General features: G+C 64.7%; 52 protein-coding genes (1 of these 52 only partly in view). 26 read left to right on the top strand and 26 right to left on the bottom strand.

Annotated elements, in window-relative coordinates; all coding sequences use genetic code 11:
• Positions 1 to 366 carry the end of an aromatic amino acid exporter YddG gene (gene yddG, locus AC0L3C_RS20660; RefSeq protein WP_473408838.1) on the top strand. Its footprint begins 504 nt before the window's first position, so only the last 366 of its 870 coding nucleotides appear in the window; its start codon lies off the left edge, out of view; it ends in the stop codon at positions 364 to 366.
• A gap of 34 nt (positions 367 to 400) precedes the next feature.
• On the opposite strand, the gene AC0L3C_RS20655 is transcribed toward yddG, so the two are convergent.
• Both AC0L3C_RS20655 and gloB read right to left on the bottom strand, forming a co-directional pair.
• Positions 401 to 823 carry a cupin domain-containing protein gene (locus AC0L3C_RS20655; RefSeq protein ID WP_473279763.1) on the bottom strand — a complete coding sequence of 141 codons (423 nt, stop codon included), beginning with the start codon at positions 821 to 823 and terminating at the stop codon, positions 401 to 403.
• Positions 824 to 860: 37 nt separating this feature from the next.
• Positions 861 to 1,628 (bottom strand): hydroxyacylglutathione hydrolase, encoded by a 768-nt coding sequence (gene gloB, locus AC0L3C_RS20650; protein WP_473264223.1) that lies wholly within the window; start codon positions 1,626 to 1,628, stop codon positions 861 to 863.
• A gap of 108 nt (positions 1,629 to 1,736) precedes the next feature.
• Here gloB and AC0L3C_RS20645 point away from each other — a divergent pair, with 108 nt between their 5' ends.
• The gene (locus AC0L3C_RS20645; RefSeq protein WP_027515124.1) at positions 1,737 to 2,483 is read left to right on the top strand and encodes a class I SAM-dependent methyltransferase; all 747 of its coding nucleotides are present in this window, start codon (positions 1,737 to 1,739) and stop codon (positions 2,481 to 2,483) included.
• Between the two features lie 74 nt (positions 2,484 to 2,557).
• Here AC0L3C_RS20645 and AC0L3C_RS20640 read toward each other — a convergent pair whose 3' ends face one another.
• Together AC0L3C_RS20640 and prmC are read right to left on the bottom strand one after the other, a co-directional pair.
• Complete coding sequence (locus AC0L3C_RS20640) at positions 2,558 to 3,349, bottom strand: DUF4167 domain-containing protein (RefSeq protein ID WP_473408837.1); 792 nt, start codon at positions 3,347 to 3,349, stop codon at positions 2,558 to 2,560.
• Between the two features lie 462 nt (positions 3,350 to 3,811).
• Positions 3,812 to 4,705, bottom strand: a complete 894-nt coding sequence (gene prmC / locus AC0L3C_RS20635; RefSeq protein WP_473264225.1) for a peptide chain release factor N(5)-glutamine methyltransferase — start codon at positions 4,703 to 4,705, stop codon at positions 3,812 to 3,814.
• Positions 4,706 to 4,795: 90 nt separating this feature from the next.
• Here prmC and AC0L3C_RS20630 point away from each other — a divergent pair, with 90 nt between their 5' ends.
• Positions 4,796 to 5,215, top strand: a complete 420-nt coding sequence (locus AC0L3C_RS20630; protein ID WP_473408836.1) for an HIT family protein — start codon at positions 4,796 to 4,798, stop codon at positions 5,213 to 5,215.
• On the opposite strand, the gene AC0L3C_RS20625 is transcribed toward AC0L3C_RS20630, so the two are convergent.
• The 4 genes from AC0L3C_RS20625 to AC0L3C_RS20610 all read right to left on the bottom strand — a co-directional run bounded on the left by AC0L3C_RS20625 (position 5,212) and on the right by AC0L3C_RS20610 (position 10,075).
• Complete coding sequence (locus AC0L3C_RS20625) at positions 5,212 to 5,910, bottom strand: ABC transporter ATP-binding protein (protein ID WP_473264227.1); 699 nt, start codon at positions 5,908 to 5,910, stop codon at positions 5,212 to 5,214. The two genes, AC0L3C_RS20630 and AC0L3C_RS20625, sit on opposite strands and share 4 nt — an antisense overlap.
• Entirely contained in the window at positions 5,907 to 7,754 is a 1,848-nt protein-coding gene (locus AC0L3C_RS20620) for a branched-chain amino acid ABC transporter ATP-binding protein/permease (RefSeq protein ID WP_473408835.1), read from the bottom strand. The genes AC0L3C_RS20625 and AC0L3C_RS20620 overlap by 4 nt, the downstream gene beginning before the upstream one ends.
• A gap of 11 nt (positions 7,755 to 7,765) precedes the next feature.
• Positions 7,766 to 8,641: a branched-chain amino acid ABC transporter permease gene (locus tag AC0L3C_RS20615; protein ID WP_473408834.1), complete on the bottom strand. Its 876-nt coding sequence runs from the start codon at positions 8,639 to 8,641 to the stop codon at positions 7,766 to 7,768.
• A gap of 99 nt (positions 8,642 to 8,740) precedes the next feature.
• Positions 8,741 to 10,075 carry a substrate-binding protein gene (locus AC0L3C_RS20610; protein WP_473279753.1) on the bottom strand — a complete coding sequence of 445 codons (1,335 nt, stop codon included), beginning with the start codon at positions 10,073 to 10,075 and terminating at the stop codon, positions 8,741 to 8,743.
• Positions 10,076 to 10,326: 251 nt separating this feature from the next.
• Between AC0L3C_RS20610 and AC0L3C_RS20605 the strand changes: the two genes are divergently transcribed.
• Together AC0L3C_RS20605 and AC0L3C_RS20600 are read left to right on the top strand one after the other, a co-directional pair.
• Positions 10,327 to 10,941 (top strand): hypothetical protein, encoded by a 615-nt coding sequence (locus tag AC0L3C_RS20605; protein WP_473408833.1) that lies wholly within the window; start codon positions 10,327 to 10,329, stop codon positions 10,939 to 10,941.
• A gap of 112 nt (positions 10,942 to 11,053) precedes the next feature.
• A complete protein-coding gene (locus AC0L3C_RS20600) occupies positions 11,054 to 11,536 on the top strand; it encodes a MarR family winged helix-turn-helix transcriptional regulator (RefSeq protein ID WP_027515133.1) in 483 nt (160 codons plus the stop codon).
• A gap of 15 nt (positions 11,537 to 11,551) precedes the next feature.
• Here the strand turns inward: AC0L3C_RS20600 and prfA are convergent, their stop codons facing one another.
• From prfA to AC0L3C_RS20585, 3 genes are all read right to left on the bottom strand, one after another.
• Positions 11,552 to 12,637 (bottom strand): peptide chain release factor 1, encoded by a 1,086-nt coding sequence (prfA, locus tag AC0L3C_RS20595; protein ID WP_473408832.1) that lies wholly within the window; start codon positions 12,635 to 12,637, stop codon positions 11,552 to 11,554.
• Positions 12,638 to 12,697: 60 nt separating this feature from the next.
• Positions 12,698 to 14,965: a phosphoenolpyruvate--protein phosphotransferase gene (gene ptsP / locus AC0L3C_RS20590; RefSeq protein WP_473279747.1), complete on the bottom strand. Its 2,268-nt coding sequence runs from the start codon at positions 14,963 to 14,965 to the stop codon at positions 12,698 to 12,700.
• Between the two features lie 269 nt (positions 14,966 to 15,234).
• A complete protein-coding gene (locus tag AC0L3C_RS20585; RefSeq protein WP_473264233.1) occupies positions 15,235 to 16,491 on the bottom strand; it encodes an aspartate kinase in 1,257 nt (418 codons plus the stop codon).
• Positions 16,492 to 16,640: 149 nt separating this feature from the next.
• Between AC0L3C_RS20585 and AC0L3C_RS20580 the strand changes: the two genes are divergently transcribed.
• The 3 genes from AC0L3C_RS20580 to AC0L3C_RS20570 all read left to right on the top strand — a co-directional run bounded on the left by AC0L3C_RS20580 (position 16,641) and on the right by AC0L3C_RS20570 (position 19,058).
• Positions 16,641 to 17,108 carry a PH domain-containing protein gene (locus AC0L3C_RS20580; protein ID WP_035973495.1) on the top strand — a complete coding sequence of 156 codons (468 nt, stop codon included), beginning with the start codon at positions 16,641 to 16,643 and terminating at the stop codon, positions 17,106 to 17,108.
• A gap of 14 nt (positions 17,109 to 17,122) precedes the next feature.
• Positions 17,123 to 17,896, top strand: a complete 774-nt coding sequence (ubiG, locus tag AC0L3C_RS20575; protein WP_007599179.1) for a bifunctional 2-polyprenyl-6-hydroxyphenol methylase/3-demethylubiquinol 3-O-methyltransferase UbiG — start codon at positions 17,123 to 17,125, stop codon at positions 17,894 to 17,896.
• A 262-nt stretch (positions 17,897 to 18,158) separates the two neighbouring features.
• Positions 18,159 to 19,058, top strand: coding sequence for an EamA family transporter (locus tag AC0L3C_RS20570; RefSeq protein ID WP_473408831.1), 900 nt, complete (start codon positions 18,159 to 18,161; stop codon positions 19,056 to 19,058).
• Here AC0L3C_RS20570 and AC0L3C_RS20565 read toward each other — a convergent pair.
• Genes AC0L3C_RS20565 through AC0L3C_RS20550 form a run of 4 tightly spaced genes read right to left on the bottom strand, consistent with a single transcriptional unit; the run spans position 19,055 to position 21,532 of the window.
• Positions 19,055 to 19,540 carry a DUF1178 family protein gene (locus AC0L3C_RS20565; protein ID WP_473279740.1) on the bottom strand — a complete coding sequence of 162 codons (486 nt, stop codon included), beginning with the start codon at positions 19,538 to 19,540 and terminating at the stop codon, positions 19,055 to 19,057. The two genes, AC0L3C_RS20570 and AC0L3C_RS20565, sit on opposite strands and share 4 nt — an antisense overlap.
• The gene (locus tag AC0L3C_RS20560; protein ID WP_106941552.1) at positions 19,537 to 20,415 is read right to left on the bottom strand and encodes a carbon-nitrogen hydrolase family protein; all 879 of its coding nucleotides are present in this window, start codon (positions 20,413 to 20,415) and stop codon (positions 19,537 to 19,539) included. The genes AC0L3C_RS20565 and AC0L3C_RS20560 overlap by 4 nt, the downstream gene beginning before the upstream one ends.
• Positions 20,412 to 20,687: a glutaredoxin 3 gene (grxC, locus tag AC0L3C_RS20555; RefSeq protein ID WP_007604552.1), complete on the bottom strand. Its 276-nt coding sequence runs from the start codon at positions 20,685 to 20,687 to the stop codon at positions 20,412 to 20,414. The genes AC0L3C_RS20560 and grxC overlap by 4 nt, the downstream gene beginning before the upstream one ends.
• Before the next feature lie 47 nt (positions 20,688 to 20,734).
• Positions 20,735 to 21,532: a ComF family protein gene (locus AC0L3C_RS20550; protein ID WP_473408830.1), complete on the bottom strand. Its 798-nt coding sequence runs from the start codon at positions 21,530 to 21,532 to the stop codon at positions 20,735 to 20,737.
• A gap of 213 nt (positions 21,533 to 21,745) precedes the next feature.
• On the opposite strand from AC0L3C_RS20550, the gene AC0L3C_RS20545 reads away from it, so the two are divergent.
• Positions 21,746 to 22,615 carry a methyltransferase domain-containing protein gene (locus AC0L3C_RS20545; RefSeq protein ID WP_473279881.1) on the top strand — a complete coding sequence of 290 codons (870 nt, stop codon included), beginning with the start codon at positions 21,746 to 21,748 and terminating at the stop codon, positions 22,613 to 22,615.
• A 114-nt stretch (positions 22,616 to 22,729) separates the two neighbouring features.
• On the opposite strand, the gene AC0L3C_RS20540 is transcribed toward AC0L3C_RS20545, so the two are convergent.
• On the bottom strand, positions 22,730 to 23,140 hold the full coding sequence (locus AC0L3C_RS20540; protein WP_473264238.1) for a (deoxy)nucleoside triphosphate pyrophosphohydrolase: 411 nt from the start codon (positions 23,138 to 23,140) through the stop codon (positions 22,730 to 22,732).
• Positions 23,141 to 23,281: 141 nt separating this feature from the next.
• Between AC0L3C_RS20540 and AC0L3C_RS20535 the strand changes: the two genes are divergently transcribed.
• Positions 23,282 to 24,637 carry a TadE/TadG family type IV pilus assembly protein gene (locus tag AC0L3C_RS20535; RefSeq protein ID WP_473264239.1) on the top strand — a complete coding sequence of 452 codons (1,356 nt, stop codon included), beginning with the start codon at positions 23,282 to 23,284 and terminating at the stop codon, positions 24,635 to 24,637.
• A 51-nt stretch (positions 24,638 to 24,688) separates the two neighbouring features.
• Here AC0L3C_RS20535 and argJ read toward each other — a convergent pair whose 3' ends face one another.
• Together argJ and AC0L3C_RS20525 are read right to left on the bottom strand one after the other, a co-directional pair.
• Positions 24,689 to 25,930, bottom strand: a complete 1,242-nt coding sequence (gene argJ, locus AC0L3C_RS20530; RefSeq protein WP_473408829.1) for a bifunctional glutamate N-acetyltransferase/amino-acid acetyltransferase ArgJ — start codon at positions 25,928 to 25,930, stop codon at positions 24,689 to 24,691.
• A gap of 103 nt (positions 25,931 to 26,033) precedes the next feature.
• Complete coding sequence (locus tag AC0L3C_RS20525; RefSeq protein ID WP_473279734.1) at positions 26,034 to 26,984, bottom strand: peptidylprolyl isomerase; 951 nt, start codon at positions 26,982 to 26,984, stop codon at positions 26,034 to 26,036.
• 361 nt (positions 26,985 to 27,345) lie between these two features.
• Between AC0L3C_RS20525 and secA the strand changes: the two genes are divergently transcribed.
• Positions 27,346 to 30,186, top strand: a complete 2,841-nt coding sequence (gene secA, locus AC0L3C_RS20520; RefSeq protein WP_473279732.1) for a preprotein translocase subunit SecA — start codon at positions 27,346 to 27,348, stop codon at positions 30,184 to 30,186.
• A 219-nt stretch (positions 30,187 to 30,405) separates the two neighbouring features.
• Here the strand turns inward: secA and AC0L3C_RS20515 are convergent, their stop codons facing one another.
• Entirely contained in the window at positions 30,406 to 30,840 is a 435-nt protein-coding gene (locus AC0L3C_RS20515; protein WP_007599198.1) for a MarR family winged helix-turn-helix transcriptional regulator, read from the bottom strand.
• A 178-nt stretch (positions 30,841 to 31,018) separates the two neighbouring features.
• Between AC0L3C_RS20515 and AC0L3C_RS20510 the strand changes: the two genes are divergently transcribed.
• The 7 genes from AC0L3C_RS20510 to AC0L3C_RS20480 all read left to right on the top strand — a co-directional run bounded on the left by AC0L3C_RS20510 (position 31,019) and on the right by AC0L3C_RS20480 (position 38,605).
• Positions 31,019 to 32,206, top strand: a complete 1,188-nt coding sequence (locus AC0L3C_RS20510) for a substrate-binding domain-containing protein (RefSeq protein WP_473264243.1) — start codon at positions 31,019 to 31,021, stop codon at positions 32,204 to 32,206.
• 174 nt (positions 32,207 to 32,380) lie between these two features.
• Positions 32,381 to 33,895, top strand: coding sequence for an amidase (locus tag AC0L3C_RS20505; RefSeq protein ID WP_473408828.1), 1,515 nt, complete (start codon positions 32,381 to 32,383; stop codon positions 33,893 to 33,895).
• A gap of 108 nt (positions 33,896 to 34,003) precedes the next feature.
• Positions 34,004 to 34,861: a branched-chain amino acid ABC transporter permease gene (locus AC0L3C_RS20500; RefSeq protein ID WP_275172720.1), complete on the top strand. Its 858-nt coding sequence runs from the start codon at positions 34,004 to 34,006 to the stop codon at positions 34,859 to 34,861.
• A gap of 4 nt (positions 34,862 to 34,865) precedes the next feature.
• Positions 34,866 to 36,083 carry a substrate-binding protein gene (locus AC0L3C_RS20495; protein ID WP_007599205.1) on the top strand — a complete coding sequence of 406 codons (1,218 nt, stop codon included), beginning with the start codon at positions 34,866 to 34,868 and terminating at the stop codon, positions 36,081 to 36,083.
• A gap of 6 nt (positions 36,084 to 36,089) precedes the next feature.
• Complete coding sequence (locus AC0L3C_RS20490) at positions 36,090 to 37,196, top strand: branched-chain amino acid ABC transporter permease (RefSeq protein ID WP_473408827.1); 1,107 nt, start codon at positions 36,090 to 36,092, stop codon at positions 37,194 to 37,196.
• Positions 37,183 to 37,917: an ABC transporter ATP-binding protein gene (locus AC0L3C_RS20485; protein WP_473408826.1), complete on the top strand. Its 735-nt coding sequence runs from the start codon at positions 37,183 to 37,185 to the stop codon at positions 37,915 to 37,917. The genes AC0L3C_RS20490 and AC0L3C_RS20485 overlap by 14 nt, the downstream gene beginning before the upstream one ends.
• Positions 37,910 to 38,605: a branched-chain amino acid ABC transporter ATP-binding protein gene (locus tag AC0L3C_RS20480; RefSeq protein ID WP_007599215.1), complete on the top strand. Its 696-nt coding sequence runs from the start codon at positions 37,910 to 37,912 to the stop codon at positions 38,603 to 38,605. Before AC0L3C_RS20485 ends, AC0L3C_RS20480 begins: the two co-directional genes overlap by 8 nt.
• A gap of 186 nt (positions 38,606 to 38,791) precedes the next feature.
• Here the strand turns inward: AC0L3C_RS20480 and AC0L3C_RS20475 are convergent, their stop codons facing one another.
• From AC0L3C_RS20475 to AC0L3C_RS20460, 4 genes are all read right to left on the bottom strand, one after another.
• On the bottom strand, positions 38,792 to 40,324 hold the full coding sequence (locus AC0L3C_RS20475) for a L,D-transpeptidase family protein (protein WP_473408825.1): 1,533 nt from the start codon (positions 40,322 to 40,324) through the stop codon (positions 38,792 to 38,794).
• A 368-nt stretch (positions 40,325 to 40,692) separates the two neighbouring features.
• Positions 40,693 to 41,655: an acetyl-CoA carboxylase carboxyltransferase subunit alpha gene (locus tag AC0L3C_RS20470; RefSeq protein ID WP_473408824.1), complete on the bottom strand. Its 963-nt coding sequence runs from the start codon at positions 41,653 to 41,655 to the stop codon at positions 40,693 to 40,695.
• Positions 41,656 to 41,855: 200 nt separating this feature from the next.
• Entirely contained in the window at positions 41,856 to 42,839 is a 984-nt protein-coding gene (gene xerD, locus AC0L3C_RS20465; protein WP_473408823.1) for a site-specific tyrosine recombinase XerD, read from the bottom strand.
• 16 nt (positions 42,840 to 42,855) lie between these two features.
• Complete coding sequence (locus AC0L3C_RS20460) at positions 42,856 to 43,002, bottom strand: histidine kinase (RefSeq protein WP_473408822.1); 147 nt, start codon at positions 43,000 to 43,002, stop codon at positions 42,856 to 42,858.
• 185 nt (positions 43,003 to 43,187) lie between these two features.
• Here AC0L3C_RS20460 and AC0L3C_RS20455 point away from each other — a divergent pair, with 185 nt between their 5' ends.
• From AC0L3C_RS20455 to AC0L3C_RS20445, 3 genes are all read left to right on the top strand, one after another.
• Positions 43,188 to 43,811 carry a shikimate kinase gene (locus tag AC0L3C_RS20455; RefSeq protein ID WP_473408821.1) on the top strand — a complete coding sequence of 208 codons (624 nt, stop codon included), beginning with the start codon at positions 43,188 to 43,190 and terminating at the stop codon, positions 43,809 to 43,811.
• Complete coding sequence (aroB, locus tag AC0L3C_RS20450; RefSeq protein WP_473408820.1) at positions 43,808 to 44,956, top strand: 3-dehydroquinate synthase; 1,149 nt, start codon at positions 43,808 to 43,810, stop codon at positions 44,954 to 44,956. The genes AC0L3C_RS20455 and aroB overlap by 4 nt, the downstream gene beginning before the upstream one ends.
• A 92-nt stretch (positions 44,957 to 45,048) precedes the next feature.
• Entirely contained in the window at positions 45,049 to 46,353 is a 1,305-nt protein-coding gene (locus AC0L3C_RS20445) for an HlyC/CorC family transporter (RefSeq protein WP_473408819.1), read from the top strand.
• 199 nt (positions 46,354 to 46,552) lie between these two features.
• Here AC0L3C_RS20445 and AC0L3C_RS20440 read toward each other — a convergent pair whose 3' ends face one another.
• The gene (locus tag AC0L3C_RS20440; RefSeq protein WP_473264252.1) at positions 46,553 to 46,822 is read right to left on the bottom strand and encodes a BolA family protein; all 270 of its coding nucleotides are present in this window, start codon (positions 46,820 to 46,822) and stop codon (positions 46,553 to 46,555) included.
• Positions 46,823 to 46,981: 159 nt separating this feature from the next.
• Between AC0L3C_RS20440 and AC0L3C_RS20435 the strand changes: the two genes are divergently transcribed.
• On the top strand, positions 46,982 to 47,617 hold the full coding sequence (locus AC0L3C_RS20435; RefSeq protein WP_473264253.1) for a J domain-containing protein: 636 nt from the start codon (positions 46,982 to 46,984) through the stop codon (positions 47,615 to 47,617).
• A 148-nt stretch (positions 47,618 to 47,765) separates the two neighbouring features.
• Here AC0L3C_RS20435 and AC0L3C_RS20430 read toward each other — a convergent pair whose 3' ends face one another.
• Positions 47,766 to 48,860, bottom strand: coding sequence for a citrate synthase/methylcitrate synthase (locus AC0L3C_RS20430; protein WP_473408818.1), 1,095 nt, complete (start codon positions 48,858 to 48,860; stop codon positions 47,766 to 47,768).
• Positions 48,861 to 48,935: 75 nt separating this feature from the next.
• Between AC0L3C_RS20430 and AC0L3C_RS20425 the strand changes: the two genes are divergently transcribed.
• Positions 48,936 to 50,165 (top strand): citrate/2-methylcitrate synthase, encoded by a 1,230-nt coding sequence (locus AC0L3C_RS20425; RefSeq protein WP_473279714.1) that lies wholly within the window; start codon positions 48,936 to 48,938, stop codon positions 50,163 to 50,165.
• Between the two features lie 137 nt (positions 50,166 to 50,302).
• Here AC0L3C_RS20425 and AC0L3C_RS20420 read toward each other — a convergent pair whose 3' ends face one another.
• The gene (locus AC0L3C_RS20420) at positions 50,303 to 50,962 is read right to left on the bottom strand and encodes a DedA family protein (RefSeq protein WP_473279712.1); all 660 of its coding nucleotides are present in this window, start codon (positions 50,960 to 50,962) and stop codon (positions 50,303 to 50,305) included.
• 308 nt (positions 50,963 to 51,270) lie between these two features.
• Between AC0L3C_RS20420 and cobS the strand changes: the two genes are divergently transcribed.
• The 3 genes from cobS (at position 51,271) to AC0L3C_RS20405 (ending at position 55,389) form a co-directional block, all read left to right on the top strand.
• A complete protein-coding gene (cobS, locus tag AC0L3C_RS20415) occupies positions 51,271 to 52,269 on the top strand; it encodes a cobaltochelatase subunit CobS (protein ID WP_275172738.1) in 999 nt (332 codons plus the stop codon).
• Between the two features lie 145 nt (positions 52,270 to 52,414).
• Positions 52,415 to 54,319: a cobaltochelatase subunit CobT gene (gene cobT, locus AC0L3C_RS20410; RefSeq protein ID WP_473264257.1), complete on the top strand. Its 1,905-nt coding sequence runs from the start codon at positions 52,415 to 52,417 to the stop codon at positions 54,317 to 54,319.
• Positions 54,316 to 55,389, top strand: coding sequence for an esterase-like activity of phytase family protein (locus tag AC0L3C_RS20405; RefSeq protein ID WP_473408817.1), 1,074 nt, complete (start codon positions 54,316 to 54,318; stop codon positions 55,387 to 55,389). The genes cobT and AC0L3C_RS20405 overlap by 4 nt, the downstream gene beginning before the upstream one ends.
• Positions 55,390 to 55,470 lie beyond the last annotated feature (81 nt).

The following is a 55,470-nucleotide window of genomic DNA, read 5'->3' as shown; positions in this document are numbered from 1 at the left end:
CGGCGATTGAAGGCGGTGCCGACGGATGCGGTCGCGGGATTCTGCCTCGCCACCGCGATGCTCGCCGCGCTGATGCATGGACTGCTTGAAACCACGGTGTGGCCGGACACGAGCTTGCAATGGCTCTCCGTCATCGCGCTCGGCATCGGTCCCGTCGGTGCTGCGTTCTACGCCTGGGACATCGGCATGAAGCGCGGCGACATCCGCGTGCTCGGCGCCGCGTCGTACGCGACGCCGCTGCTCTCGACCGGCTTCCTCATCGCCGCCGGATTCGCTAATGCCAGCGCCAATATCGCCGTCGCCGCGATCCTGATCGCCAGCGGCGGCCTGATCGCCGCGAAGGACATGGTGCTGCGGAAGCGATAGCGTCATTGCCGGCGCAAGCCGGAGCGACGGTGCCTTAAGGCTCCCAACCCTTCGGCGCGAGTTCGAACTTGGCGAACTCGAATGCTGGCGCCACGGTGCAGCCGACCAGGGTCCACTCGCCGGTGGTCTCCGCCGTCTGCCACGCATCCGCCGGCACGATCGCCTGTGGCCGCTCGCCGTTCAACAGATCCGTGCCGAGCCGCACCTCGTGCTGGGAGCAGCCGTCATGGGCGATGCGCAGCATCAGCGGGCTGCCGGCGTAATAGTGCCAGCTCTCGACCGCATCGATGCGATGCCAGTGCGAGCGCTCGCCGCGCGCAAGCAGGAAATAGATCAGGGTCGAACGCGCGCGGCCGTTGGCGTCCGTGGTCTGGTCGCGAAACGTCTCGCGGTAATGTCCGCCCTCGGGATGCGGGCGGAGTTCGAGGCGCGCGATGATCTCGGCTGCGGTCGGCATCGATTCCCGTCAGGATTTGCTTTTCAAGATTTGATCTTCAGGACTTGTTCTTGCGCTCGCGCAGCTCGCCGAACACCGCGGTGGCATCCGCGCCCTTCATGTGCAGCCTGGCTGCGACCGAGGGTTCGTCGGCGCGCAGGAACACGTTTGTCCGCTTCTCGTCACCAAGTAGCGAGGGAATGGTCGGCTTGTTCTCGGCCCGCAACCTCGCGACCTCCGCCGCGCGCGCCTGCAGCGCCGCATTGTCGGGGTCGACGGTCAGTGCGAACTTGACGTTGGACGCCGTGTATTCATGGCCGCAATAGAGCTTGAAGTCGTCGGGCAGGGCACGCAGCTTCAGAAGCGAATCCCACATCATCGGATAGGTGCCCTCGAACACGCGGCCGCAGCCGATCGAGAACAGCGTGTCGGCGGCGAACAGCGCTTTCTCGGTGTCGAACACGTAGGAGATGTGGTCGAGCGTGTGGCCGGGCGTCTCCAGTACGCGCCCCAGCAAGCTGCCGACCTTGACGATTTCGGCATTGGCGACGCGCAGGTCGACGTCTGCGATTTTGGTCGTCTTGTCATGCGGCGCGACGACGCGGCAATTGTATTTCTGCTTGAGTTCGGCGACCCCGCCGACATGATCGCCATGATGATGGGTGATCAGGATATCGGTGAGCTGCCAGCCCTCGCGCTCGAGCGCCTTCACGATGGGGCCGGCCTCCGGCGCGTCGATCGACGCGGTCGCCTTGGTGTCCACATCGTGGATCAGATAACCGAAATTGTCGTTTAAACAGGTGAAAGTACGAATTTCGGCGGCCATGTCATCTCCATCGCGCTCAGCACCGTCAGACAAATATGGCGTTAACGTTGCGCAGGCAATGCAATATTCCGCGCGCGGGGGCCACCTCGTGCATGTTACATTGCGGTCATGACCATTGATGTCGTCGACCTCCGCGAGTTCTACTCCCGTCGCCTCGGGATTGTGGCGCGGCAAATGATCAATCGCGGCATTCGGGAGCGCTGGCCGCGCGTCGATGGCCAGCGGGTGCTCGGCTTCGGCTATCCCACGCCCTATCTCGGGTTGTTCCGCGAGGACGCGGAGCGCTGCATCGCCTTCATGCCGTCGGCCCAAGGCGTCCTGAAATGGCCGACGGGACGGCCGGCGCTCGCCTCGCTGGTGGATGAGTTCTCGCTGCCGCTTCCCGACGCCGCGGTCGATCGCATCCTGCTGGTCCACGCACTGGAAATGTCGGACGATCCGGCCGCGCTGCTCCGTGAGGCATGGCGTGTGCTGTCGCCGTCCGGTCGCGTGATTGCAGTCATCCCGAACCGGCGCGGGGTGTGGACCCGCACCGACAGCACGCCGTTCGGTCACGGCCGGCCCTATTCGCGCTCGCAGATCACCGACCTGTTGCGCCAGACCTGGTTCACCCCGACCGCCTGGGGCGAGGCGCTGTTCATGCCGCCCTATGCCGGCGGCTGGGTGCTGAAATCCGCACAGATGTGGGAGCGCGCCGGCGCGGCGCTGTCGCTGCCCTTTGCCGGCGTGCACATCGTCGAGGCGACCAAGCAGGTCTACCGCGCGATCCCCGCCAAGCGCGAGCGGGCGCGGCTGATTCCCTCGCTGGCGAAGCCGGTGCTGGTACCGTCCTCGACGACGGCGACGCGCAGCTAAAAACAAATCGTCCCGGACATGCCGGGACGATTCAATTCAGATCAGGATTTGGCGCAGGATGTCCGGCGAAAGGTTTACTCGCCGGGGGCCACTTCGTCGCTCGAGGCAGCCGGAGCGGCTTCGCGCTCGGGGCGCGGGCCATTCGGCCGGCGGCGCCGCCGCGGAAAGCGCTCGCCACCACCACCCTCGAAGCCGGCCTGGCCGGGCGCGCCGCCGCTCACCTGCGGCTGCGGGCCGGTGATGAAGGAGGGCAGACGATCGACGCTGACCGCGTCGGCGACGACGGGCTGGGGCTGGTTCAGCGGCAGCGGCTGCGGCTGGGGCTGATATTGCGGCTGCGGACGATGGTCGCGTTCGCGATGCTCGCGCGGCTGCTGGTTGTCGCGCTGATAGTGGTTGTCGCGGGGCTGATGATCACGCGGCTGATGATCGCGCTGGCCGTCGCGGTCGCGCGTGAAGGGCTGCGGTGGCGGCTGTGGGACAAAACCCGGCTCCTGGCCGAAGTTCGAGAAATTCTCGCCGTCGTCCTCGCCGTCGTCGCCGCTGCTGTTGCTGATGGGCTCGTCGCCGCGCGGCTGCTGGTTCTGCCGGAACTGTTCCTGAGCCGTCGCGATCAGGCGAAAGTAATGCTCGGCATGCTGGTAGTAGTTCTCGGCCGCAACGGGGTCTCCGGAGGAGCGCGCGTCGCGCGCGAGTTGGAGATACTTTTCAGCAATATGCGAAGCCGTGCCGCGGATCTTGATGTCGGGTCCGTTGGACTCGTAGACCCGGGTCATCGGGTTCTGGCCGCGCCGGTTATTATTGTTGTTATTGTTATTATTATTGTTGCGGTTGCGCATCCGCTGCTTGTTCTGACCGTTTCTCATGTCCTGCCTTTAATTCCAGCCCTAAAGGTTGCACGCATTACTGATTGCCGAGAGTGACCTGATGACAGCGGTTCACATCGCTTGCGCGCAACCGCACGCAAGAGCGGATTGATCCCTGCCGATGTTCGTCGACCGTCGCGTTCAACAAAAGACGCGTTCCCCACCGCCAGCATCCATCGCCAGCGAACCCATTCATATCGCCTGCCGAAACAAGCCCTGCTTTGTTGCGTAAGTCTTCAAGCGCAATATCAGGCTTTCGTTCACGTTGCGGTCGGTAAGCAGCGCAGCTCAAAAGGCCATCGCGCTCAACAGGACCTGCGGCTTGGAACCATTATCAGTAAGCTCTCGCCCGAGAGCCCGGCTTTCGCCCGTAGGTCTACGGGGCCGGCACCGATGTGTTGATCGGAAGGTAGTCGTTCCCAAGGGATATTCCAAGAGGTTTTTTGCAGCCCAATCCGGCTTTTATGGGGGCATTTTTCGGGCCGAAACCGCCCGTGGGATGCCCGCCAGATCTGCCTTGGGCGACCTGTCCACGACCAACGCGGCAGCAATCATCAAGGTTTCAATATTTCGGGCCTGACCCTGTCCGGCCTCGACGATCAGTGCTCCGCCGGGGGCGAGACGTTCAGCCGCCTGCGGGATCAGGGCGCGATAGGCGTTGTAACCATCATTGCCGCCGTCGAGCGCCAGATGCGGATCGTGCTCGCGCACCTCGACGCTCAGTTTCGGAATTTCGGCCGACGGGATGTAAGGCGGGTTCGACACGACGAGGTCGAACGGGCCGCTGAGCGCGGCTGCGTAGGAGCAGGCGACGAAGCTGGCGCGGTCGGGGAGGCCCAGAGCCGCGGCGTTGTCTCTGGCGGTCTTGAGCGCGGTCAGACTGAGATCGGTGCCGACGCCGACGGCGCCGGGAATTTCGTGCAGCAGCGCGAGCAGGATGGCGCCGGAGCCGGTGCCGATATCGGCGATGCGCGGGCGATGGAGGGCTTGCCGCTCGCGAAAGATTTCGAGTGCCAGTTCGACCACCGTCTCGGTATCGGGGCGCGGCACCAGCGTCGCCTCGGATAGCTGGAACGGCAGGCCCCAGAATTCCCGGGCGCCGAGAATGCGGGCGACCGGCTCATGCGCGAGCCGGCGTTGCGCATATGCTTCGAGCCGCGCAGCCTCTTCAGGTGCGAGTTGCCGGGCCGCCTGCGTCACCATGCCGGTCAGATCAAGCCTTAGCGCAGCCCCGACGAGCAGGCGCGCATCGAGGGCGGGCTGCTCGATGCCGGCCGATTGCAGCCGTGCCGCAAGCGCGCGCCGCGCACTCTCGATGCTATGTCCGGGATCGAAATCTGTCGCCAATGGAACCATCCTGCCTGGCATCGTGGATAGATCGGCTGGCTTGCTTGCGTCAACGGAAAGGAGCGCGTCAGATCCCGCCTCGCAAACGAAGGAGGGTCCATGACGCCCTACGACGATCAGAACGTCTTCGCAAAGATCCTGCGTGGCGAGATCCCCTGCTTCGAGGTTTTCCGGGACGACCACAGCCTCGCCTTCCTCGATATCATGCCGCGCTCGCCCGGGCACACGCTGGTCGTTCCCCGGGCGCCGGCACGTGGCATCCTCGACGTCGCGGATGACGACCTCGCCGCGGTCGCCCGAACCGCCAAGCGCATCGCGATTGCCGCGATCAAGGCGTTCGACGCGGAGGGCATCATCCTTCAGCAGTTCAGCGAGCCCGCCAGCGGTCAGGTGGTCTTTCATCTGCACATGCACGTCATGCCGGTGAGGGCCGGAATCGAGCTGCTACCGGCGCAGACACGCAAGGAGGACATGGTGGTGCTCGCCGCTCACGCCAGGCGAATGATCGCCGCTCTCTAGACGCCGAGATAGCGCTGGAGCAGCTCCGGCTGGGCCTTGAGCTCCCGCGCCGGCCCCTCGTGCACGATGTGTCCGTTGTTGATGATGTAGATCCGCGTCGCCAGCGCCAGCGTCGCCGCCAAATTCTGCTCGACCAGCACGATGGTCTGGCCGGCGGCGGCGAGCTCGCGGCAGGCCTTGACGAGATCGTGGACGATGACGGGCGCGAGCCCCTCGAACGGCTCGTCCAGCAGCACGATCTTGGGATCGCGCACCAGCGCACGTGCGATCGCGAGCATCTGCTGCTCGCCGCCGGAGAGCTCGGTGCCGCGGTTGTTGCGCCGCTCCTTCAGCCGCGGAAACATCTCGTAGATGCGGTCGAGCGGCCAGCGTTTGGGCGCCGTGATCCCGGCGAGCAGGATATTCTCTTCCACCGACAGGCTGCCGAAAATGCGGCGCTCCTCGTGCACGAGCTGCATGCCGGCTTGCGCGATTCTGTGGCTCTTGCGCCCGGCGATATCGATGCCGTCGAATTTCACGCTGCCGCTCCGCGGCGTCACGACACCCATCAGGCTCTTCAGCGTGGTGCTCTTGCCAGCGCCATTGCGGCCGAGCAGCGCCACCACCTCGTGACGCGCGACGTGCATGGCGACGTCGAACAGGATGTGGGAGTCTCCGTAATAGCTGTTCAGGCCGTTGACCTCGATCAGGCTCATGCCGCGATCTCTCCGTGCACGCCGCCGAGATAGGCTTCTTGGACGGCGGCGTTGGCCTTGATTTCCTCCGGCGTGCCGGAGACCAGCACCCGGCCTTCCTGGAGCACGGTGACGCGCTCGACCAACTCGAACAGCGAATCCATGTCGTGGTCGATGATGATCATGGTACGGCCGCGCGCGATCGACTTGAGCAGCTTGACGGTCTCGACACGCTCTCGCGGGCTCATGCCGGCGAGCGGCTCGTCAAGCAGCAGCAGGCGCGGCGACGTGGCGAGCGCAAGCCCGATTTCCAGCCTGCGCTTCTCGCCATACGCAAGCTCGGACACGGGCGTGTCGGCACGACGAGCCAGGTTCACCAAAGCGAGCGTGTGCGCCACCTGCTCCGTCAGGCCCTTGACGCCGGCGAGCGTGCGGAACAGGTCGAGCCGGAATTTCCCGCGCAGCTCGGCCAGCGCGGCGATCGTTAGGTTCTCCCGCACCGTCAGCCCCGTGAAGAGCTGGTTGACCTGGTAGCTTTTGGTCAGTCCGAGCTGGCAAACCTCGGTGACCTTCAATCCCGTGATGTCGCGCCCCTCGAACACGATCTGACCAGAGCTCGGCGCGATCTCGCAGGTCAGCATCTTGAAGAAGGTCGACTTGCCGGCACCATTGGGGCCGATGATCCCGCGCAATTCGCCCTGGTTGACGCTGAAATCGATGTCGCTGTTGGCGATGAGCCCGCCATAGCGCTTGGTGAGGCCGGTGGCTTTGAGGATCGGTCCGGAATAGACGGGATGCGCGACCTCCTTCGCCTGCATTGGCGCGGGCGGGAGTTGCTGCGCGGCCTCGCCGTCAGCGGCTTCCTGCTCCATCTCCGCATCCGTCTGCTTTCGCTTTCCCGAGACGAGGCGGTAGAGATCGGCAAGACCGCCGATGATGCCGCCGCGCAGGAAGCAGACCAGCAGTACGAACACGACGCCCAGCACCAGCTTCCAGGCCGCGCCGAGGCCCAGCGCGGACTGGAGGAAGTCCTGAAGGAAGAGCCAAACGGTTGCGCCGACCAGCGGTCCGAACAGCGTGCCCCTGCCGCCGATGGCCGTCTGCATCACGAGCTGGCCCGAGGTGTCGAAGGTGAAGGCGTCGGGCGGCATGAAGGCTTGGAGCACGCCGAGCAGTCCGCCGGCGAAGCCCGCGTAAGCGGCTGCGATCACGAAAGCGGTCAGCTTGTAGCCATGGATGTTGTGGCCGACGGCCGTGGCGCGCAGCGGATTGTCGCGGATCGCACTCAGAATCGCGCCGACCGGCGAGCGCACGATCCTGAGGGCGATGACGACGCCGACGAAGTAGCACAGCGCGATGAACTGATAGAGCGACCAGCCATTGGTGAAGTGGATGGAGGTGAAGCCGAGATCGAAGCTCGGCGTCGGTACCCCCGGCAGGCCATTCTCGCCGCCGGTGAAATCGGAAAGTGGATTGAACTCGACGAAGAAGAACACCTCCGCGATCGCCACGGTGATCATCGCGAAATAGATGCCGGTGCGGCGCAATGCGATCAGGCCGATCAGGTAGCCGGTCGCGGCGGCCGCGATCATGCCGATGACCAGCGCGCCCAGCACGTTGCCGAAGCCTGCACGCGTCAGAAGGTAGGCGGCGACGAAGCCGCCGGTGCCGTAGAAGGCGGACTGACCGAACGAGAGCAGGCCGGTGAAACCGAACAGGATGTCAAAGCCGAGCCCGAACAGGCCCCAGACCAGGATCCTGTTCACGGTGTTCGGCGCGAAGCCGAGATGAGGCAGCACGAAGGGGGCTGCGATCAAGCCGATCGCAGTCAGGGCTTCGATCAGGAACGGGCGTTGCTTGAGCATCAGGTGATCGCTTACTCGCGGCCCTGGACGCCGAGCAGGCCATGCGGTCGTACCACGAGCACGAGCGTCATCGCCGCAAACAGCATCACATAGGCATAGCCGGGGTTGAACATGGAGGTGACGCTGATGATCTCGCCGGCGATCAGGCCGCCGAGAATTGCGCCCGGGAACGAACCGACGCCGCCGATCACCACCACCACGAAGGTCTGGACCAGGATGTCGTCACCGATGCCCGGTGTCAGCGAAACCACCGGCGCATTGACGATGCCGGCAAAGCCGGCCGCCATTGCGCCGATGCCGAACACGATCATGAAGACGCGGTAGACGTTGATGCCGAGCGAATCCACCATCACCGAATCCTCGATGCCGGCGCGCACAATCATGCCCAGCCGGGTCCGGTAGAGGACGATGAACAACGCGCCGAGCGCGACCGCGACGATCCCGACCACGGCGAGGCGATAGGTCGGGTAGAACATGAACCCGAGATTGGTGATGCCCTGGAACAGCGCCGGCGGCGGCACCAGCTGCGACTGGCTCGAGAAGATCAGGCGCACGAGCTCGACGAAGCAAATGCCGAGCCCGAAGGTCACGAGCAGCTGATCCTCGTGCGGACGATGATAGAAATGGCGGATGATGACGCGTTCCATGAGAACGCCGAGCAGCATCACGAACAGGGAGCCCGCGATCACCGCGAGGATGAACGACTCCGTGTACTGGTAGGCGACGAAGCCGGCATAGCCGCCGATCATGAACATCGCGCCGTGCGCGAGGTTCAGCACGCCGAGGGTGCCATAGATGATGGTCAGACCGGAGCTGATCAGCGCGAGCAGTGCGCCGAGCGCGAGCCCGTTGAAAAGCTGTGAAACGAGGTTGGGCCAACTTACCATGCGACAATCGCTGTTGTGGCGCGCGAGGGTGCGCGTCAGAAAAAGGTGACGCCGCGGGACCGGAGTGCAGTCCGCGGCGTCAAAGGGGTCAACCAGGTCTCAGCTGTAGTCGCCGAGATGGCAACCGAAGGCGTCCGGCTTCTGCATCAGGCCTTCACCCGGCACGATCTCGACCACGTCGTACCAATCTTCCTTGTTCTTCATGTCCTTCTGCTGCTTGCCCTTGACGATGATCACCGGGCGAACGCACTGATGATCCTCGGGGCGGTAATGCACGTCGCCGACCAGTGATGGGATGGTCTCGCCCTTCTCGTAGGCCTTGATCACGTCGGGCGGACTGAAGCTGCCGGCCTGCTCGCACATGTGCGCCCAATGGGCGAAGCTGACATAGGCGTTCTCGGCGCCCCATTCGGGCTTGTAGCCGTACTTCTTCTCGAAGGCTTCGTTGAACATCTTGGCCAGCGGGAATTTATCTTCGATGGTCCACCAATAGTCGGTGGCGGCGTAGACGCCTTGCATCAGGCCGCCGGTCTCGCGCGCAATGAAAGGTACCTGGTAGGGGACGACCAGCTTCATCTTGTCGAGCACGCCGAACTGCTTGGCCTGCTGGGTCGACAGCACGGCGTCGTGGCCCCAGTTGACGTTGATGAGTACGTCAGCGCCAGAGTTCGCGACGTTCAGCAGGTAAGAGGAATAGTCCGGCGCGCCGAGCGGGGCGACCTGGTTGGTCACGGTGGTCCAGCCGGCGGTCGCCAGGAAATCCTGCATCGACTTCGTGACGGTGTGGCCGTAGGTGTAATCAGGCGTGAGATAGGCGGCCTTCTTGCCCTTGCCGAACTCCCGTACCATCACAGGGCCGATCGCTGCAGCCGCAGTCTGGCCGTAGAAGTTCTGGCGGAAGCCGTAGCGAACGCAGTCCTTGCCGGTGGTGTCGTTCGAGCCCGAAATGCCGCACACGAAAATCACGTGTTCGCGCTGGGCGAGTTTGTTCAGCGCCACCGCAACGGCGCTCGACGTGCCGCCGGTGATCATGATGGCCTTGTTCTCGCTGATGAAGCGCTGCTGCGCCTGCACCGCCTCGTTGGGCTTGGCCGCAGAATCAGCGACGCCGAACTTCAGCTCCTTGCCGAGCACGCCCTTGCTGGTCTTGGGCGATATCTTCTTGATCAGGTCGTGTCCGCTGTTGATGTGCTCGATCGCAAGTTGATAGCCCTTGAGCTCATCTTCACCCTGCACGGCATAGGTACCGGTGCGCGGCACCGAGATGCCGATGAAGGCGGTGGAACCCGAGACCCCCGCGGGGTAGGAGCCGATCGCCGGCTTGTCCTCGGCAAACGCCGGCATCGCCGGCAGCATCGAGCCGCCGATGAGGCCCGCGGTGGTCTGAAGCAGGCCACGGCGCGAGAGGCCGCGGCGGATGAGATTGTCAGTCATGATCGTTTCCTCCGAACATCGTTCTTGTTTGCAGGCAAAGCACGACCTGTCCGGCGGCAGCCGGCCTCGAGGGCCTGCCCGCGCCGGGCACGTCACATCCGCGTGTAGCTCTTGGGCGTAAGCATTGCTTGTGAACGCCTTCTGTCAATTTCGTCTTTGGTCGAACGCCGAAAATTATCTCGTGAAAACATATCGTATCACGATATATGTTAGTCTTTGTGAGTACGAGGCTGGCGGGTTCGGCGAGAGAAATGGCGCGGCAGACGACAGTGGCGGGTACCCGGAAGCGACGGTCGTGGCCGCAAGGTGCGGAGCGGCAGGAGACGGCGTGGCCGGAAGAGGTGAGCGGGCAGCGCGCGACACCGCAGTCCGGCGATCCCTCGCGCATGCCCGATCCGCGCAACTGGCCGGCCGGCCGGCGGGGGCCCGTCGTCGGCCCCGTTCAGGCGAAGCGCGCACCCGGTCCGATGCAGAAGCTGAGCGTGCGCGCCCAGAACGTCCTCAAGGAGCTCGCGGTCGAGCTCACTGCCGAGCAGCCGCCGAAGGGGAACTGGTCGCCCTCGCGCGAATTGCTGCTTGCTCTGACGGCTGAACGCCTCGCCACCGCGCGCAATTGCGGTCCTCACACGATGAGGGAGATCATCGACTGGGCGCAGGGCTGCGGCGTGACCATCAAGCCGGTGATCCCACCCGGCGGCTCGCTGTCGCAGATGTGGGCGGAGATGATTACCAATGCATCCGCGGGTGCCTTGACCAGCGCCGAGATTGCCGGCGCGCTGCAGCGCTCGATCCGGCGGAAAAGCGTTCGCATCCCGATCGCGTTTCAGGTCATCCTGGTGAAGATCCTGCTGTCCAGCTTCGAATAGATCGACGGATAGCTGTGTATCCGGAGTTCCCGCTGGTTGGTCCCCGCGCTGCTGCTTGCTACTTTGGCTGGGCTGCCCGCGTTGCCGAGTGGCACGAACGGAGGGGCGCGGCATGGTTCGGGCGAAGAAGGCGCAGCCGTCCACGGCGGCGAAGCCTGCGGGGCCTTCACGCGGCCACACAATGCGCGACTCCGACTATGCTGGGCTGGCGCAGTTCCGCTACCAGATCCGGAGCTTTCTGGCGTTCAGCGAGGCAGCCGCAGCACAGCAGGGATTGACGCCGACGCAGCATCAGGCGCTGCTTGGGATCAAGGGCTTTGTGCGTCCGGGTCCTGCGACCGTCGGTGATGTCGCGCGATTTCTGCTGATCCGGCATCACTCCGCTGTGGAACTGATCAACCGCCTGGCGAAGCTCGGGCTGGTCAGCCGCATTGCCGACCCTGAAGATGCCAGACGCGTTCATCTCAAGCTGACGAAAAAGGGTGAGCAGAAGCTCCAGGCGCTTTCTCGGAAGAACCTCGAGGAGCTCCGCCGCGCCGCGAGCCCGGCATTGAGCCGGCTCCTGAAGTCGTTCCGCGCCTCCAGCGGGGCCTGACGCGACGTCAGATCCTCACGCCGCGGCGCCTTGGGCGGCGAGCTGCGCGGCCTGGTGCTCGGTGGTCAGCGCGTCGGTCAGTTCGCTCAGCGCTTCGCCCGCCATCACCTGCGGCAGCTTGTAGAGCGTCAAATTGATGCGGTGATCGGTGACGCGTCCCTGCGGAAAATTATAGGTGCGGATGCGCTCGCTGCGGTCGCCGGAACCGACCTTCTCCTTGCGCTCGGCCGAGCGCGCCGCGTCGAGGCGTTGCTGCTCGGCGTCGTAGATGCGTGAACGCAGGATGTTCATGGCGGAAGCGCGATTCTTGTGCTGCGAGCGGCTGTCCTGCATCATCACCACGATGCCGGTCGGGATGTGGGTGATGCGGATCGCCGATTCGGTCTTGTTGACGTGCTGGCCGCCAGCGCCTCCGGCGCGCATCGTCTCGATCCGCAAATCATCGTTCCTGATCTCGACGTCGACCTCCTCGACCTCGGGCATCACGGCGACGGTGGCGGCGGATGTGTGGATGCGCCCTTGCGTCTCGGTGTCCGGCACGCGCTGCACCCTGTGCACGCCGGATTCGAATTTCAGCTTGGAGAACGCGCCGCGGCCCTGCACCTCCGCGATGATTTCCTTGTAGCCGCCGACGCTGCCTTCGCTGGCCGAGATCACCTCGACCTTCCAGCCCTGCAGGGCCGCGAAGCGTTCGTACATCCGGAACAAATCCCCGGCGAACAGCGAAGCCTCGTCGCCGCCGGTGCCGGCGCGGATTTCCAGCACCACGTTGCGGTCGTCCATGGCGTCCTTCGGCAGCAGCGCGACGCGGATTTTCTGGACCAGTTCCTCGATCTTCGGCGTCAGCTCGCCGCGCTCGGCCTCCGCCATGGCGCGCATCTCCGCATCGGTCGCGGGATCGGCGATCAGTGCCTCGGTGTCGGCGAGCTCCTTGACCGCCGAACGATAGGTCTTGACCGCTTCGATCAGCGGCGTGAGCTCGGCGAGTTCACGGGTGATCTGCACATAGCGTTCGGAGGCGAGCTGGCCGAGCGATTCGGCCTCGAGCGAGGCGTGATGCGCGAGCAGGACGTCCAGTTTGGCTTCGGGCAGTGACGACATGGGTTCAGTCTCAAAATGCGGGAAAGGGGCGAAGGCGGCAGGAAGGGGGCGACAGGCCCGCTACAACGCCAGGCCTTCGGCCTCGGCAAATTCCGTCAGCTTCTGCCGGATCGAGACGCTGCCGGCGGGCGCGTCCAGCAAAGGGCCGAGCATCGCTTCGGCCTTCTTGGCGTCGAGATCGATCACCATCGCCTTGACCGGGCCGAGCGCGGTGGCGGAGAGCGACAGCGAGCGATAGCCCATCGCGATCAGCGCGAGCGCGCCGATCGGCTTCGACGCCATCTCGCCGCAGAGCGACAGCGATTTCTTCGCCTCTTGCGACTTGCGCGCAATGTCGCGCAGCGCGCGCAGGATCGGCGCCGACATGGTGTCGAAGCGCTCGGAGACCTTTGCGTTGCCGCGGTCGACCGCGAACAGGAACTGGAACAGATCGTTGGAGCCGACTGAGATGAAGTCGACCTTCTTGAGGAGCTCGTCGAGCTGATAGAGCAGCGCCGGTACCTCGACCATGGTGCCGATGTCGATTCTTTCAGGCAGCGTGTGGCCGTGCTGGCGCAGATAGGTCAGCTCGCGTTCGACCAGCGCCTTCGCCGAATCGAATTCACCGACCTCCGAGATCATCGGGAACATGATGCGCAGCGCGCGTCCGCCGCCGGCGCGCAGCAGCGCGCGGATCTGGCCGCGCAACAGGCCGGGACGGTCGAGCCCGAGACGGATCGCGCGCCATCCGAGCGCTGGATTCTCCTCGATCACCGCTTCCATATAAGGCAGCGCCTTGTCGCCGCCGATGTCGAGGGTGCGGAAGGTGACGGGCTTGGTGCCGGCGGCATCCAGTACGGTGCGATAGAGCGCGAGCTGGTCGCTGGTGCGCGGCAGGCTCTGGCCGACCATGAATTGCAGCTCGGTGCGGAACAGGCCGATGCCGGCGCTGCCGGTGTCTTCGATATGCGGCAGGTCGATCGCGAGACCCGCATTGATCATCAGCTCGACCTTCTGGCCATCTTTGGTGACGCAGGGCAGGTCGCGCAACGCCAGATACTGGGCCTGGCGGCGGGCGCGGAAGCGCACGCGCTCCGCGAAGGCCGCCTCGACCTCCTGCGATGGGCGCACATAGATCATGCCGGAGGTGCCGTCGACGATGACGGCGTCGCCGGGATCGGCGATACCGGGCGCGTTCGGGACTTCGCCGACCGCGGGAATGCCGAGCGCGCGCGCCACGATCGAAACGTGGGAATTGGCGGTGCCTTCCTCCAATATGATGCCGCGCAGGCGCTTGCGGTCGTAGTCGAGCAGCGCCGCCGGGCCCATCGCGCGCGCGATGACGATGGCATTGTCGGGCAATTGTTCGCGTGACGGCGCGTGATCCTGGCCGACCAGCTGCCGCATCAGGCGATAGCCGAGATCCTCGAGATCATGCAGCCGGTCGCGCAAATAGGGATCGGTCGAGCGCAGCATGCGCGCGCGGGTGTCGGATTGCACACGCTCGACGGCGGCTTCCGCCGTGAGGCCGGTGGCGACCGCCTCGTGCAGCTTGTGCGACCAGCCCTGGTCGTTGGCGAACATGCGGTAGGCTTCCAGCACCTCGCGATGCTCGCCGCCTTCCGCCACGTCGCCGCGCTCCAGCATGCGGTCGAGATCGGCCCGTAGCTTGGCGAGCGCGGTGTCGAGCCGCTTGATCTCCTTCGGCAGGTCCTCGGCGATGTAGTCCTTGATGACGACGCGCGGCTCGTGCAGCACGACATGGCCGAGTGCGATGCCTTCCGACAGGATGGCGCCGACCTTCTGCGCCGAATGACGCGCCGCGGGCTCATGGCCCGGCTGGGCCAGCGCAGACAGCTCGCCGGAGGCGATCAGCTCCGCCAGCACCATCGCGGTGGTCTGAAGCGCCTCGAGCTCCTCCTCGACATAGTTGCGCTTGGCGCGGTTCTGCACCACCAGCACCCCGAGCGTGTTGCCGGCCCGCAGGATCGGCACGCCGAGAAAGGAGTGGTAGATCTCTTCGCCGGTCTCCGGGCGGAACGAGAAGGCCGGATGGCTCTGCGCGTCGCTCAAATTGAGAGGCGTTGCCTCGCTGGCGACCAGACCGACAAGGCCCTCATGGGCGCTGAGCACGGTGTGGTGCACTGCCTCGCGATTGAGGCCTTCGGTCGCATAGAGCTCGAGTGTGTTGTCGACGCGCAGCACATAGACCGAGCACACCTCGGCCACCATGTTGGCCGCGATCAGCACCACGATCTTGTCGAGCCGCTCCTGGGCCGAGACCTGCTCCGCCATGGTTTCGCGGAGCCGTCTCAACAAGACGCGGGGACCTCCCGACGCGCTCCGCATGAACCGTCAATCTCCTCCGTCTGCCGGGGCCGAAAGGACCCGCGGCGGCTCGCCCAGAAATCCAGAAAAACAACAAATTTGCTCGTCCGGCGCCAGCCCCGGCGGTTGCCTGGGCCGAATCAGCACCGCCTCAACTGGGGCACAGTTTCCGGCAGCCCACCCTCTTCGCCGTATAGCGAATTGGGGCTTGTTTTGCCAAGCAAAACGCCTGCCAAACGCGAAAGTGTGGAGACCTCAGCGTTTGCTGCGACCGCTAAGAGAAAATTAGCCTAAGCTTGGTCGAGACCGTAGAGCGTATGCAGGGTGCGCACCGCAAGCTCGGTATAGGCGGTGTCGATCAGGACCGAGAATTTGATCTCGGAGGTTGTAATGGCCCGGATGTTGATATTCCGTCCTGCAAGGGCCGAGAACGCCTGGGCGGCAACGCCGGCATGGCTGCGCATGCCGCTGCCGATCACCGAGATCTTGGCGACGTCGGTCGCGGTGTCGAGCCGGGCATAATTGATCTGGCCCTTGGCCGCGGTGATCGTCTCCTTGGCCCTGGTGTAGTCGGCGGCCGGCACCGTGAAGGTGAGGTCGGTGGTCTTGCCGTCCTCGGAGACGTTCTGCACGATCATGTCGACGTTGATGTTGGCATCCGCGAGCGGGCCGAAGATCGACGCCGCCACGCCGGGCTTGTCCTCGATCTGGCGTACCGAGATCTGGGCCTCGTCCTTCGAAAAGGCGATGCCGGTGACGACGTGGCTTTCCATGATCTCCTCCTCGCTGCAGATCAGCGTGCCGGGCGGCTGGTTGGCATGCGGGTCGATATCCTCGGGCTTGTCGAAGCTCGAGCGGACGAAAATCGGCATGTTGTGGACCATGCCGAGTTCCACTGAGCGGACCTGGAGCACCTTGGCGCCCTGGGAGGCCAGCTCCAGCATGTCTTCGAACGCGATCTTGTCGAGCCGGCGCGCTTTCGGCACGATTCGCGGATCGGTTGTGTAGACACCGTCGACATCGGTGTAGATGTCGCAGCGGTCCGCCTTGACGGCGGCGGCGATCGCCACGGCCGAGGTGTCGGAGCCGCCGCGGCCGAGCGTGGTGATGCGGTTGGTCTCGGGGTTGATGCCCTGGAAGCCGGCGATCACGGCGACTTCCTTGCGCTCCCTGAAGCGCTTGATGATCTCGCCGCCGTCGATACCCTCGATCCGGGCCGAGGCATGGGCGTCGCTGGTCGTGATCGGGATCTGCCAGCCCTGCCAGGAGCGGGCCTGGATACCCATGCCCTGAAGCACGATGGCCAGCAGGCCGGACGTCACCTGTTCGCCCGATGCGACCACGGCGTCGTATTCGCGCGCGTCGTGCATCGGCGAAGCCTCGGTGCACCAGGCCACCAGCTCGTTGGTTTTACCGGACATCGCTGAGACGACCACGGCCACTTCATGGCCGGCGTCGACCTCACGCTTCACATGGCGTGCGACGTTGCGGATACGTTCGATGTTGGCGACGGATGTGCCGCCGAATTTCATCACGAGGCGGCTCATGACGACGCGTGCATTCCCTCATAAGGATAAGTATGGTGACCCGCGCTGGACGGGTGCCTGCGATACCGACCGCGCGTATACAGAGGGGCGGGGCCGGGGGCAAGCGGGTTCCTGCCCGGGCCAATCCGGGCAATGGGTTAATCGAGGTCATGGCGCGTTATATCGACGAGATCCTGCAACCGGGCGAGCGGGTGCTGTATTCGACCAATGCGCACTGGATCTTCTATTTGCCGGCGATCCTGGCCTGGATCGTGGCGCTGGCCCTGTTCGTCCTGTCCCGGCAAACGATCGTCGAGGGGCTCGTGCTGCTCTGTCTGGTCGCGGCCGGCCTGGTGGCTCTGGCGGCGCTGTACTGGACCGTGAAGGGCTGGTTCCATCGCTTTACGACCGAGACCGACGTCACCAATTTGCGGATCGTGCACAAGACCGGCTTCATCAAGCGCCGCACCTTCGAGATGGCGCTGGACAAGGTCGAGAGCGTCGATGTGAATCAGACCATTCTTGGACGCATTCTCAACTACGGCGACGTGACCATCAATGGCGTGGGGGAAGGTCGCGAAACCATCCGGACCATCGCCTCGCCGCTCGCCTTCCGCAGTTCGATCACCACGCGGTAGGACCGCGCGTAACAATGAGCATGCAGCAAAATACTTCCGCTACCGCAAGCCCGCAGCCGGGCTCGACCGTCGACGCCGCCGAGATCGCGAAATTCTCAAAACTTTCAGCCGAGTGGTGGGACCCCAACGGCAAGATGGCGCCGCTGCACCGGATCAACCCGCTGCGGCTCGGCTACATCCGCGATGCCGCCTGCCGCAAGTTCGAGCGCAATTTGCGCAGCCTCAACTGCCTCGGCGGTCTGCGCGTGCTCGACATCGGCTGCGGCGCCGGCCTGCTCTGCGAGCCGCTGTCGCGCTTGGGTGCGCAGGTCATCGGCGTCGATCCGTCGGTCAGCAACATCGCGGCCGCAAAGCTGCATGCCGACAAGGCGCATCTCGCGATCGACTATCGCTGCACCACGGTTGAGGAGATCGACCCGCGCGAGCGCTTCGACATCGTGCTGGCGATGGAGGTGGTCGAGCACGTCGTCGACGTCGGCGTTTTCCTGAAGCGCTGCGCGGCGATGCTGAAGCCGAACGGCCTGATGGTGGTCTCGACGCTGAACAGGAACTGGAAGAGTTTTGCGCTCGCCATCGTCGGTGCCGAATATGTCCTGCGCTGGCTGCCGCGCGGTACCCACGAGTGGAACAAGTTCGTCACCCCCGACGAACTGACGAAGTACCTGCTCGACAACCGCTTGGTCATCACCGAGCAGACCGGCGTGGTCTACTCACCCTTCGCCGACAAATGGACCCTCTCGTCAGACATGGACGTGAACTACATGGTGGTGGCGGAAGGCATGGTGTGAGGCCGGGCTGCATCCAAACATTCGTCGTCCTGGCGAAAGCCAGGACCCATTACCCCAGGGTCTAGTTAGGCGAAGGCTGATAACCACGAATCTTCGCCAAATCACTCCCTGGGGTAATGGGTCCTGGATCTGCGCTTCGCTTGTCCAGGACGACGATTGAGTTTGTGGCGAAAGCATCGCTCCTATGACGTGGGCGTGATTGACCTGCTTGAGTCCCGGCGGCACTTTGGCCGCAATCATTGGTCCTCCCACCCATTTTCCCATGTTCACCATCGCCAGCCTCTGGATTCCCTTCACAGTCATTGCCGCGCTTGGCCAGGTCGCGCGCAATGCGATGCAGCGGTCGCTGACGAAGCCGCTGGGGACCTGGGGGGCGACCAATATCCGCTTCCTGTTCGGCTTCCCGTTCTCGCTCCTGTTCCTGGCAGTGGTGCTGGTCGCCACCGGCGATCATCTCGGCATGCCGCCTGGTGTGTTCTGGCCGTGGCTCCTGCTCGGCGCGCTGAGCCAGATCGTCGCGACCGGCCTGATGCTGCTCGCCATGAACGACCGCTCCTTCGTGGTGACGACGGCCTATTTGAAAACCGAAGCCATTCAGACTGCCATCTTCGGCTTCGTCTTCCTCGGCGATCATCTGACATGGCTCAAGGTACTTGCAATCGTGATCGCGACAATCGGCGTCGTCATCACCGCGTTGCGGCCCGGTGGCGAGAAGAGCTTTGCCGAACTGAAACCGACGATCACCGGCCTCGTCGCGGCCGCGTCCTTCGCGCTCTCTGCGGTCGGCTTCCGCGGCGCCATCATCAACGTGCCGGATGTCTCCTTCGTGACGGCGGCATCGTTCACGCTGGTGCTCGGCCTGTTCGTGCAGACGCTGATCCTGACGATCTATCTGCTTTGGCGCGCGCCGAAGGTGCTTCAGGCGATCCTGGGGCTTTGGAAACCATCGCTGCTCGCCGGCTTCATGGGCGCCTTCGCCTCGCAGTTCTGGTTCCTGGCGTTCGCGCTGACGGCCGCCGCCAATGTCCGCACCCTCGCTCTGATCGAGGTGCTGTTCGCGCAAGGTGTGGCGTACTACTCGTTCAAGCAGCCGATCGCGCCGCGCGAGGTTGTCGGCATCGCGCTGATCGTGATCGGCGTGGCGGTGCTGGTGGGAGTCTAATTCCGATCTTCCGGCAGCGTCGGCAGCGGAGACACCTCGATGCCTTCGTCGATCAGCGACTTGGCCTCGTCGGGCGAGGCTTCGCCGTAGATCGGACGGTGCTCCTTGTCGCCGTAATGCATCGCGCGGGCTTCATTGGCGAATCGCTCACCGACATTGTCGGCGTTCTTCACGATGTGGTCACGCAGCTCTTTGAGCTTGGTGCGCAGCTCGCGCTCCTGCGCCAGCAACAGCGAGGTCGGTGCGGATTGCGCAGCCTCGGGCGCGGTCGTCGTGGCGGTGGGCTCAGGCGGTGGCGTGGCGCGTCCGCGGCCCTTCTTGCCAACGATGCGCGGCGCCATGATCGCCTTGTCGACCTTGGCCGAGCCGCAGATCGGACAGGTCACGAGCTTGCGCTTCACCTGAGAATCGTACGCGGCCGAGCTCTGGAACCAACTCTCGAAGTCGTGGCTCCGGTCGCAGCGGAGCGCGTAGCGGATCATGCCGATCCCCGCACCAGGTGCAGGTGGTCCGGCCCCGCCTTGGGGTCGGCGACGCCGAAGCGGCGACCGTGCTGGAGCGAGGGGATCGCGCGGCGCGCGGTCTCGACCTTGGCCGGATCGATTTTCGCCATGATGATCCCGGGCTCGACATCGCCTTCGGCGAGGATCTCGCCCCAGGGATCGATGATCAGCGAATGGCCATAGGTCTCGCGCTTGTTCTCGTGCAGGCCTGCCTGCGCCGCGGCGAAGATGAAGCAACCGGTCTCGATCGCGCGCGCACGCAACAATACGTGCCAATGCGCCTCGCCGGTCTTGCGGGTGAAGGCCGAGGGTACCGTGATGAAGTACGCGCCGCTTTCGGCCAGCGCGCGGTAGAGCGCGGGGAAGCGGACATCGTAGCAGATCGTCAGCCCGACGCGGCCCCAGGGCAGGTCGGAGATCACGGCCGTCTCGCCCGGCTGGTAATTGGCGGATTCGCGATAGCTCTCGCCGTCCGGCAGCTCGATATCGAACATGTGGATCTTGTCGTAGCTCGCGAGCACATTGCCCTCGGGCCCGATCAGGAACGAGCGGTTGACCGCTTTCTCGTCGGAAAAGCGCAGCGCCAGCGAGCCGACATGGATGTGGATCTTCAGTTCGGCAGCGAGCGCCCGGTACGCCCTCAGCGAGTTATCGTCATCCTGGCTCTGGAGGTGCTCGAACAGGGCCTTGCGGTTGAGCTGCATCATGTTGCTGACTTCGGGCGTCTGCACGTAGTCGGCGCCATTGGCTGCAGCCTGGCGGATCAGCCTGGTGGCCTGCTCGAGGCTCGGCTCGGGCATCAGGCCGGTGCGCATCTGCACCATCGCCGCCGTGAACGTCCTGTTGTCGCTCATGACTCCGCCTTGACGCTTTCGAGCATGCCGTCGAGCTTGCCTTCGCGATCGAGTGCGTAGAGCTCGTCGCAGCCGCCGACATGGGTTCCGCCGATCCAGATCTGCGGGAAGGTGGAGCCCTCGCCGGAGCGATCGTACATCTCCTGGCGCCAGGACGGGTTCTTGGCGATATCGAACTCCGTGAAGGTCGCCTTCTTGCGGGTCAGCAGCGACTTGGCGGCGGAACAATAGCCGCAGCCCGGCCTCGTGTAGATCTCGACAGCAGCGGTCATTTGGTCTGGCGCTCTCATGTCATGAATTCATTGAATTATATGGGACTTCACCGGCTCTCGACAACCCGGGCAAACACCAGCACGTCCACTTGCGCTGCCTTGGCCCGGAGCAGGGCCCGTGCACAGGCATCAAGCGTCGCACCCGAGGTCAGGACGTCGTCGACGAGGACAATGCTCCGACCCTGGACGTCCGCCTGACGGTCGGGGGATACCTGGAATGCGCCCTGCACATTGGTGGCGCGCTGGGCCCGTGACAGGCCGATCTGCTGCTCGGTCGCGCGTACCCTGCGCAGCACCTGAGCCCTCGCTTTCACCCCGCTCTGCCGCTCGATGATCCCCGCCAGCGCCCCGGACTGGTTGTAACGGCGGCGCCAGGCCCTTCGCCAATGCAGGGGAACGGGCACCAGCATGTCGGCCTCGGCGAGCAGTTCGCCGCCCGCGCGCGCCATCCAGCGGCCCATGGCGGGCGCCAAATCCGTGCGGTCCTGGTATTTCAGCGCATGCACCAGGGTGCGCGCGACGTCATCATAACGCACCGCGGCGCGCGCCCGCTGGTAGGCCGGCGGGCTCGCGATCGCCTCCATCGACAGCATGTCGGGGCCGGGATCGTACACAAAAGGAATGCCGAGCCGCGGGCAGTAGGGCCGTTCGATGAACGACAGCCGCGCCCAGCACGCCGCGCACACGCCCTCGCCGTCGACCGGCTCGCGGCAGGACACGCACAGCGTCGGCAGCGCGATGTCGAGCGCAAGCCGTGCCGCACGCGACAGCACGTGGCGGCCAGCCGTCCATGCGGCACGCAGGGGGGCGGCGATGGAACGAGAAGGGGCGTGAGCGGCTTCCATGGGACGAGGCTAGCGTTCTGTTTGGCGGCGCTCAAGCGGCTGGATCGGTCTCGTGCCCTGGACGCAGCGCAGCGCCACTTCGGCGGTGCGCTGCAGAGCCGGGGCCCATCTCGCCGCATCGTGCCATGTCGCCTTCTGGATCCCGGCTCTGCGGAGCGTCACTGCGTGCCGCAACCCGTCCGGGACATGGGAGAGGAGATTGCAATCATCAGCATGATCGGCGTAACCAGCGGCATGGCTCAAGACCCGCAAACCCCGCCTGCTTTGTTCGATCGTGCTTTGCTGCGCGCGCGACAGCGCCGCGCGCAGGCGCAAGGTGCCGTGAGTTTCCTGCTGGATCGGGCCGCCGAGGACATGTCCGACCGGCTGGCGGCGGTGATGCGGGAGTTTCACACCGCGGCCGATCTCTGGACGCCCGGCGAGGGTCTCGCGGTGCTGCGCGCGCGGCTGCCCTCGATCGAGCGCATTGAGCTCGATGCGTCGGGTGCGGAGAAGCTGCCCTTTGCGCCGGAAAGCCTCGATCTCGTGGTCTCGGCGCTGGCGCTGCAATTCGTCAATGATCTGCCGGGGGTGCTTGCGCAAATCCGTCGCGCGCTGAGGCCGGACGGCCTGCTGCTGGCGGCGATGATCGGCGGCGACAGCCTGACCGAGCTGCGCCAGGCTTTTGCCGCCGCCGAGGCCGAATGCGAGGGCGGTGTTTCGCCGCGTGTGGCGCCGTTTGCCGATTTGCGCGACATCGGCGCGCTGTTGCAGCGGGCGGGGTTTGCGTTGCCGGTCACCGATGTCGACCGCGTCGTGGTGCGCTACGCCAACGCGTTCGCGCTGATGCAGGATATCAGGCGTATGGGCGCCACCAATGTGCTGATCGAGCGGCGCCGCACGCCGAGCCGGCGATCGACGCTACTGCGGATGGCTGAAATCTACGCGGAACGCTATGCCGATGCCGACGGCCGCATCCGTGCGACATTCGACATCATCTGGCTCTCCGGCTGGGCCCCGCATGCGAGCCAGCAGCAGCCGCTCAAACCGGGATCGGCGAAGGCGAGCCTGGCGGAGGCGGTGAAGAAGGCGGGGAAGGATTAATCCTCATGGTGAGGAGGCGCGTCAGCGCCGTCTCGAACCATGCAGGCCCCGCTCTCATCCGCAGCCATCCTTCGAGACGACCGCTGCGCGGTCTCCTCAGGATGAGGTCCGAGCTCACATCAGCAGATCGATCAAATGCGGGATCAGCGGAATGTCCGCGGGCGGCATGGGATAGTCGCGCAGCTTGTTGGCGCGAACCCAGGCCAGGGTCTGGCCTTCGCGTGGCGTGACCTGTCCCTCCCAGCGCCGGCAGATGTAGAGCGGCATCAGGAGGTGAAAGGTCTCGTAGCCGTAGCTCGCGAACGTCAGCGGCGCCAGGCAGGGCTCGGCGACGGTGATGCCGAGCTCCTCGTGGAGTTCGCGGATCAGGCTCTGTTCCGGCCGCTCGCCGGGCTCACACTTGCCGCCGGGAAATTCCCAGAGGCCGGCCAACGTCTTGCCCTCGGGGCGCTGTGCGATCAGGACGCGCTTGTCGGTGTCGACCAGCGCGCAAGCCACCACGAGCGTCAGTTTGAGATCAGCCATGCCTGGAATTCCGCTCGCCTGAAGGATCATCCGCAACGGTTGGTTAACCCTGTTACGGCCCGTGTTTCCGAGGTCTCCATAAGTCATATTTAATCCACGGTTCCTAGAGTGGAAACGCTGAAACCATTTCGGGCCAGATCCATGCGCGCTGAGTGTCGTACCATCTTCCGTCGGTTCGTCCGCGACCGGCGCGGCAATGTCGCGGTGATCTTCGCAATCTGCTGCGTCCCCCTGATCACGTTCATCGGCACCGCGATCGACTACTCCCGCGCGACGCAGGTCCGGGCGAAGCTCCAGGGCGCGGCTGATGCGGCCAGCGTCGGTGCGCTCGCCAAGGCATCGCCGGGGTTTATCGCCGCGGGCTCGATGACCACGGACGGCACGATCACGGTCGGCGTCGACGACGCCCAGAAAATCTTCGATGCCAATCGCGCCAACCTGACCGGCTATACGCTCAACAGCGTCACCCCGACCGTCGTCAAGACCGGCTCGACCATCAACTCGACCGTCTCGTTCACCGCCACCATCAACACCATGTTTCTCGGCCTGATCGGCAAGACCACACTGACCATGAGCGGCACGTCGTCGTCGACGGCCAACATGCCGCTCTATGTCGACTTCTATCTCCTGCTGGACAATTCTCCGTCGATGGGCGTCGCAGCGACACCGACCGACATAACGAATTTGCAGGGAAAGACGGGTGGATGTGCATTCGCCTGTCACGACACCACCAAGGCCGCCGGCACAAGCAACTACGACATCGCCAAAGCAAATGGCATCACGACCCGAATTGACGTGGTGCGCCAGGCGAGCGCGAACTTGATGGACACAGCCCAGAGTACGCAGACCTATTCGAACCAGTTCAGAATGGCGATCTACGATTTCGGCGCTTCTTCAGCGACGATCGGATTGAGAAATCTGTTCGCGCTCTCTTCGAGCCTGAGCTCCGCCAAGACGGCGGCGGGAAACATCGACCTGATGGCGGTTGCCGGTCAGAATGACGTCTATACTATCGACAAAGATACTCCCTTCACCACTATTTTTCCCGCAATCAATACCGCAATCGCCTCGCCTGGAGCAGGTACGTCCGCCTCACCGCTGAAGTATCTGTTTTTTGTATCCGATGGGGTCGCTGACGAAGCCAACTCGGGCACGACGATGTGTAGTGTCTCTTCTTCTTCGTATCCTCTCGCATCATCGAACCGCTGTCAGTCGCCGATCAATCCGGCGCTCTGCACGACCATCAAGAACCGCGGGATCAAGATCGCGGTGCTGTACACGACATATCAACCGCCTACTGACGGCTGGTACAACACATGGATATCGCCCTTTAACGCCGGGCCGTGGGGGCCGTCTCCGAACAGCAAGATCGCGCAGAACATGCAGAGCTGCGCGTCGCCGGGATTCTATTTCGAGGTTAGCCCCACCCAGGGCATTTCGGACGCGATGAACGCGCTGTTCAAGAAGGCACTCGCGGATGCGCGGATCGCGGGGTGATTTTGATCACCCCGCCCGATTGCGGGTTAAGAGGACTCACCATGAGTCCGGCTACGACCTGTAATCCCCGTTGATCGCGACATACTCCTTGGTGAGGTCGCAGGTCAGCACGCGGTCGCGGCCCTTGCCGAGGCCGAGCGAGACCTTGATCGCGATCTCCGGCGCCTTCATCGCTTCCGACACCTGCGCCTCGTCATAGGACGGATCGCGCGCGCCGCTCCTGGCGACGCGGATACCGTTGAACGAGATCGAGAGCTTGTCACGGTCGGCCGGCTCGCCGGCCTTGCCGACCGCCATCACCACGCGGCCCCAATTGGCGTCCTCGCCGGCGATCGCGGTCTTCACCAGCGGCGAGTTCGCGATCGACATCGCGATCTTGCGCGCCGAGGCCTTGGTCTTGGCGCCCTCGACGGTGATCTCGACCAGCTTGCGCGCGCCTTCGCCGTCGCGGGCCACCTGCTCGGAAAGATTGGCGAGCACCTGGTTGAAGGCCTTGACGAAGGCTTTCAGGCGCGGGTCGCTGGCGCGGCTGATCTTCGGCGCGCCGTGTTCTGCGGCTGCGCCGGTGGCAAAGGCCAGCAGCGTATCCGAGGTCGAGGTGTCGCCGTCGATCGTGACCGCGTTGAACGTGTCCTCGACGCCGCTCTTGAGCAAAGCCTGCAGCGCGGCAGGCGCGATCGGTGCGTCGGTGAAGATGAAGGACAGCATCGTCGCCATGTCGGGGGCGATCATGCCGGCGCCCTTGGCCATGCCGTTGATCGTGACCTTGGCCTTACCGAGCTTCACGGTCGCGGTTGCGACCTTCGGGAAGGTGTCGGTGGTCATGATCGCCTTGGCGGCGGCGAGATAATCGCCGGCCTCGGCAGTTTCAGCGAGCCGACCAAGCACGCCGTCGAACTTGGTCGCATCCAGCGGCTCGCCGATCACGCCGGTCGAGGCCAGGAAGATTTCTCCCTCGGTGCAGCCGACGGCCTCGGCCGCGATCTTGGCGGTCAGCGCGGTGGAGCTGCGACCGGTCTTGCCGGTGAAGGCATTGGCGTTGCCGGAATTGACCACCAGCGCGCGCGCCTTCCCGCCCTTCAGCTTGGCGCGGCACCATTCCACCGGCGCGGAGGGGCATTTCGACTTGGTGAAGACGCCGGCGACCGCGGTGCCCTTGTCCATCACCGCCAGCAGCACGTCGGTGCGGTTCTTGTAGCGGATGCCGGCCTCGGCCGTCGCGAGACGGACGCCCGCGATCACGGGCATGTCGGGAACGTGTTTCGGGGCGAGGGGAGAGACGGAGGAGGACATCGCGGGCGCCTTGATGGGATCTGGATATGCAGATGCCCGGCGCGGGGGCCGGGCATCACAAAGGCTTAGATACTCTTCACGTCACCGAAGTGACAGCGAATTCTTACTTCTTCGCGGGCGGCGCCATCTTGCTGTCGGACGGCTTCGCATCGGCAGGCTTGGCATCGGCAGGCTTGGCCGCATCAGCCGGCTTGGCGTCCTTGTTGGCCGCGTCCGCCGGCTGGTCCAGTCGCTCGACCTTGGCTTCCGCGCGCAGCTTGGCGACGTAGTCGGCCTGGGCCTTGCGGGTGACATACTGCTCGATCTGCGCCTTGACCTGCTCGAAGTCCGGCGCCTTGCGGTTGCGCTTTTCCTCGACCTTGATGACGTGCCAGCCGAACTGCGACTTCACGGGGTCGGAGATCTTGCCCGGCTCCAGCGCAAAGGCGACCGCCGAGAATTCCGGCACCATCTGCTCCTTGGTGAAGAAGCCGAGGTCGCCGCCGTCGGCCGAGCCCGGATCCTTGGACTTCTTCTTGGCCAGTTCGGCGAAATCCGCGCCCTTGTCGAGCTCGGCCTTCACGGCTTTGGCCTCGTCCTCGGTCTCGACCAGGATGTGGCGGGCGTGCACTTCCTGCTCGCCGGTGATCTGCTTGGAGGCCTCCTCATAGACCTTCTTCATGGCATCCGGGGTGGTGGCGGCCTTGCCCTCGCCGGCGAGCAGGCTGTCCATCAGCAGGCGGTTGCGGGCGAACGCGAGCCGCTTCTTGAACTCCTCGCCGTCGGCGACCTTCTTGTCCTCGGCGGCCTTGCCGACGATCTTCATGTCGATCAGGAAGGACAGGACGTTCTCGTCCTTGGTCGCCGGGTCCATCTGGGCGAGGCTCGGCCCGAGTTCCTCCTCGGCCATGGCGACGTCGCTCTTCTTGATTTCCGCGCCATTGACCTTCGCCAGCACCGGATCGTCGGCAGCCCGGCCGGGACCCGCGATCAGCGCCAGCGCAAGGCAGCCCACGAGGGCGGTGGCGAGGCCGAAGCGCAGGCCGGTTTTGGTTACCGGGAACGAGGTGGTCATGGAAAATCCTTTTGTTGAAGCAGGGGGCTGCTCGAGCGGGGCGGACACTCGCCCAATTCAGGGGGCCTTGGCAACGCGAAAAGTCTGTCAAAATGATGAATTAGCCGCAATGCACCCGCCGTTGACAAGGCCCTGACCGGGCCATATCTCTGCCCGGTCGCGTCCATGCGATGGCGTTTATTTTGCTGCGTTTTTGGCCGTTGAACCCAGACTTGCCCAACTCCAACCCATATGGCGGATGGACCCCTCGCAGACGGGGCTCCGGCGCCCAGCAGGCGTCACGGTGAGTTGATGGGCAGGCGGGTGACAACCTCTTGGCTGCAACGCGAACGCGGTTGAATCGCGAACACAGGAACTAAGCATGATCGGCGCGCTCGCCCGCAAGTTTTTCGGCTCCGCCAACGACCGGCGGGTGAAGGGATATCAGTCCCGCGTCAACGCGATCAACGCGCTGGAGCCCGAGGTCTCGAAGCTCTCCGACGAGGCCCTCAAGGCCCGCACCGTCGAGTTCAGGAAGCAGCTCGCCGAGGGCAAGACCCTGGACGACCTGCTGGTCCCCGCTTTCGCCACGGTCCGTGAAGCCGCCAAGCGCACGCTCGGCCAGCGCCATTTCGATGTCCAGCTGATCGGCGGCATGGTGCTGCACGAGGGCGACATCGCCGAGATGAAGACCGGCGAAGGCAAGACCCTGGTCGCCACGCTCGCGGTCTACCTCAACGCGCTCGCCGGCAAGGGCGTCCACGTCGTCACCGTCAACGACTACCTCGCCCGCCGCGACTCCGGCTGGATGGGCCAGATCTACGGCTTCCTCGGCCTGACCACCGGCGTGATCGTGCACGGCCTCGACGATTCCGAGCGCAAGACGGCCTATGCCTGCGACATCACCTACGGTACCAACAACGAATACGGCTTCGACTATCTGCGCGACAACATGAAGTACCGGCTCGAGGACATGGTCCAGCGGCCGCACTTCTACGCGATCGTCGACGAAGTCGACTCCATCCTGATCGACGAAGCGCGCACGCCGCTGATCATCTCCGGCCCGCTCGACGACCGCTCCGACTTCTACAACACCATCGACGGCTTCCTGCCCAAGCTCGACAAGTCCGACTACGACGTCGACGAGAAGCAGCGCACGGTGACGCTGACCGAAGCCGGCATGGAGAAGATCGAGACGCTGCTGCGCGATGCCGGCCAGCTCAAGGGCGAGTCGCTCTACGACGTCGAGAACGTCTCCGTCGTGCACCACATCAACCAGGCGCTGCGCGCCCACACGCTGTTCACGCGCGACAAGGACTACATCGTCCGCGACGACGAGGTCATCATCATCGACGAGTTCACCGGTCGCATGATGCAGGGCCGCCGCTATTCCGAAGGCCTGCATCAGGCGCTGGAAGCCAAGGAGCACGTGCAGGTCCAGCCGGAAAACCAGACGCTGGCCTCGATCACCTTCCAGAACTATTTCCGGATGTACGAAAAGCTCGCCGGCATGACCGGTACGGCGCTGACCGAAGCCGACGAACTGTTCGACATCTACAAGCTCGAGGTCGTGGAGATCCCGACCAATTTGCCGGTCGCCCGTCTCGACGAGGACGACGAGGTCTATCGCACCCAGAACGAGAAATACGCCGCGATCCTGGCCGAGATCGAGCGCGCCAATGCGCGGCTGCAGCCGGTTCTGGTCGGCACCGCGTCGATCGAAAAGTCGGAAGTGATCGCCGAATATCTCAAGAAGCACGGCTATCGGCAGATCGATTTCGGCAACGAAAATTCGATGCAGAAGCTGTACGCCGCGGCCCGCGCCGGCAAACCGGCAAAGCTGTTCGCGGTGCTGAATGCGCGCTTCCACGAGCAGGAAGCCTACATCGTCGCGGAAGCCGGCGTACCCGGCGCGATCACGATCGCGACCAACATGGCCGGCCGCGGCACCGACATCAAGCTCGGCGGCTCGCTCGAAATGCGGATCCAGCAGGAGGCCGCTTCGATCGAGGACGAGGCCGAGAAGGCGAGGAAGATCGAACAGATCAAGGCCGACATCGAGCACTTCCGCGACATCGTGCTGAAGGCCGAGGAAGAGGTCGAGATCGAGCCGGCGAAGGGTTCGAAGCCCGCCAAGACCGTGAAGAAGCCCGGCGGCCTCTACATCATGGGCTCCGAACGCCACGAATCCCGCCGCATCGACAACCAGCTCCGCGGCCGTTCCGGCCGTCAGGGCGACCCCGGCCGCTCGAAATTCTTCCTGTCGCTGGAAGACGATCTGATGCGCATCTTCGGCTCGGATCGCCTCGACAGCATGCTGCAGCGTCTCGGCCTGCAGGAGGGCGAGGCCATCATCCATCCCTGGATCAACAAGGCGCTCGAGAAGGCGCAGCAGAAGGTCGAGGCGCGCAACTTCGACATCCGCAAGAATTTGCTCAAGTTCGATAACGTCCAGAACGACCAGCGCAAGGTGATCTTCGACCAGCGCGTCGACCTGATGAAGGACGACAGCGTCGCCGAGACCGTCGCCGACATGCGCCACGCCTTCATCGACGACCTCGTCGCCAAGCACGTGCCCGAGCACGCCTATGCCGAGCAGTGGGACGTCGCGGGCCTGAAGGAAGAGCTCAAGCGCGTGCTCGATCTCGACCTGCCGGTCGAGGACTGGGCCAAGGAAGAGGGCATCGCCGACGAGGAGCTGCTCACGCGCATCGAGACCCGCGCCGACGAGCACATGGCCGCAAAGGTCGCGCAATGGGGTCCCGACGTGATGCGTTACGTCGAGAAGACCATTCTGCTGCAGACGCTCGACCATCTCTGGCGCGAGCATCTGATCATGCTCGACCATCTGCGCCAGGTCATCGGCCTGCGCGGCTACGGCCAGCGCGATCCGTTGCAGGAGTACAAGACCGAGGCGTTCAACCTCTTCCAGGAGATGAGCGCGCATCTGCGCGAGGCCGTCACGGCGCAGCTGATGCGGGTCGAGATCGTGCCGCCGGAGCAGGAAGCCCCGGTGCTGCCGCCGATGGAAGCGCATAAGTTCGACCCGAACACCGGCGAGGACGAAATGGCGCTCGCCAGCGTCACGCTCGGAGCACAGGCCACCGACGCCGCGTTGCGCGATCCCAAGAACCCGGCAAGCTGGGGCAAGATCGGCCGCAACGAGGATTGCCCGTGCGGCTCAGGCAAGAAGTACAAGCACTGCCACGGGCGGTACGCGTAAGGTTTGAATGTGAGGCGCCGACGTCGGCGCCGCACTCCACTGTCGTCGCCCGGTTTAGCCGGGCGACCCAGTACGCCGCGGCTTCTCGGTTCAAATCACATCAGTCTCTGGAATACTGGATCGCCCGATTAAATCGGGCGATGACAGCGACTATGTGGCACGCAGCTCCATCTCCATCGCCGGGATGACCGTGTTGAGGGAGCGCGCTAAACGCACCCCTCAATTCGAGCTGTCGATCAAGCTCTCCAGCAGCCGCTTCAATTCGCTCGTCGATTTGTCGCCGTAGCTCTCCAGGATGTGCTCCTCCTGGTCGACCGCGAGCGAGTTGAGCTTCTTGCTCAGCACCTTGCCGCGATCGGAGATGAACATCAGGACCTTGCGGCGGTCGTTCGGGTCCTGCACGCGGTAGACCAGCGTGTCCGAGACCATGCGGTCGATCATCTTGGTCAGCGTCGGATGATTGAGCAGCACGGCATCCGCCAGCTCGCCCATCGAATGGCCGTTGCCATCCGACAGCACTTTCAGGATGCGCCACTGCTCGACGGGCACGCCTTCCTTGCTCAACCGCAGTTCCAGCTGCCGGTTGATCTCCCGGTTGGCTTGCGCGAGCAGGTAGGCGAGGTGTTCGGTGATCGGGGTGTTCGGTTTTGCCACGGCTAAGACTTTGTCTTGACCCAAATGAGTGAATGTCTTGCAATCGATGCTGCATCTATATGCACTTCAATTCTTGAATATTCAATATTTTCAAAATAGGATATTGCTCAACAAAAGGGCGGGTGCCGCGGCCGCCTGCTGAATGAGCTTTCAAGTCTGGTATCAGACAGGAGTTGGCGTGCGCCCGACGGTAAACTTCCCGGCTCACGGCGGTCCGGCGTTACCGCCGTCCCTGCTGTTCAGGAATCTGTCGCCCGCGGCAGCGGATTTCGACCGGTCGCCGGTTGACGCGCATTTCATGAAGCGCCGCGGCGCACACAACAAGCTCCGCATCGGCGGCTTCATCTGCTGCACCGGCTCGCCCGGCGTTTGGGGCCCGTGCGCGACAAGCAGCGCGCAGCTCGCGGTCGCCGAGATCAACAAGCGCGGTGGCATCCTCGGGCGCGAGATCGAGCTTTCGATCTACGACGCCGGCGGTCCGCTCGACGAGATTCTGAGCCGCGCCGAGCAGGCGATCGCGTCCGATGAGATCGATCTCATCGTCGGCTTGCACACCAGCGCGGTGCGCGTGGCACTGCGCAAGGTCACCACCCGCCACCGCATTCCCTACATCTACACACCCGTTTACGAAGGCGGCGAGCAGACGCCGGGTGTCATGGCGATCGGCGAAACGCCGCGCTGGCAGAGCCGCCCCTCCATTCACTGGCTCGCCGACGTCAAGAAGGCCGCGCGCTGGTACCTGATCGGCAGCGATTATGTCTGGCCCTGGCAGTCGCACCGCGCGGTGAAGCGCTACATCAAGGAGGCCGGCGGCCATGTCGTCGGCGAAGAGTTCGTTCCCCTCGGCGAAGACAACCACGAGCCGCATCTGGAGCGCATCCGTGCCGCGAGGCCGGACGTCGTCCTGATCTCGTTGATCGGCACCGACAGCATCACGTTCAATCGCGCGTTCGGCGAATGCGGCCTTGGTGCCACGACGCTGCGCCTGGCCGGGGCGATGGACGAGACCGTGCTGCTCGGAATCGGCGCCGACAACAGCGAGAACCTGTTCTGCGCCTCCGGCTATTTCCCCGGCATCGGATCGCAGGCCAATGACGACTTCCAGAGCCGCTATCGCGCGATGTTCGGACCGAACGGGCCCCCGATCGGGTCGCTCGGTCAATCCAGCTATGAGGGACTGTGCTTCCTCGAAGCTGTGGCGAACAAGGCGGGCACGTTGGCGATGGGACCGATGCTCGCGGCCGGCCGCAACATCGTCTATGGCGGCGCGCGCGGCCCCGTCACCGTCAGGAACGGTCATACCCGGATGCAGATGTATCTCGCCGGGGCGGATGGCCTCGATTTCAAGCTGATCAAACCGATCTGATGCCGGCGCGGCCATCTGCAAACGCCCAAATCCAAAATAATACTTGAAAAGGAAAATATTTCCGTCTGTAATATCGAGGTGGAGCCTATTGGCGCGCGCCGTGCACGCGCGCCTATGAACTCCAATGCCAGGGATTCCAATTCCAGGGATCAAGAAGCCTTTGAGGAGAGCGCCGTGACAGTTGTCCTTCCCACCCCAGCCCAATTGCGCAGTGTCGCTGACCAGTGCGGCCTTTCGCTGACCGACGACGATGTCGCCTCGTTCCGCGGCCTGATGCAGGGCTCGATCGAAGCCTACAATCTCGTCGGCGCGATGCCGGACGAGGTGCCGGAGGTCAAATATCCGCGCACGCCGGGCTATCGGCCCTCGCCGGAAGAGAACCCGCGCAACGCCTGGTATCGCAAGTCGACCGTGAAGGGTGCGGCGAGCGGCAAGCTCAAGGGCAAGACGGTCGCTCTCAAAGACAACATCATGCTCGCCGGCGTCCCCATGATGAACGGCTCGGCGACGCTCGAAGGCTACGTGCCCGATTTCGACGCCACCATCGTCACCCGCATGCTCGATGCCGGCGCCGAGATCGCCGGAAAAGTTCATTGTGAATCCTTCTGCATGTCCGGCGGAAGCCACACCAATGCGGTCGGCGCCGTCCACAATCCGCACAAGATGGGCTATTCGGCCGGCGGCTCGTCGTCAGGCTCAGGCGTCGTCGTCGCACTCGGCGAGGTCGACATGGCGATCGGCGGCGACCAGGGTGGTTCGATCCGCATGCCGTCCTCGTTCTGCGGCACCTACGGCATGAAGCCGACCTGGGGCCTCGTGCCCTACACCGGCATCATGCCAATCGAGGTGTTCGTCGATCACACCGGCCCGATGACGGCGACCGTCGCCGACAACGCCCTGCTGCTCGAAGTGCTGGCCGGCGACGACGGCTACGATCCCCGCATCAAGGCGCCCAAGGTCGAGGATTACACCAAGGCGCTCGGCCAGGGCGTCAAGGGCATGAAGATCGGCATCCTCAAGGAAGGCTTTGAGCAGGCGAATGCCGAAGCCGCCGTGAACGAGAGCGTGCGGGAGGCCGCAAAGCGTTTCAGGGATCTCGGCGCCACGGTCGAGACCGTTTCGATTCCGATGCATCTCATGGGCCCCGCGATCTGGACGCCGATCGGCACCGAGGGCATGACCCAGACCATGATGTATGGCGACGGCTATGGTCTGTCCCGCTCCGACCTCTATTCGACCACGTTGATGGACTTCCATCGCGGCTGGCGCCGGCAGGCGGATTCCCTGTCCGAGACCACAAAGCTGTTCCTGCTGCTCGGCACCTACATCAACAATACTTTTGGTCCCCGTTACTACGGCAAGGCCCTCAACATCTCCCGCCGCCTGACAGCGGCCTACGACAAGGCCTTTGGGGATTACGACCTGCTGCTGCTGCCGACCACGCCCATGAAGGCGACGAAGCTGCCGGAGCCCACGGCCAGCCGCGAGGACTATGTCGCGCGCGCGCTGGAAATGATCTCCAACACCGCGCCGTTCGACATCACCCATCATCCGGCGATGTCGCTGCCCTGCGGCATGGTCGACGGCCTGCCCGTCGGCCTGATGCTGGTCGGCCGCATGTTCGAGGAATCCACCATCTACCGCGCCGCCCACGCCTTCGAGCAGATCGGCGACTGGAAGAAGATGTGAGCGAGGCATTGATGCGGGCCAACGGAACAGGGAAGCGTTTTCGGACGCGTCAAGATAACAAACCGGAGCCCCGTTCCGATTCCATCGGAACGGGAAAGGCTCCGGCGCATGGCTAACGCGTTCGTCGCGGCGTTCGAGATCCTGAGCTTCGGCGCGATCATCGTCCTGATCGTGCTGGGGCTCGGGATCATCGCCAGCATGATGGGCATCTTCAACTTCGCGCAGGGCGAGTTCGTCCTGCTCGGGGCCTACATTACCTATCTCGCCTACGCCAAGGGCCTGCCGATCTGGGCCGGCATGGTCGCCGCGCCCTTCGTCGTCGGCGCGCTCGGCTTCGTGCTGGAGGCGCTGATCATCCGACGCTTCTACGCAGCTCCCATCGTCGCCATGCTCGGCACCTATGCGCTCGGCCTGATCATCCGCGAATCCGTGCGCGGCCTGATCGGCGGCTTCTATCTTACCGTGCCGGAGCCGATCGGCGGCTCGATCGACATCGGCGCCATGCACATCTCGGCCTGGCGCTTCACCATTATCGTCATCACGGCGCTGGTGATGGGCGGCTGCTATCTGCTGCTGGCACGCACCAGCTTCGGCCTGCGCGTGCGCGCCACGCTGGAAAATCCGTCGCTGGCACGCGCCTCCGGAATCTCCACGCCGCTGATCTACGGCGCCACCTTTGCGTTCGGCGCGGCTCTTGCCGGTCTTGCCGGCGCGCTGATCGTCCCCGTGTTCAGCCTGTTCGCCGATCTCGGCCTGCGCTTCCTGATCCAGGGCTTTGTCGCGGTCATGGTCGGCGGCGTCGGCTCCTTCATCGGGCCGGTCGCGGGCGCCGGCCTCATCGGTACGCTCAGTGCCGCGCTGCCCTGGGTGATGGCGCCCGTCGTGGCCGATGTCCTCGTCTTCGTTCTCGCCATCGTTTTCATCAAATTCCGGCCGCAGGGCCTCATCGCTGGAAAAGGGGTTTAGTCACATGTCCGATCGCACTCAGCTCTCCCGCCGCCGCTTCCTCTCGAATTTCGCCTTTGCCTCCGGAGCGGTCGCAACCGGCGTCGGCAGTTGGGTGATCCCGGCGCCCTGGGCCAATGCGGCCGAAGCCCCGATCAAGGTCGGCATCGCCACCGACCTCACCGGACCGATCGCCTACGCCGGCAATGCCGACGCAAACGTCGCCAAGATGGTGATCAAGGAGATCAACGCCGGCGGCGGCCTGCTCGGCCGCCCGCTCGAGCTCTATATCGAGGACACCGCCTCGAACGAATCCGTCGCGGTCGGCAACGTCCGCAAGCTGATCCAGCGCGACAAGGTGGATATGGTGCTCGGCGGCATCACCTCGTCGATGCGCAACGCGATCAAGGACCCGATCGTGGCGCGCGGCAAGACGCTCTACATTTATCCGCAGCTGTACGAAGGCAAGGAGTGCACGCCCTATCTGTTCTGCACCGGGCCGACGCCGGCGCAGCAATGCGACGAGTTCATTCCCTGGCTGATCAAGAACGGCGGCAAGAAGTTCGCGCTGCCGAGCGCCAACTACGTCTGGCCGCACACGCTCAACGTCTACGCCCGCAAGGTGATCGAGGCCAACGGCGGCGAGGTCGTGTTCGAGGAATATTATCCGCTCGACCAGGTCGACTTCTCCTCGACCGTCAACCGCATCATCTCCAACAAGGTCGATGTCGTCTTCAACACCGTCATCCCGCCGGGCGTCGGCCCGTTCTTCAAGCAGCTCTATGAAGCCGGCTTCCTCAAGAATGGCGGACGACTGGCCTGCGTCTACTATGACGAGAACACGCTCAACATCAATCAGGCCGCCGAGATCGAGGGTCTCGCCAGCTGTCTCGATTATTTCAAGGTCCTGACCAAGGAGAACCCGTTCGACGCCAAAATCCAGGCGGCCTACGAGAAGGATTTCCCGGGCAACTTCCTGTTCGCCGCCGGCAGCGCCGCCACGGGCACCTATCGCGGGCTGAAGCTGTGGGAAGCCGCCGTCAAGGAAGCCGGCAAGATCGACCGCGAGTCGGTCGCGGCTACGCTCGACCACGCCAAGATCGCGGAAGGCCCCGGCGGACCTGCCGAGATGGTGCCGGGCAAGCGGCACTGCAAGATGAAGATGTACACGGCGGTCGCCAAGGGCGGGAACTACGAGATCGTCGGACGCAGCGACGGTCTCGTCGATCCCAAGGAATGCTAGGGTCGAATGCCGAAAGCGATGGGCGCAGTGAAGCAGGCAGTCCCCGCCGAGATCGGCGGGGAACAGAACATCGCCATGGTTGAACACGGATCAGCAGGGGTAACTGGTTCCCAGCGAAAAATCCTGCCGATCGTTGAAGGCGTGGTGCTCGTTGCCGCGCTGCTCGCGCCGCTGGTGCTCCAGGATTATCTCACGGTGTTCGCGACGCGCGTGATCATTCTCGCGCTGTTCGCGCTGTCGTTCGACCTGGTGTGGGGCTATGCCGGCATCATGAGCTTCGGCCAGGCGCTGTTTTTCGGTTCGGCCGGCTATGGCGTGGCGCTGCTCGCGCGCGACCTCGACATCACCAACATCTTCCTGGTGCTGCCTGCGGGCACCATCATCGGCCTCACCTTCGCGCTGCTGCTGGGCGGCTTCCTGCTGCTGGGGCGGCATCCCTCCAGCGTGATCTTCGTCTCGCTGGGCACGCTGACCGGATCTTACGCAGCCGACCGGCTGGCGCGTGGCTGGTACTATCTCGGTGGCCAGAACGGCATCCCGTCGATCTCGTCGATGACGCTCGGCAGTTACGAATTCTCGGAAGGGTCGCCGTTCTATTATCTCGTGCTTGGCCTTCTTGTCGTGGTCTATCTCCTCTGCCGTTTTCTGGTGCGCTCGCAGTTCGGTTTGGCGCTCGCCGGATTGCGCGAGAACGAGCAGCGTATCGCCTTCTTCGGCTACAAGGCGCAGCACCTGAAGGCGATCATCTTCGCGATCGGCGGCGCGGTGGCGGGTCTTGCCGGCAGCCTCTATGCCTTCCACGAAGGTTTCGTCTGGCCCAACATGGTCGGCGTCGTCGTCTCGACGCAAGTCGTGCTCTACGTGCTGTTCGGCGGCTCCGGGACGCTGATCGGCGCCGTCATCGGCGCTGTCATCGTCGAGGGCGTCAGCTTCTGGCTCTCGGACAATTACCGCGAGGTCTGGCCGATCATCCTCGGCGTGCTGCTCCTGCTCGTGATCTTGTTCCGGCCGCTCGGCCTGATCAGTTTCGTGCTCGGCGAGCGCGAGCGGGTCGGCAGCTTTGGTGCCAAATCCAGGAAGACCGGGAAGGAGAAGCGCGATGCCGCTCCTTGAAGCCATCGGCGTCAAGAAGATCTTCGGGAAGCTCACCGCGCTCGATGGCGCCACGCTCACTGTCGGCGAGAACGAGTTTCACGGCCTGATCGGCCCGAACGGCTCCGGCAAGAGCACGCTGATGAAGTGCATTGCCGGCGCCGAAATGCCGACGCAGGGCAAAGTGAGTTTCATCAACACCGACATCACCGCGTTCACGCCGACCGAGCGTGCCCGCGCCGGCATGAGCCTGAAATTCCAGATTACATCCGTGCTGCCGACGCTGACGCTCTACGACAACATCCTGCTCGCGCTGCAGGCGCAATCCTCGCTGTTCGACCTCGTGTTCTCGCGCACCCGCGGGCTCCTGCACGATCAGGTCATGACGATGTTGACGCAATTTCGCCTCGCTGATCGCGCTTTCGACGCGGCGGCGGCGCTGTCGCACGGCCAGCAGCAATGGCTGGAGATCGCGATGGCACTGGCCGGAAAGCCGAAACTGCTGCTGTTGGACGAGCCCACCGGCGGCATGAGCCTGGAGGAGCGCCGCGTTACCGGCGAATTGCTGCAGCCGATCAAGAAACATTGCTCGCTGGTCATCGTCGAGCACGACCTCGATTTCATCCGCGACATCTGCGATCGCCTCACCGTGCTCGACCAGGGCAAGGTGCTGGCGTCCGGCACGGTGTCGGAGATCCAGGCCAACAAGGCCGTCCAGGAGATCTATTTGCGCCGTGCCTGAATTTTTGGACATCAAGCATCTCGACGCCGGCTATGGCCGCAGCCAGGTCCTGTTCGACGTCAACCTCGGCATTCCCTGGCGCGGCGGTGTCGCCGTGCTCGGCCGCAACGGCGCCGGCAAGACCACGCTGATGAAGACCATCGTCGGCGAGCTGCCGGCGTGGAAGGGCGAGGTCGCCTTCGACGGCCGCGACATCAGCCGCCGTGCGACCCAGGAGCGGGTGCGCGCCGGCATCGGCTACGTGCCGCAGGAGCATTCGGTGTTCGCGCGCCTGTCGGTGCGCGACAATCTCGCGGTCGGCTCGCTCGCGAGCAGGAAGGCCGACGCGGTCGACCACGTGCTGACCATCTTCCCAAAGCTCGGCCAGCGCCTCGACCAGCCGGCCGGCACGCTGTCCGGCGGCGAGCGCAAGATGCTCGCGATCGGCCGCGCGATGTTGGGCGATCCAAAACTGCTTCTGCTCGACGAGCCGACCGAGGGCGTCTGGATCGGCGTGATCGAGGAAATCACCGAGCGCCTGATCGAACTCGCGAAAACCATCGCCGTCATCATCGTCGAGCAGCACCTCGACCTCGCGCTCCGCGTCGCCGATTACGCCTACGTGCTGGACCGCGGCCGCGTCGCGCTGCAAGGCGAGGCCGGCGAGGTGAGGGGCAATCCGGAGCTGCTGCGCTATCTGGCGCCGTAAGAGCGCGCGTGAAGCGCGTCGCTCTCACACCGAACTCGGCTGTCATGCCCCGTGAAGGCGGGGCATCCAGTACGCCGCAGCTTCTCGATCGATAAGGGGTGCCTCTGGAATACTGGATTCCCCGCATTCGCGGGGAATGACGGCGTCAGGCTGGGATGGATCGAAGAGATTAAGCGGAGCGCCCGCTTACTTCACCGCCCCAAACCGGCTGTCGAACGAGTTCGACTGCACCACCGGCGCGGCTCCCATGATCTGGGTCGCTTCACCCGCGCCATCAGATACCGACGGCTTCAGCGTCGGGCGGGTCGCGGCGAGGCGGGTGTCGGGCTTCGCTGGCTCGGCAGCGGCAACAGCCGGCTTCGGCGCATCCTTCGCTGCATCCTTGGACTTGTCGTGTCCCGGCACGAACCGGGTCACCGCGGCTTTCAGCCGGGACGCTGCGGTCGGCGGCGTCGTGGTCGCGGCCGGGGCAACGGATGCCGTGGCCTGTGGCGGCGGCGTGGTTGCCGTGGCGTCGGCGCTGCCCATGCCCATCTTGCGGCCGAGGCTGGAGAAGAAGCCGGATTTCTCCGCCGGAGCTGCAGTGGCGATGCGGGTGTTGGCGGCGGGCGCGCTGACAGCGACGACCGGCTCCTCCTGCGGCGAGGGCGCGGCTGCATCGAGATTCGGCTTCGGCGGATTGACGTGTCCGGGGATCGTGCCCGGCGCCTTCGCCATCGCCAGCATCTGGAGCGTGGTGCCTTCGGCGCCCTCCGACAGACCAGTCGAGCCTTCCGGAATTTTCGCGGCAAAGATCTTGTTCATGCCGCCGTCGATGCCGGTGTTCATGCGCGCGACGGGCGTGCCGCGCGAGACCAGCTTGTTGTACTCGGCTTGGTCGCGCGCTTCCTTCTCGCGCACGGCGCTGGCGATCTCGTCGGGGATCACATAGGCCGGGCACTTTGCGGACGCGTCGAACACCGGATCACGCTTGGCGTCAGGCGCCTTCGCCGCGTCGAAGACGTATTTCTTCTCGCAGAAATCGACTTTCGGCTCCTGCCGCGTCACCTCGAAATGATCATAGCCTTCCTTGATCATCTTCCAGAACGGCATGTTCGGATTGTTCCGGTGCTTGGCCATGTTCACCGGCGTCATCTTGAACGGATAGGCCTGCAGCTGGAACGCCTTCTGGCCGCCGAAGAAGGATTCGCGCCCGAGCGAATAGATCTCGGCGATCTGCTCGTCCGTCATTGCGTAGCAGCCGCGCGACGAACAATCGCCATGCACCATCAGCTGTGAGCCGCTGCGGCCCAAAGCCTTGTCGAACGCGTTCGGATAGCCCGTGTTGAACGACAGATAATACGCCGACTGCGGATTCATCTGGCCCGGATTGATCGAGTAGAATCCTTCCGGCGCCTGGCGGTCGCCTTCGCGCACCTTCGGCCCGAGGTCGCCCGACCAGCGACAGATCGGATAGGTCTTGAGCAGCGCGAACTGGCCGTTGCGGGTCTGCTTCCAGACCTCGAGCTCGGCCTCCTGCTTGAACAGGCGCACCAGGATCGGCGATTGCAGGTCCATGTCCTTCTCGACCATTGCGGCGAGAAGTTTCGGCGGGACCGGCTGGTTGGCCTTGGCGTTGGTCGCGAGCGAGACCTGGTCGGTATCACAGCCGGCCAGCACGAAGCTGGCGGCAAGCGCCACCGAAACCAGAAACGCGCGAGCAAGCGAACGAGAAATCAAGATGGACCCCACACCGTCCAGGGCATCGCGCGCAAACCCCAATCTTGAAGCATGATCCGACCGGAGACCCGGACCCGTCGCGACGGGCTTTTTCGCAATCACGCTCCAGCGCTTATGCCCTGAAGCCATTGATTAAAATTCTAACCTCTGGGGCATGTGGTCGCAACCCGAACGGGGATCACGAGCCCGTTGGCCCAAAGGCGTGGTCAACGAAGACTTAAACTGGGCCGTAACTTGGGCCTCGCGGCCAAACCGGTACAGAGATCGCTGATTTGGGCAAAAAAAGGGTTAACGCGGGGTTACCGGGGCTCTTCACCTCCCCGCTTGCGGGGAGCGCATCGTCCAACGGGCCCCAAAACCCGGCCGAATCAACCCAGTTTCCGGCCGATATCGAGGAATTTCTGCCGCCGCTGCTTGCGGATGGCGTCGCCGTCCAGACCCCGCAGCTCGTCAAAGGCCTTGGCGATGGCGTCGCCCGTGGTGGCGATCATGGCGGCGGGGTCGCGATGGGCGCCGCCGACCGGCTCCTTCAGGATGCTGTCGATCACGCCGAAGCGGAGCATGTCCTGTGCGGTGATCTTCATGTTGTTGGCGGCTTCCTGCGCCTTGGAGCCGTCGCGCCAGAGGATCGAGGACGCCGCCTCGGGCGAGATCACGCTGTAGATCGCGTGCTCCAGCATCAGCACCTTGTTGGCGGTGGTGATGGCGATGGCGCCGCCCGACATGCCCTCGCCGGTGATGATCGCGACGTTCGGCACGGTCAGCGCCATGCAGGCATCGGTCGAGCGCGCGATTGCCTCGGCTTGTCCCCGCTCTTCCGCGCCGATGCCGGGATAGGCGCCGGCGGAATCGGCGAGCGACAGCACCGGCAGGCCGAACCGCTCGGCCATCTCCATCAGCCGCACGCATTTGCGATAGCCCTCGGGCCGCGCCATGCCGAAATTATGCTTGATGCGGCTCTCGGTGGAATCGCCCTTTTCCTGGCCCATCACGCAGATGGCCTCGCCGCGGAAGCGGCCGAAGCCGGCCACCAGCGCCTCGTCCTCGCCGAACTTGCGGTCGCCGGCGAGCGGGGTGAACTCGGTGATCAGGCCCTTGATGAAGTCGTTGAAATGCGGCCGCTGCGGATGCCGCGCGACCAGCGTCTTCTGCCACGGCGTCAGGTTCAGATAGAGGTCGGCCATCGCCTGCGCCGCCTTGTCCTCGATCCGCCCGATCTCCTCGGCGATGTCGCTGCCGGAGGCCGCAAGCGTCCGCAATTCGTCGAGCTTGGAATCGAGCTCGGCGACGGGCTTTTCGAAATCGAGATAGCTGCGCATCTGGTCTGGCATCAACTCAATATAGGGAGAACGGGGCGAGGCGGCGAAGCGGATTCGATGTCGCGGAAAGAAGTGTAGGTTCGTCAATGAGTTGGCCTGTGTGCTCGCAAGGGGCGCAGGCCAATCATCGTGAGGCCCCGGCTCTTTCTGCGGAGATGTGGCCGAAGTCAAGGCGGTTTCGGGCTGTGGCCTGTAGCCGGGCTACAGTAGCCTCATTTCTCCGCCAGCGGGTGCAGGTCGCGGACCAGGCTCTTCAGCCGCTCCTCGACCACGTGGGTGTAGATCTGGGTCGTGGAGATGTCGGTATGGCCGAGCAGCGTCTGCACGATGCGCAAATCGGCCCCGTTGTGCAGCAGGTGGCTGGCGAAGGCGTGGCGCAGCACGTGGGGGGAGACCAGCCGGGCCTGCAGGCCCGAGGCGACCGCGAGCTCCTTCAAGTCGCGCGCAAAATGCTGCCGCGTCAGATGTCCGCTCTCGCCGAACGAGGGGAACAACCATTTCGAGGCCGCCACGCTGTTCTTCTTGTCTGCCTTGTTGTTGTCCTTTGCCGCCTCCGTCGCCGCGAGATAATCGGCCATCGCCTGGCGCGAGGCCTCGTTGAGCGGCACCAGCCGTTCCTTGTTGCCCTTGCCGCGCACCACGATCATGCGGGCGTCGCGCTTCGCCGCCGTGCGCGGCAGCGCCACCAGCTCGGAGACGCGCAGGCCGGTGGCGTAGAGCACCTCGAGCAGACAATAGAGTCTCAGGGCGCGCAGCCGTTTCGAGGGCGAGGCATCCTCCGCCTCGCTCAATTCCTTGGCGCGGCGGAGCATGCGGTCGACATCGGCGATCGACAGCACCTTCGGCAGGCCGCGGCCGCGCTTGGGGCCTGACAGGATCGCCGCGGGATCGTCGGTTCTAATTCGTTCGTTCAGGAGGAAGCGATAGAGATGCCGCATCGCCGACAGCCGTCGCGCGACGCTGGTGGACTTGAAACCGCGCGTGTCGAGATCGGCGAGATAGTCGCGCAGCGTCTGTGTTTCCGCGTCCGCGAATGCATGGCCGACGCGGCCGAGAAACTCGGAGAAATCGGTGAGGTCGCGGCGATAGGCATCGAGCGTATTGGGGCCGGCGCCCTGTTCCGCCGCGAGCATGTCGAGGAACAGGCCGGTGAGTTTTGTGTCCGAGGGCTTGCTGGCGGAAGATCTGGCACGCATGCCGGCAGCCTAGCTGCTATTTCTTGAGAAACTTATCCGGTGGGATCGTCACCGTCATTTCCCGCGGCTTGGGATTGACGAAGTTCGCCAGCGCGAAGACCACGCCATAGACGATGCCGGCGATCACGGTGACGACCGTCAGGAAGCGGAACAGGCTGGGCATCGGCAGGATCTCGGAGCGGGTCTCGGTCAGGCGGCTTGGCGGGCAAATTAACCAATGAAATCATCCAACACGTTCGCCGTTTCGTGGCAAGAGTCCTCTGGCGAGGGCCCCTGCGGGGTCGTATAGGTGGCCAAAGGATGCCGCCTTTGGCGGCAGATCGAGCGAGACCCATTCGAGCGAGACAAATGCCCGACGCCGCGTTGCCGATCCAAGCCTCGCCCGAGGCCGACATTCTGTCGGCGCTGGGGACGCGCTCGATCGTGCTCGTCGGCATGATGGGGGTGGGCAAATCCACCATCGGCCGCCGCATGGCTCTCCGGCTCAAGCTGCCCTTCGTCGATGCCGACACCGAGATCGAGGCCGCGGCCGGCATGACCATACCGGAAATCTTCGAGCGCCACGGCGAGCCGCATTTCCGCGACGGCGAGGCCCGCGTGATCGCGCGTCTGCTCGACGGCGGCCCCATCGTGCTGGCGACCGGCGGCGGCGCCTTCATGCGCGAGGAGACGCGGGCGCGCATCGCCGCGAAGGCGATCTCGATCTGGCTCAAGGCCGATCACGACGTCATCATGCGCCGCGTGCGCCGGCGCGCCGACCGTCCGCTGCTCCAGACCGCCGATCCCGAAGGAACCGTGACGCGCCTGCTCACCGAGCGCGAGCCGGTTTACGGCCATGCCGACCTCACCATCGCCTCGCGCGACGTGCCGCACGACAAGATCGTCGACGAGACCATCGAGACGCTGCGTGCGCATCTTTGCGGCGAACGGGCGTCCCCGCCACCAGCCGACGTCGCGAGTGCCGCACGATGACCGCGCCCTTGAAACATTCTGATCCCGTCACAGTCGAGGTCGCGCTGGAGAATCGCGCCTATGACATCGTCATCGGCCGCGGCGTGCTGGCTTCGCTCGGCGAACGGGTCGCGCGCCTGCGCCCCGGCGTGCGCACTGCGATCGTGACGGATCGCACCGTCGCGAAATACTGGCTCGAGCCTGCCGAGGCCTCACTGGCCGCCGCGGGCATTCCGACATCGCGCATCGTCGTCGAGGAAGGCGAGATATCCAAGACCTATGCCGGTCTCGAAAAGGTCAGCGAAGCCCTGATCGCCGCGAAGATCGAGCGCAACGATCTCGTCATCGCGCTCGGCGGCGGTGTCGTCGGCGATCTCGCCGGCTTTGCGGCGGCGATCCTGCGCCGCGGCGTCGATTTCGTGCAGGTGCCGACCTCGCTGCTGGCGCAGGTCGATTCCTCCGTCGGCGGCAAGACCGGCATCAACTCGCCGCAGGGCAAGAATCTGCTCGGCGCCTTCCACCAGCCGGTGCTGGTGATCGCCGACACCGCCGTGCTCGACACGCTGTCGCCGCGGCAGTTCCGCGCCGGCTATGCCGAGGTCGCCAAATACGGCGTGCTCGGTGATGAGGCCTTCTTCGCCTGGCTCGAGAAGAATCATTCCGACATCGCCAAAGGCGGTTCGGCGCGCGAGCATGCGATCGCGACCTCCTGCCGCGCCAAGGCCGGCGTGGTCTCGCGCGACGAGTGCGAGACAGGCGAGCGTGCGCTGCTCAATCTCGGCCATACGTTCGGCCATGCGCTGGAAGCCGCGACCGGCTTCTCCGACCGCCTGTTTCACGGCGAGGGCGTTTCGATCGGCATGACGCTGGCGGCGCAGTTTTCCGCGAAGCTAGGCATGATCGGCGAAGCGGATGCGACGCGCGTCGAGCGTCACCTGATTGAGGCCGGCCTGCCGACGCGCTTGCAGGACATCGCGGGCTTTGCGCAGGAGGGGCTTGCCGATGCCGACGCGCTGATGGCGCTGATGGCGCAGGACAAGAAGGTCGTGCGCGGCAAGCTCACCTTCATCCTGCTGGAGGCCGTGGGACGCGCCGTGATCGTGAAGGATGTCGAGCCGGCTCCGGTGCGCGACTTCCTCAAGGACAAGCTCGCGCAAAAGGCGTGACACGCGGTTGAACGGCGCTAAAGCGTTTTCGAGCGAAGTGGGTACCGGTTCGCGTCAAGAAAACGCGTCAAAACAAGAAACCAGAGTGGTTCATGGATTGGCTCGGATTCACCATCGTCATTTTCTGCCTGCTCGTCTCCGGCTTCTTCGCCGCGAGCGAGACCGCGCTGACCGGCGCTTCGCGCGCCAGCATGCTGCGGCTCTCCAAGCAGGGTAATCGCGACGCCGACGTGGTCTCGCAGCTGCTCGACATGCGCGAGCGCCTGATCGGCGCGCTGCTGCTCGGCAACAACATCGCCAATATCAGTGCATCCGCCCTGGCCACCAGCATCTTCACGGCCTGGTTCGGCGATGTCGGCGTGCTCTATGCCACCGGCCTGATGACCGCACTGGTCGTGATTTTCGCCGAGGTGCTGCCCAAGACCATCGCGATCAACGCGCCCGACCGCATGGCGCTGGCGGTCGCGCGCCCGATGCGGCTGACGATGTACGTGCTGGGGCCGCTGCTGCGGATCGTGGAAGTCATCGTGCGGCTGTTGATGCGCCTGTTCGGCCTTGCCGGCGAGCACCAGGCGATCCTGTCGCCGACCGAGCGCCTGCGCGGTGCGGTCGACCTGCTGCACCACGAAGGCAAGTTCGAGAAGCACGACCGCGACATGCTCGGCGGGCTGCTCGACCTGCGCGAGCTCCAGGTCTCCGACGTCATGATCCATCGCACCGAGATGACGATGATCAACGCCGACCTGCCGCCGGAGGATCTGGTGCGCGAGGTGCTGGCGGCCGAATACACCCGCATACCGTTGTGGCGCGAGAAGCCGGAAAACATCATCGGCGTGCTCCACGCCAAGGATTTGCTGCGCGCGATCCGCGCGGCCGACGGCGAGACCTCGCGCATCGACGTCTCCACGATCGCGCTGCCGCCCTGGTTCGTGCCGGAGATGCGGCCCGTCTCCGAGCAGCTCAAGGCGTTCCGCCGCCGCAAGACCCATTTCGCCCTGGTCGTCGACGAGTATGGCGAAGTTGAAGGTCTCGTGACGCTGGAAGACATTCTGGAAGAGATCGTTGGCGACATCTCCGACGAGCATGATGTCGTGGTCGCGGGCGTGCGCGCCCAGCCGGACGGCTCGGTCGTCGTCGACGGCTCGGTGCCGATCCGCGATCTCAACCGCGCCATGGACTGGCACCTGCCCGACGAAGAGGCAACGACGGTCGCCGGCCTCGTCATTCACGAGGCGCGCTCGATTCCCGACCGCGGCCAGAGTTTCACCTTTCACGGCTTCCGCTTCCGCGTCCTCCGCCGCGAACGCAACCGCATCACCGCACTCCGTATTTCACCGGTGCCGCGCGAGACGGAAATGGAGGAAGCCAAGCGGCGGCGGGCGGGGACGTCGTTTTGACGCGGTAGCTTTGGCTCTGAAGCTTCCACATCGTCATGGCCGGGCTTGACCCGGCCATCCACGTCTCACTGGCCGCACCAAGAACGTGGATGCCCGGGACATAGGCGAGCGGCAGCGACGCCGTCCTTCGTACGGCTATGCCCGGGCATGACGACCATTTCGATGACGCACGAGGCCTCCAGCCGAGAGTGAAGAAGCCTCAGCCTTCCCCCGGCGCTTGCGCGTGGATCGCCAGCGCGTGCACGCTGCCTGCGAGTTCCGCGGCCAGCGCCGAATTTATCATGCGGTGGCGATCGACCCGGCTCTTCCCTTTGAAGCCCTGAGACACGATATAAACGCGGAAGTGCGTCTCGCCGCTCGGCCGATGGCCGGCGTGGCCCTCATGCAAATGTGACTCGTCGACGACTTGCAGGCTTTCCGGCGTGAAAGCTTCCTGCAACTTGTTGCTGATAGTGTCTCTCATAGCCATGGGTGTGCCATTAAGGTGCGCGACCGCACTCCGTCAATTCCGTAGGTCGCCTTTGGCGGCCGTTCTTGAGAACGCCGAGGCGAAGCTTCGGGTATGTGTTTTCAGCTAATTGCAATGTCAAGACTTGAAGGTTTTTGCATTGCGTAGTCAAAGTCAGCCATGCCGATCGATTCATCAAAGTTCTTCGACTCCATCCGGGTCAAGCCGAAAGGCAAGCAGCCGGACGTGAAGCCGCGCGACGCCGTGGTCAATTGCGAATGGACCGGGTGCCAGAACAAGGGCGCCCATCGTGCGCCCAAGGGTCGCGACAACCAGCGTGAGTACTGGCACTTCTGCCTGAACCATGTGCGCGAGTACAACCAGAACTACAATTTCTTCTCCGGCATGAATGCCGACGCTGTCGCGCGCTATCAAAAAGATGCGCTGACCGGTCATCGTCCGACCTGGAAGATGGGCGCCAATGGCGGCGTCAAGAAAGGCGCGGAGGCCGAGATCGACGGCGCCTTCGATCCGTTCAGCATGTTCCAGGAGCTCAACGGCCGCACCGGCTGGCGCGCCGGCCCGCAGGCCGCGCCCAAGGCCGAGACGCGCAAGATCATGAATGCCGAGCGCAAGGCGCTCCAGGTGATGGGCCTCGGCCCCGAGTCCACGCTGGCCGACGTCAAGTCCAAGTACAAGGCGCTGGTGAAGCAGCACCACCCCGACGCCAACGGCGGCGACCGCTCCACCGAGGATCGCCTGATCGAAATCATCAAGGCGTATAATTATCTGAAAACCGTGGTGCGCGAGGCCTGAGGCCTCTCCCCGCGCCGCAGCATGGTATGGTGGGCAAAGCGAAGCGTGCCCACCACTTCTGTTGCGGTGTTGGATCGATGGTGGGCACGGCGCAAGTGCGCCTTTGGCTACCCTACGATTCCCGGCTCGCGGAGATATCCGCGGTCCCTCACATCTTCGGCATCGCCCCCACATATGACGAACTCGGCCGGATCAGCCGTCCGGTCCGCTGCTGCTCGCGCGCATGCGCCGTCCAACCGGCGGCGCGCGCCACCGCGAAGATCGGCGTGAAGGCCTGCCTCGGGATCGCCAGCGCATCGAGCAGGATCGCGGTGAAGAACTCCACATTGGTCTCCAGCGGCCGGTCCGGATTCTTCTTGCGCAGTGCGCTGCGGATATAGGCTTCGACCTCGCCGGCAAAGGGCAGGTCGGCGCCGTCCGAGGCCAGCGCCTCGATCGCGGTCTTGAGCACGTCGGCGCGCGGATCGCGCACGCGATAGACGCGGTGGCCAAAACCCATCATCCGCTCGCCGCGAGCGAGTGCCGCGTCCACCCAGGGCTGGATGCGCTCGCGCGAGCCGATCGCGTCGAGCATTTCCAGCACCGGCTCCGGCGCGCCGCCATGCAGCGGACCCGTCAGCGCGCAATAGCCGGCGGTGACGGCGGCAAACAGATCAGCCTGCGTCGAGGCCACCACGCGCGCGGTGAAGGTCGAGGCGTTCATGCCGTGGTCGCTGGCGGTGACGAGATAGGCGTCCAGCGCCGTGACCTCGCGGGGTTCAGGCGCCCGCCCGTGCAGCATGCGAAGCGTATCGGCAGCATGGCTCACGTTCGGATCGGGCGCCACGGGATCGAGACCCCTGGCGCGGCGGACGAGCGCGCCCGCAATCACCGGGAATGCGCCGACGATCGTCGCCTCATGGGCGAGGCCGTGCTCGGCGCGAAGTCCGGCGACCGCCGCGCGAAACCCGTCGACGACGCCCATGCCGCGCGTCGCCGGCAGCAACTCATCCAGCCGGGCGAAGGCGCGCTCGCGTGCCGCGCCGAGGCTCGCGCGCACATTGGCTTCGCTCAGCGTGGTTATGCTGGCGCCGTTCCAGAGCCTGGCGGTGACGCCCTCAAAGCTCGACTGCCTGGCGAGGGTGCCTACATGCTCGCCGGCGATGATCAACTCGCCGCGCTCGCCGTCGACATGGCTCAGCACGGTTTCGGCCGCGGGAACGCCGTCCAGCCCGATCTGGCTCTTGGTGAGGTGGATGTTCATGGCCCAAATCTCCTTTGTACCAGTCAAAGGTCAGGCCTCTCGACAGATTGATCAATCTTGATTATATAAATCAATATGAATAATTCCGAGGAGCTCTACCTGTCGGCCAGGGAAGCTGCCGCCGAGCTCGCGATCTCGCCGGCCACGCTCTACGCCTATGTCAGCCGCGGCCTGGTCCGCTCCGAGCCGACGCCGGACTCGCGCAAGAACCGCTATCGCGCCGAGGACGTCCGGGCGCTGAAGGAGCGCCGGGTGCCGTCGCCGGAGCCGCGCGGCCTGCGCAGCTTCGATGCCGATCTGCCGGTCATGGACACCGAGATCTCCACCATCACCGAGGACGGCGCGATCTATCGCGGCGTCAATTGCGTCGATCTCGCCGAAAACGACACGCTGGAGCACACGGCGACGCTTCTGTGGGACGTCTCCGGCGTCGATCCCTTTGCGCCGGATAATCAGCCCGCGGTGTCCGATGAGATGCGCCTGATCGCGCAGGCGGCACGCCGCGCCGCGCCGATCGATCGCGCCATTGCCGTGCTGGCGCTCGCATCGAGCGCCGATCCCCGCGCCTTCACCCGCGCGCATGATGGACGCGCGATGGTCGGTGCGCGCATCGTCCGACTCCTGGTCGCGACCATGCTCAATACGGAGCCGTCCGCCGAGCCACTGCACCAGCAGATCGCGAGGGCCTGGGCGCCCGACAACAAGCACGCGGCCGATCTCATACGCCGCGCGCTGGTTCTGCTCGCCGAGCATGAATTGAACGCGTCCACCTTCACCGCGCGTTGCGCAGCCTCGACCGGCCTCAATCTTTATGACTCCGTCATCGCCGGCCTCGCCGCGCTGAAGGGACCGAAGCACGGCGGCGCCGGCGTGCTCGCCTCGCAGCTCGTCAAGGCGCTGGTGGATCGTGACGTCGAGCCAATGGTCCGCGAACGCGTCGCGCTCGGCGAACGCTTTGCGGGCTTCGGTCACGGTGTCTACAAGCGGGGCGATCGGCGCGCGCAGTCGCTCCTGAATTCCCTGGCCCGCACCGGCGCACCGCGCAAATTCACCAAGGAGGTGCCCGAGCGCATCGCGGAGGCGACCGGCGAGCTCGTCAACATCGACTACGCGCTCGCGGTGCTCGTACACGCGCTGCGCCTGCCCGCAGGCAGCGAGCTCGCCCTGTTCGCCATGGCCCGCAGCGTCGGCTGGATCGCTCATGCGAGCGAGCAATTACAGTTCGGCAAGCTGATCAGGCCAAGGGCGCGTTATGTTGGGCCTGCACCGGGGCGAAGGGCAGGGGGCGCGGACTCCAAGGGATAATCAAAAACCCTCATGGTGAGGAGCGCGGAACGCGCGTCTCGAACCATGCAGGCCCGGCTTTCGCCCACGGCCATCCTTCGAGACGCCCGCCGTTGGCGGGCCCTCCGGATGAGGAGGGTGGGCTTGGATACGGTCAATCACCCCCGCGGCTTCGCCACCGCCACATCGCCACCGTTTCGGCGGCGATAGATCCAGACCGCCAGGCCCAGAACGATCGCGCCGCCGATCACGGTCAGGATCCAGATGTGCTTGCCGACATGTCCATGGTGATGCAGCCCGGCATATTCGTGCAGGGCCGACACCGCCAGCACGCCCGGCAGCACATGCGCCGGCGCCCAGACCAGGATCGCCGGGATGTTGATGGCGTAGAAGCGGGCCGGGGGCATGCCGAGCGCACCCGCGGTGACCGGGACGAAGGCCCGGATCGGCGGCACGAAGCGGGCGAAGAACACCGCCCAGGTGCCGAAGCGGTGGAAGAAAGTCTCGCTCTGCTCGACCACCCGCGGATAATTGGTCAGCGGCCAGGTGTTGAGGATCTCCCGTTGCTGCCGGTGCCCGATCCAGTACGCCGAACCATCGCCGAGCACTGCGCCCAGCGCTGCCGCCAGCAACACCCATTGCAGCCGAAGCTCGCCGCCTGGGACCAGGGCGCTCAGCGCCAGGATGATGGTCGAGCCCGGGATGACGGACCCCACCACTGGAACCGCCTCCAGCAGGGCCGCCAGGAACAGGGTCAGATAGGCCAGCCACGCGTGGGCCGAGACGAATGAAATGAGGGGATCGAGAAAGGACGTCACATCGTCTCTGTGGTGGGATTGGGCCTAGGAGATTGGCCTCGGGGTTCGGACCCTACATAAGTAACGAGCGGCGGCAAAAGTGCCAGCCGCGTAGGCAGGACCGTGCCTCCGCACGAAATTCAGGCGTGATTCGCAGGGCAGCCTTCCAAAAATCGCGTTCCTTGCCTATCTAAATGAAAAGACAACGGAACTTTGATTGGGGGGCGGGCTTCTGCCCGCACGTTGTCTCTGATAGGTTCGCAACAGCACCCAGCCGCAGCCAACGTGCAATAACTGGTCTCGGGATCGCCCGGGACCTCGGAGGATTGATGACGACCGCCGCGATGTCCAAAGTTGAGGAAGTTTCCGGTTTGCCCGACATGAAGGTGTCGGTGCGCCAGGTGTTCGGGATCGACAGCGATCTCGAAGTCCCCGCTTATTCCGAAGTCGATCCTCACGTCCCCGAAGTCGATTCCGATTACCGTTTCGATCGCGCCACCACGCTCGCCATTCTCGCGGGCTTCGCCCACAACCGCCGCGTCATGGTCACGGGTTATCACGGCACCGGCAAGTCCACCCATATCGAGCAGGTCGCCGCGCGACTGAACTGGCCCTGCGTGCGCGTCAACCTCGACAGCCACATCAGCCGTATCGACCTCGTCGGCAAGGACTCGATCGTGGTCCGCGACGGCAAGCAGGTCACCGAATTCCGCGACGGCATCCTGCCCTGGGCGCTCCAGCATAACGTCGCGCTGGTGTTCGACGAATACGACGCCGGCCGTCCGGACGTGATGTTCGTGATCCAGCGCGTGCTGGAAGTCTCCGGCCGGTTGACGCTGCTCGACCAGAACAAGGTGATCAAGCCGCATCCCGCATTCCGCATGTTCTCGACCGCCAACACCGTCGGCCTCGGCGACACCTCGGGCCTCTATCACGGCACCCAGCAGATCAACCAGGGCCAGATGGACCGCTGGTCGATCGTGACCACGCTGAACTACCTCAGCCATGACGAGGAAGTGGAGATCGTGCTGGCCAAGGCCAAGCACTATCGCACCACGGAGGGCCGCGACATCGTCAACAAGATGGTTCGCCTCGCCGACCTCACCCGTAACGCCTTCGCCAATGGCGATCTGTCGACGGTGATGAGCCCGCGCACCGTGATCACCTGGGCGGAAAACGCCGACATCTTCGGCGACATCGGATTTGCGTTCCGGGTCACCTTCCTCAACAAGTGCGACGAGCTGGAACGGCCCCTCGTCGCAGAGTTCTACCAGCGCTGCTTCAACGCGGAGCTGCCGGAATCGGCGGTGAACGTGGCGCTCAGCTGATTTCTCGCGATATGTCGTCCCGGCGAACGCCGGGACCCATACCGCGTGATGTCTCGAGTGAAGCGACGCTGCTAATTTCTCCTGACGCAATGATCGCCGGTGGTTATGGGTCCCGGCCTTCGCCGGGACGACGGGTAAGGGCGAGATGAGCACCACCTCCAACTCCAAATTCCGCAACACCAAGGAAGCGCCGACCGAGCCGTTCAAGCGCTCGGTGGCCTCCTGCCTGAAGGCGATCGCCAAGGCCCCCGAGCTCGACGTCAGCTTCGCCGCCGAGCGTCCAGGGCTCGCGCCGGGCAAGGCGCGGCTGCCCGAGCCAGCGCGAAAGATGACCAGGCGGGATGCCGCGATCGTGCGCGGCCACGCCGATTCCATCGCACTCAAGCTCGCCTGTCATGATCCAAAGGTGCATCGCAAGCTGATGCCGGGCAATCCGCAGGCGCGCGGCGTGTTCGAGGCGGTGGAGCAGGCCCGTGTCGAGGCGATCGGCGCGCGGCGCATGGCGGGCGTTGCGAAAAACCTCACCGCGATGCTTGACGACCATTTCCATCGCGGCAAGTTCGACGAGATCACCGATCGCGCCGACGCGCCGCTCGCCGACGCGCTGGCGATGCTCGTGCGCGAACGCCTGACCGGCATGGCGCCGCCCACGGCCGCCAAGAAGATGGTCGATCTCTGGCGTCCTATTCTCGAAGACAAGATCGGCAGGCGGCTCGACCGGCTCGATACCGTGGTCGAGGACCAGACCAGGTTCGGCGATGCCGTGCATGATCTGCTGACGGCGCTCGAAATCGGCGACGAGCGCAGCGCCGACAGCGAAGACAATGACGAGAACGACGAGAACCAGGACGGCGACAACGATCAGTCCGGCGCCGAGGGTTCGCCCGATTCCGACGCCGCGCAGGAGATGAGCGCCGATCAGGCCCAGGCGTCGAGCGAGGAGATGAGCGAGAGCGCGATGGAAAGCGCGCAGGCCTCGACCTCCGACACCTTCGACGACGGCGAGCTCGGCGACGACGAGACGCCGGGCGAGGCGACGCGGCCGAATTCGCACGGCAAGAACGAGCCGCGGGGGCCGGAATATCATGCCTTCGCGCCGAAGTTCGACGAGATCATTGCCGCCGAGGACCTCTGCGACCATGACGAGCTGGAGCGCCTGCGCGCCTATCTCGACAAGCAGCTCGCGCATCTGCAGGGCATCGTCGCCCGTCTCGCCAACCGCCTCCAGAGGCGCTTGATGGCGCAGCAGAACCGCGCCTGGGAGTTCGATCTCGAAGAAGGCATCCTGGACCCCGCGCGGCTGTCGCGCGTGGTGACCGATCCCTATCACCCGCTGTCCTTCATGCACGAGAAGGAGGCGACGTTCCGCGACACCGTGGTGACGTTGCTGCTCGACAATTCCGGCTCGATGCGCGGCAGGCCGATCACGGTCGCGGCGACCTGCGCCGACATTCTCGCCCGCACGCTGGAGCGTTGCGGCGTCAAGGTCGAGATTCTCGGCTTCACGACGCGCGCCTGGAAGGGTGGGCAATCGCGCGAGGCGTGGCTTGCCGCCGGCAAGCCGGCCAGTCCGGGCCGCCTCAACGATCTCCGCCACATCATCTACAAATCGGCGGACGCCCCGTGGCGTCGTGCGCGGAAGAATCTCGGCCTGATGATGCGCGAGGGGCTGCTGAAGGAGAACATCGACGGCGAGGCGCTCGACTGGGCGCACAAGCGCCTGCTCGGCCGGCCCGAGCAGCGCAAGATCCTGATGATGATCTCGGACGGCGCGCCGGTCGACGATTCCACGCTGTCGGTCAATCCCGGCAACTATCTCGAGCGGCACCTGCGCCACATCATCGAGGAGATCGAGACCCGCTCGCCGGTCGAGCTGATCGCGATCGGCATCGGCCATGACGTGACGCGCTATTATCGCCGCGCCGTGACGATCGTGGATGCCGAAGAGCTCGGCGGCGCGATCACCGAAAAACTCGCCGAACTCTTCAGCGAGACCAACACCGCGCCGACGCAGCCGGCCGGTCGCCCGCGACGCAAACTGCATTCGTGAGCAAATATCGATCCCGCCGCAGCTTTATCGGCCACGCGGCGGCGGGATTTTCCACTCTCGCACTGTCTCGGCTGGCGCAGGCACAGCCCGCGCCGAAGCCGGCGCTGATCGAGCACGCCGTCGCCGCGCCCGTTGGCATCGAGGTCAACGCGCGGCCGATTCCCAATTTCGAGCCGCGCGACCGCGTGCGCACGCGCTTCGGTTCGCTGGACTATCGCGGCGGCCTGGTGCTGACCTCGCCGCATCGCGGCTTCGGCGGGCTGTCCGGCTTCCGCTTCCTCGACAGCAAAGGCGAGCGCTTCCTCGCGATCTCCGACCAGGGCACCTGGTTCACCGGTCGCATCCACTATTCCGGGCGGAGCATGACCGGTCTCGACGACGTCGAGGCCGCGCCGGTGCTCAATGCGGAGGGGCGGCCGATCACGGAGAAGCGGCTGTGGTACGACACCGAGTCGCTCGCGCGCGACGGCGACCTCGTCTATGTCGGGCTCGAGCGCGTCAACCAGATCATGCGGTTCGATTTTTCGAAGGGCGGCACGCGCGCCCGCGGCGAGGTGCTGCCGACGCCGCAGGCCGTGCGCAAACTGCCCTATAACAAGGGGCTCGAGGCGTTGGTGTTTGTCCCCAAGGACATATCAAAGGGGCAGCCGCTCGCGGGGACCTTGATCGCGCTGTCGGAGGGCGGCTTCGATGCCGACGGCAATCTGATCGGATTTTTGCTCGGCGGCCCCACGCCCGGCCAGTTCAGCATTCGCCGCACCGACCAGCAGCTCATCAGCGACGCCGTGCTGCTGCCCTCGGGCGACCTCCTGATCCTCGAACGCAAATTCTCCTGGTTCACCGGCGTCGACATCCGCATCCGCGCAATTCCCCTGAAATCGATCGCGCCGGGCGCATTGGTCGACGGCCCCGTGCTGTTCAAGGCCGATCTCGGCCACGAGATCGACAACATGGAAGGCATCGACGCCCATTTCACCGCCGATGGCGAGACCGTGCTGACGCTGGTGTCGGACGACAATTTCTCGATGCTCCAGCGCACGCTGCTGCTGCAGTTCGCGCTGGTGGAGTAGCCGCAATGCATCCCCCGCGAGCCGCCATTCCCGCCGCGCGGCTGGCAATCGGCGCATCGCTCACTACACTCTCTCCAACTC

The sequence above is a fragment of the Bradyrhizobium sp. WSM4872 genome (genome assembly GCF_055811715.1).
This window is presented reverse-complemented; position numbering and strand designations above follow the sequence as displayed.

Excerpts from the sequence above, each read along its gene's own strand:
- AC0L3C_RS20430 (WP_473408818.1), bottom strand. The coding sequence starts at position 48,860 with ATGAACATCCACCTCACCAAGAGCCAGATCGGGCTGGACGGCGTTCCC.
- AC0L3C_RS20640 (WP_473408837.1), bottom strand. The coding sequence starts at position 3,349 with ATGAGAAACGGTCAGAACAAGCAGCGGATGCGCAACCGCAACAATAAT.
- AC0L3C_RS20655 (WP_473279763.1), bottom strand. The coding sequence starts at position 823 with ATGCCGACCGCAGCCGAGATCATCGCGCGCCTCGAACTCCGCCCGCAT.
- AC0L3C_RS20625 (WP_473264227.1), bottom strand. The coding sequence starts at position 5,910 with ATGAGCCTGATCGAGGTCAACGGCCTGAACAGCTATTACGGAGACTCC.
- AC0L3C_RS20500 (WP_275172720.1), top strand. The coding sequence starts at position 34,004 with ATGGCTAACGCGTTCGTCGCGGCGTTCGAGATCCTGAGCTTCGGCGCG.
- AC0L3C_RS20495 (WP_007599205.1), top strand. The coding sequence starts at position 34,866 with ATGTCCGATCGCACTCAGCTCTCCCGCCGCCGCTTCCTCTCGAATTTC.
- cobT (WP_473264257.1), top strand. The coding sequence starts at position 52,415 with ATGAGCACCACCTCCAACTCCAAATTCCGCAACACCAAGGAAGCGCCG.
- prmC (WP_473264225.1), bottom strand. The coding sequence starts at position 4,705 with ATGGTTCCATTGGCGACAGATTTCGATCCCGGACATAGCATCGAGAGT.
- grxC (WP_007604552.1), bottom strand. The coding sequence starts at position 20,687 with ATGACCGCTGCTGTCGAGATCTACACGAGGCCGGGCTGCGGCTATTGT.
- secA (WP_473279732.1), top strand. The coding sequence starts at position 27,346 with ATGATCGGCGCGCTCGCCCGCAAGTTTTTCGGCTCCGCCAACGACCGG.
- aroB (WP_473408820.1), top strand. The coding sequence starts at position 43,808 with ATGACCGCGCCCTTGAAACATTCTGATCCCGTCACAGTCGAGGTCGCG.
- AC0L3C_RS20425 (WP_473279714.1), top strand. The coding sequence starts at position 48,936 with ATGAATAATTCCGAGGAGCTCTACCTGTCGGCCAGGGAAGCTGCCGCC.
- AC0L3C_RS20550 (WP_473408830.1), bottom strand. The coding sequence starts at position 21,532 with ATGGAAGCCGCTCACGCCCCTTCTCGTTCCATCGCCGCCCCCCTGCGT.
- AC0L3C_RS20490 (WP_473408827.1), top strand. The coding sequence starts at position 36,090 with ATGCCGAAAGCGATGGGCGCAGTGAAGCAGGCAGTCCCCGCCGAGATC.
- AC0L3C_RS20600 (WP_027515133.1), top strand. The coding sequence starts at position 11,054 with ATGGTTCGGGCGAAGAAGGCGCAGCCGTCCACGGCGGCGAAGCCTGCG.
- AC0L3C_RS20485 (WP_473408826.1), top strand. The coding sequence starts at position 37,183 with ATGCCGCTCCTTGAAGCCATCGGCGTCAAGAAGATCTTCGGGAAGCTC.
- argJ (WP_473408829.1), bottom strand. The coding sequence starts at position 25,930 with ATGTCCTCCTCCGTCTCTCCCCTCGCCCCGAAACACGTTCCCGACATG.
- AC0L3C_RS20605 (WP_473408833.1), top strand. The coding sequence starts at position 10,327 with ATGGCGCGGCAGACGACAGTGGCGGGTACCCGGAAGCGACGGTCGTGG.
- AC0L3C_RS20435 (WP_473264253.1), top strand. The coding sequence starts at position 46,982 with ATGCCGATCGATTCATCAAAGTTCTTCGACTCCATCCGGGTCAAGCCG.
- AC0L3C_RS20525 (WP_473279734.1), bottom strand. The coding sequence starts at position 26,984 with ATGACCACCTCGTTCCCGGTAACCAAAACCGGCCTGCGCTTCGGCCTC.
- AC0L3C_RS20630 (WP_473408836.1), top strand. The coding sequence starts at position 4,796 with ATGACGCCCTACGACGATCAGAACGTCTTCGCAAAGATCCTGCGTGGC.
- AC0L3C_RS20535 (WP_473264239.1), top strand. The coding sequence starts at position 23,282 with ATGCGCGCTGAGTGTCGTACCATCTTCCGTCGGTTCGTCCGCGACCGG.
- AC0L3C_RS20570 (WP_473408831.1), top strand. The coding sequence starts at position 18,159 with ATGTTCACCATCGCCAGCCTCTGGATTCCCTTCACAGTCATTGCCGCG.
- AC0L3C_RS20610 (WP_473279753.1), bottom strand. The coding sequence starts at position 10,075 with ATGACTGACAATCTCATCCGCCGCGGCCTCTCGCGCCGTGGCCTGCTT.
- AC0L3C_RS20615 (WP_473408834.1), bottom strand. The coding sequence starts at position 8,641 with ATGGTAAGTTGGCCCAACCTCGTTTCACAGCTTTTCAACGGGCTCGCG.
- ptsP (WP_473279747.1), bottom strand. The coding sequence starts at position 14,965 with ATGCGGAGCGCGTCGGGAGGTCCCCGCGTCTTGTTGAGACGGCTCCGC.
- AC0L3C_RS20580 (WP_035973495.1), top strand. The coding sequence starts at position 16,641 with ATGGCGCGTTATATCGACGAGATCCTGCAACCGGGCGAGCGGGTGCTG.
- AC0L3C_RS20560 (WP_106941552.1), bottom strand. The coding sequence starts at position 20,415 with ATGAGCGACAACAGGACGTTCACGGCGGCGATGGTGCAGATGCGCACC.
- AC0L3C_RS20645 (WP_027515124.1), top strand. The coding sequence starts at position 1,737 with ATGACCATTGATGTCGTCGACCTCCGCGAGTTCTACTCCCGTCGCCTC.
- gloB (WP_473264223.1), bottom strand. The coding sequence starts at position 1,628 with ATGGCCGCCGAAATTCGTACTTTCACCTGTTTAAACGACAATTTCGGT.
- cobS (WP_275172738.1), top strand. The coding sequence starts at position 51,271 with ATGACGACCGCCGCGATGTCCAAAGTTGAGGAAGTTTCCGGTTTGCCC.
- AC0L3C_RS20565 (WP_473279740.1), bottom strand. The coding sequence starts at position 19,540 with ATGATCCGCTACGCGCTCCGCTGCGACCGGAGCCACGACTTCGAGAGT.
- AC0L3C_RS20585 (WP_473264233.1), bottom strand. The coding sequence starts at position 16,491 with ATGAGCCGCCTCGTGATGAAATTCGGCGGCACATCCGTCGCCAACATC.
- AC0L3C_RS20440 (WP_473264252.1), bottom strand. The coding sequence starts at position 46,822 with ATGGCTATGAGAGACACTATCAGCAACAAGTTGCAGGAAGCTTTCACG.
- ubiG (WP_007599179.1), top strand. The coding sequence starts at position 17,123 with ATGAGCATGCAGCAAAATACTTCCGCTACCGCAAGCCCGCAGCCGGGC.
- xerD (WP_473408823.1), bottom strand. The coding sequence starts at position 42,839 with ATGCGTGCCAGATCTTCCGCCAGCAAGCCCTCGGACACAAAACTCACC.
- AC0L3C_RS20470 (WP_473408824.1), bottom strand. The coding sequence starts at position 41,655 with ATGCCAGACCAGATGCGCAGCTATCTCGATTTCGAAAAGCCCGTCGCC.
- prfA (WP_473408832.1), bottom strand. The coding sequence starts at position 12,637 with ATGTCGTCACTGCCCGAAGCCAAACTGGACGTCCTGCTCGCGCATCAC.
- AC0L3C_RS20460 (WP_473408822.1), bottom strand. The coding sequence starts at position 43,002 with ATGCCCAGCCTGTTCCGCTTCCTGACGGTCGTCACCGTGATCGCCGGC.
- AC0L3C_RS20545 (WP_473279881.1), top strand. The coding sequence starts at position 21,746 with ATGATCGGCGTAACCAGCGGCATGGCTCAAGACCCGCAAACCCCGCCT.
- AC0L3C_RS20455 (WP_473408821.1), top strand. The coding sequence starts at position 43,188 with ATGCCCGACGCCGCGTTGCCGATCCAAGCCTCGCCCGAGGCCGACATT.
- AC0L3C_RS20445 (WP_473408819.1), top strand. The coding sequence starts at position 45,049 with ATGGATTGGCTCGGATTCACCATCGTCATTTTCTGCCTGCTCGTCTCC.
- AC0L3C_RS20620 (WP_473408835.1), bottom strand. The coding sequence starts at position 7,754 with ATGCTCAAGCAACGCCCGTTCCTGATCGAAGCCCTGACTGCGATCGGC.
- AC0L3C_RS20540 (WP_473264238.1), bottom strand. The coding sequence starts at position 23,140 with ATGGCTGATCTCAAACTGACGCTCGTGGTGGCTTGCGCGCTGGTCGAC.